Source organism: Mycolicibacter nonchromogenicus, from assembly GCF_002101775.1.
Taxonomy (GTDB): Bacteria; Actinomycetota; Actinomycetes; order Mycobacteriales; family Mycobacteriaceae; genus Mycobacterium; species Mycobacterium nonchromogenicum.
This window is the reverse complement of record NZ_LQPI01000028.1, coordinates 1-57,671: the sequence shown is the minus strand read 5'-3', so window position 1 is coordinate 57,671 and position 57,671 is coordinate 1. Positions and strand designations below refer to the sequence as shown.

The following is a 57,671-nucleotide window of genomic DNA, read 5'->3' as shown; positions in this document are numbered from 1 at the left end:
AGGGCCGAGACGCAAGAAGCCTAGAGCACGCCCGAAGCCTGATCCGGCGGCGGATCGGGGCTTTGTACCCTGTGAATCCGCCGGTGTCGCCACTACCGTGAGCAGTGGCTGAGCGGAGAGGACGCGATGTGGTCAGAGTCTTTCTGGTAGACGATCACGAGGTGGTCCGACGCGGCCTGATCGACCTGCTCGGCGCCGACCCCGAACTGGATGTCGTCGGTGAGGCCGGTTCGGTTGCCGAAGCACTGGCCCGCATTCCCGCGTTGTCTCCGGATGTGGCGGTCCTCGATGTCCGTCTGCCGGACGGCAACGGCATCGAACTGTGCCGCGATCTGCTGTCGCGGATGCCCGAGCTACGGTGTCTGATCCTGACATCCTTCACCTCCGATGAGGCCATGCTCGACGCCATCCTGGCCGGTGCCAGCGGCTACATCGTCAAGGACATCAAGGGCATGGAGCTGGCTCGCGCGGTCAAGGACGTCGGCGCGGGACGATCGCTGCTCGACAACCGCGCCGCCGCCGCCCTGATGGCCAAGCTGCGCGGCGCGGCCACCAAACCCGACCCGCTGTCGGGCCTGTCCGAACAGGAGCGGACGCTGTTGAGCCTGCTCGCCGAAGGCCTGACCAACAAGCAGATCGCCGACCGGATGTTCCTGGCGGAGAAGACTGTCAAGAACTACGTGTCACGGCTGCTGGCCAAGCTGGGCATGGAGCGTCGTACCCAGGCCGCGGTCTTCGCCACCAAACTCGAGCGCGCGCGGAATGACTGACCAAGCAGGCGACGTCCCGGACCCCCTGCGCGACAAACTTTCTCACCTGCAGCTGCGCGAACTGCTGGTCGGCGTGCAAGACCGGGTACAGCAGATCGTGGAGGGCCGCGACCGCCTCGACGGACTGCTGGCGGCGATGCTGGCAGTCACCTCCGGATTGGAACTCGATCAGACCCTGCGCACCATCGTGCAGACCGCCACCCATCTGGTCGAGGCCAAATACGGTGCCCTGGAGGTGCACGACCGCGACCGGCGAATGCTGCAGTTCGTCTACGAGGGCATCGACGAGGAAACGTTCGCCAAGATCGGTCGACTGCCCCAGCAGGTGGGGGTGGTCGGTCTGCTGATCGACGAACCCCAGACCCTGCGGCTGGACGACCTGTCCAAACATCCGGCGTCGATAGGTTTTCCGCCCCACCATCCCCCGATGCGGACGTTCCTCGGCGTACCGGTGGGCGTGCGCGGCGAGGTCGTGGGCAATCTGTACCTCACCGAGAAGGCCGACGGGCAGCCGTTCAGCGAGGACGACGAAGTCCTCGTTCAGGCACTGGCCGCCGCCGCCGGCATCGCGATCACCAACGCCCGGTTGTACGCCCAGGCCAAAGCACGACAGTCCTGGATCGAATCCACCCGCGACATCGCGACCGAACTCCTGTCCGGAACCGACCCCACGACGGTCTTCCGATTGATCGCCGAGGAGGCCAGCAAGCTCACCGGCGCCGAGTCAGCGCTGGTGGCCATCCCCGTCGACGAGGACGTCACCGAAGCCGAGGTCAGCGAGCTCTTGGTGGTCGAGACTGTGGGGCCGGCACTGGCCTGCCTGTCCGGGGAATCCCTTCCCGTGGTCGGATCGGCCGTCGGTGAAGCCTTCGCGAAGCGCGAACCGAGCCGGATCGACAGGCTGACGTTGCCCGGTGTCGATGCCTCCGGTCCGGCCCTGATCCTTCCGCTGCGCGCCTCCGACGCGGTGGCAGGAGTGGTGGTGGTGATCCGGCACACCACCACGTCCCCGTTCAGCTTGGAGCAACTCGGCATGATGGCGGCGTTCGCCGATCAGGCCGCGCTGGCCTGGCAGCTGGCCACCACCCAGCGCCGCATGCATGAACTCGACGTGGTCACCGACCGGGATCGCATCGCACGCGATCTGCATGACCATGTGATCCAGCGACTGTTCGCCGTCGGACTGTCTTTGCAGGGCACCATTCCGCGGAGCCGGGATGCCGCGGTGCAGCAGCGGCTCTCCGACGCGGTCGACGACCTACAGGCGATCATCGGCGAGATCCGCACCACCATCTTCGACCTGCACGGCGTCGCCTCCGCGGCGACACCGTTGCGGCAGCGATTGGACAACGCCGTGGCGCAGTTCTCCGGCTCGGGGCTGCACACCACCCTCCAGTTCGTCGGCCCGCTCTCCGTGGTGGAGCCGGGTCTGGCCGACCACGCCGAGGCGGTGGTGTCCGAGGCGGTCAGCAACGCGGTACGGCATTCGGGCGCCACGGCGCTGAGGGTGCAGATCAAGGTCGAAGACGACCTGAGCATCGAGGTGAGCGACAACGGCTGCGGGCTGCCCGAGGTGATCAACCGCAGTGGCCTGGCCAACCTGCGACAGCGCGCCGAGCAGGCCGGCGGGACCTTCAGCGTCGCCTCGGCTCCAGAGGGCGGAACGGTGCTGCGCTGGTCCGCTCCCCTGGTGTCGTAACGCCACCAGGGCGGATCAGGCGTAGAGCGCCAGGTCTCGTGCATCTCCCGGTTCGGCCTCACGCGTGTCGGCGATCAGCCATTGGACGGTGTCGTTGAGGAAGCGCCGCGGGGTCGCCGGCAGCGGATCGGCATTGATCGGGGCCCAGCCGACCCGCAGCAGCATCTGCGGATAGCCGCTGGTTCCGAAGACGTCGCGGCGTACCGCGTCTCGGGTTTCGGCGATCTCCAGCGGCTCGGTGACCGGGCAGCTGGCCAGCCCCAGTGCCGTCGCGGTCAGCAACACCACGCTGGTGGCCTCACCGGAGCGCAGCTGGGCCAGCCGATCGTCGCTCTCGGTTCCCAGCGCCAGCATCACCGCCCGGTCCTCGGCCGGGGCGGCACCCGGGGGCTGGGCCAGCGCCGGACCGGCGAAGAACCGGCCCGGGATCGGAGCGCCGGCGTCCGGCGGCGGAGCGTTGCGCGCCGGAACGCCGGCCACCGACCCGTAACGCCCGCTCCAGGTCGCCAACTCGGCAAGGTAGTCGTAGTTGGTGCAGTGCTCGAACACCGCGCGGGCCACCACCTCGTTGAGCCGGTCCAGGGCGTCGACCTTGCGCAGCATCACTCCGGCCCGGGCGGCACGCGCGCCCATCAAGGCGATGTCGGCGTCGGCCACCGGCCAGCCGCTGAAGAACCGGCGGTCGGTGCGTCGCCGCGGGATCGCCGCCGCCAGGGCGACATCGACCTGAGAAACGTCGGGTTGCGGGTCCCGCACACCCAGCTCGATCGTGGCCAGCAGGTTAGGGCGTGCCGGGTCCGGCAACCGATGGACCTTGACCTGTTGGCCCAGCGCGGCGAGGGCCACCACGCAGTGATGCAATGCCGCACCGCAACTCAAGATCATGCCCCGGCCGTCGGGGTCGATATTGCGCAGCTGCAGATCGGGATCGACATACAACTCCAGCCGGGGCGCCGGCAAAGCCGGGTCCACCCGCCAGCGCCACGGCTGGGAGTTGTGCACCGAGGGCGCTCGGGCCGCCAGCAGTAACGCGGTTCGGATGGTCTCCCGGACCGCCGCGGCGTCCGGGTGGCCCGCAGGCTGTTCATCCACGGTCCGGCCCCTTTCTTCCCTCGCGGTCCGGTGCCCAGTTCCCGCCGACCCCAGAACCTGCCCTCATCACGATCCTCCGCGTCCACCGGTCAGACCAGGGCACGAAGTCCCGCACCTGCGGTGCCGCGCCGGGACTTCTGGCCCTGCGTGCATAGGGGTCACTCGACTGGAGGCCGGCGTCAAGCCCCGCCACGGCAAGCGATTGTTCAGCCGGTGGGTGCCGGTTGCGCTGTAGTTCGTCCGCTCAGCCCGGCAGCACCGGCACCGCGCCGGCGACCATGAACGGTCCCACCGGCGACCAGCTCTGCTCCTCCTCGGCCGCCGCGGAAGACAGCGCGAGCACGCCACGGGGGTCGGCCACATAGACCGTGGATGGGTCGGCAACGATCGTCGACACCGGCAGCTGCAGATTGCCGTTGGGTGCATCGGAGTTGACCCCGTCGATGTTGACGTAGGACACCGGGTGCTTCGGATCGGATCGGCTCACCACAATGTCGTCGCCGGTGCGCCAGCTCAGCGACACCGCCGAGGAGCCGAGCCCAAAGCCCAACCGGCGCGGGTAATGCAGCACGAACTGACCACCCGGCATCTGCTCGACGCCGGCCAGGATCACCTGCCCGCCGATCACCATGGCGGCCCGGGTGCCGTCGCGGGACAGTTGCAGTTCGCTGATCGGCCCGGGGAACCGTGCGGAGACGGCTCCGGAGTCCACCGGGATCCGGGCCGGGCGGCCCGTTGCGACCTCCTGAATGGCCCGCAGCACGTTGTTGCCGTCGACCACCACCCACACGGCCTCGTCCAGCGACCAGCTGGGTCGCGACAGGGTGTGCCCCTCGGCCGCCTGTACCGCCTCGCCGCCGAGGTCACCGATCCACAAGGTGGCCTCCGGGTCGCCGGGATGGACCACCACCGAGGCCACCTGGCGACCATTGCGCGAGAGCGCACACGATTCCTGATCCGGCTCCCGGCCGAACGCGCCGGGAACTCGGTTGGCCTGCTGCCCGTCCAGCACCAGCAGCGATCCACCCACCAGCGCGTGGATCCCCGCACCGGCCCCGTCGGAGGCGCCCGGGTCGGTTGTGGCCACGTCCGAGGTGGTCCACCCGTCGGGGAACCTGTCGTCGAGCGCCGCGCCGTCGGCGTCAATCACATAGGGACCCTTGATGTCAGCCCGGGTCAACGTCCAGATGAGTTGGGCAGCAAGCAATTTCCTGGTGTTTGGGTCGGTGGCCGACAAACTGTCCAGGTCGATCTTCGCCCCGCCGTAGCCGCGACCCACCCCGCTCTTGCCGCCGTCGGCGCGGGTCACCGGACCGCGCAGTCGCACCGGCGGCGCCAACAGGTTGCGCACCCCGGCCATCTCAGGGCGGGGCCCGGCGATCAGCTTGGACACCAGTTCGGTCGCCAACTGATCGGAATCGGACACCGCCACATAGCGGGGGTCCGGAACCACCGTCTTACCGGTCGGGTCGACGAAGTAGAGCGTATGGCGCTTGTAGGTGGCCTGGAACTGCTGCCAATCCAGGAACACCCCATTGGGCAGCCGGTCGATACGCCAGCCGTCGGAGGTCTTGAGAAGTTCGATCGCCTCCGGGGCCGGCAGCGCACCCTCGGCGGTCTCGAACACCCCGATGTCCGACAGCGACCCCAGCATGTCGGCACGCATCGTGACCACAACCCGGTCGGCGCTGCGCGTCTCGACGAACACCACGTTGTCGATCAGCAGCGCGCTGCCGGCGTCATCCCAGGAGTCGGAGGCCTCCTGGGTGAGGAACTGTCGCGCCGCCCGGTGCCGGTTGGCCGGATCTGCGGTCGCCTTGAGGAATTCCCGCAGCAGCACATCGGGATCCATGCCCGGGGTGGGTTTGGGCAGCACCGACGGCGGCGGCGCCTCCACTGTGCCGATCGCCTGCGGCGCCGACGTGCTGGGCACCCCGGCACACCCCGCCAGCATGCCGATCACCATGGCTATGGCCAGCAGTCGCGCGGCGATCCTGTTGCGGCGCATCATCCGATCCTCTCGGCATGCTCGCGGGCCCGTTGACGGCTCTCCCGACGCTCGGCGGCACTCACCGGCTTCATCGGCAGCGGGCTGGTGGTGACCTTGTGCCCGCGCACCAGCGGCAGGGTGAGGCGGAAGCATGCGCCCCTGCCCGGTTCGCCCCAGGCCTCCAGCCGGCCCTGGTGCAGCCGGGCGTCCTCCACGCTGATGGCCAGGCCCAACCCGGTGCCACCCGAGCGCCGCACCCGAGACGGGTCGGCACGCCAGAACCGGCTGAACACCAGTTTCTCCTCACCCGGCCGCAGACCCACGCCGTGGTCACGCACCGTAACGGCCACCGTGTCTTCGTCGGCGGCCATCCGAATCACCACCGGCTTGCGCTCGGCGTGGTCGATGGCATTGGCGATCAGGTTGCGCAGGATGCGTTCCACCCGGCGCGGATCGACCTCGGCGATCACCGGAGCGCCGGGCATGTCGACCCTGAGCTGGACGCCGGCGTCGGCCGCCAGGTGCCCCACGTTCTCCAGGGCGCTTCTGACGGTTGAGCGCAGGTCCAGCGACTCCACCGACAGCTCGGCCACGCCGGCGTCGTGGCGGGAGATCTCCAGCAGGTCGTTGAGCAGCGACTCGAACCGGTCCAGCTCACTGACCAGCAGCTCGGTCGAGCGCCGCAGCGAGGGCTCGAGGTCTTCACTGTGGTCGTGGATCAGGTCGGCAGCCATCCGCACCGTCGTCAACGGAGTGCGCAGTTCGTGGCTGACGTCGGAGGTGAATCGCCGCTGCAGGTTGCCGAACTCCTCGAGCTGGGTGATCTGACGCGAGAGGCTTTCGGCCATGTCGTTGAACGACACCGCCAGCCGGGCCATGTCGTCTTCACCGCGCACCGGCATCCGTTCGGACAGATGGCCCTCGGCGAATCGCTCGGCGATCCGGGAAGCTGAGCGCACCGGCAGCACCACCTGCCGCGATACCAGCAGGGCGATCCCGGCCAGCAGCACCAGCAACACCAGACCGCCGGTGGCGATGGTGCCGCGGACCATGCTGATCGTGTTGCGTTCGGTGCCCAGCGGATAGATCAGGTACAGCTCCAGGTTGGTGATCCGCGACGTCGTCGGGGTGCCGATCACCAGCGCCGGCCCGGAAAAGCCTTCGACGTGCACGGTGGCGTACTGGTAACTGACCTGTCCGGCCTTGACGAATTCCCGCAGCGCAGCCGGAACCTGATCCACCGGCCCGGCGGCGGTCGCGGCACGCGGGCCCTCGCCGGGCACCACCAACACCGCGTCGAACGCACCCGCTGCACCGCTGCCGGCAGCCGGGTCGGTCTTGGACATCAGTGTGTTGCGCGCCAGCTGCAGACTCGACGTCAGCGAGCGGGCCTCCTCACCGCCGACGATGCCACCGGCGGTGACCCGGGCGCGCACGATCTGCTCGGTGGCCGCCCGGACCTTGACGTCCAGCACCCGATCGGTGATCTGGCTGGTCAACACGAAACCAAGCCCGAGGATCACCGCAGCGGACAAGCCCAGCGTCAGCACCACAACCCGCAGTTGCAGCGATCGGCGCCAGGCGGCCTGCACCGCGCGGCGCAGTGTGTTCACACCGAGCAGCAGTGGACCCGATCGCCGGGGGCGCCGTCTGGAGCTGAAGATCACGGGCGCTGCTCCCCGGCGGGGATCACGGAGGTCCGGCCTTGTAACCCACTCCTCGGACGGTCAGCACCACAGTCGGGTTCTCCGGGTCTTGCTCCACCTTGGCCCGCAGGCGCTGGACGTGCACGTTCACCAGCCGAGTGTCCGCCGGATGGCGATATCCCCAGACCTGTTCGAGAAGCACCTCACGAGTAAACACCTGGCGCGGTTTGCGTGCCAGCGCCACCAGCAGGTCGAACTCCAAGGGGGTCAGCGAGATCTGCTCACCGGCCCGGCTCACCTTGTGCGCCGGCACGTCGATGTCGATGTCGGCGATCGAGAGCATCTCGGCGGGCTCGTCGTCGTTGCGGCGCAGCCGGGCCCGCACCCGGGCCACCAGCTCCTTGGGCTTGAACGGCTTCATGATGTAGTCGTCGGCACCCGACTCCAGCCCGAGCACCACGTCAACGGTGTCGGTCTTGGCGGTGAGCATCACGATCGGCACACCGGAGTCCTTGCGCAGCACCCGACAGACATCGATGCCGTTCATGCCGGGCAGCATCAGGTCCAGCAGCACCAGGTCGGGCCGCAGCTCGTGCACGGCGGTGAGCGCCTGGGTGCCGTCACCGACAACCGCGGTGTCGAAACCCTCCCCACGCAGAACGATGGTGAGCATCTCGGCCAGCGACGCGTCGTCGTCGACGACAAGAATCCTTTGCCTCATGGCGTACATGGTGTCACCCGTTCGTGACAAAACGCCGCTACCACACGCGTGTTTCGCGGAGTTACCCTCGCATTTCAGTGGCCAGAGCCGCCGCATCGACCGTCGGCCCGACTACCTGCCAGCGTCCGGCGAACCCGGACCGGGCCAACCCGCGATATACCTCGCCGGTGCGCCGCTGCAGGCCGTCGTCGCGCTCGTAGCTGTCGCGGGTGCGTGCGGCGTCGCGCTCCTCCCGGTGCCGGGCCCGCTGCGCGGCGAGTTCGGTGGGCACGTCGAGCAGCACCTGCCAGTGCGGGGCGGGCAGCGCGAGCCGCTCGAACTCCAGCCGGCGCACCCAGTCCACCACCTCCCCGTCGGCGTCCTGGTGCAGGCGCGCGGCGCTGTAGGCGGCGCTGGAGGCGACGTACCGGTCCAGGATCACCACGTCGTTTTCCCGGCGCAGCGCGTCGATCTCGTCTTTGGCGCCGGCACGGTCCAGCGCGAACAGCATCGCCATCGCATACACCGAGCCGGCCAGATCGCCGTGCTGGCCGCGCAGCGCTTCGGCGGCCACATCCGCGGTCACCGAGACGCCGTAGCGCGGGAACGCCAGCGTGGCCACCGACAGGCCGGCCGCTTCGAAGGCCGTGCGCAACCCCTGGGACAGGGTGTTCTTGCCGGCGCCGTCAACGCCTTCGATCGCGATCAGCACGGCGGGAAGCCTAACCAGCTCCGTGCCGAGCAGACACAAAAGCCCCCAATTCCAGGCCGGAATGGGGGCTTCTGCGTCTGCTCGCGGGGAAAAAGGCTCAGTACCGGTAGTGGTCCGGCTTGTACGGGCCTTCGACGTCGACGCCGATGTACTCGGCCTGCTCCTTGGTCAGCTTGGTCAGCGTGCCGCCCAGGGCCTCGACGTGGATGCGGGCCACCTTCTCGTCCAGGTGCTTGGGCAGCCGGTAGACCTCGTTGTCGTACTCGTCGCCCTTGGTCCACAGTTCGATCTGAGCGATCACCTGGTTGGAGAAGCTGTTGCTCATCACGAACGAGGGGTGACCGGTGGCGTTGCCCAGGTTGAGCAGCCGGCCCTCGGACAGCACGATGATCGAGCGGCCGGTGTCGGGGAAGGTCCAGACGTCGACCTGCGGCTTGACGTTCTCCCGCACGGCGCCGGAGGTCTCCAACGCGGCCATGTCGATCTCGTTGTCGAAGTGGCCGATGTTGCCCAGGATGGCCTGGTTCTTCATCGCCTTCATGTGCTCGAGGGTGATGATGTCCTTGTTGCCGGTCGTGGTGATGACGATGTCGGCATCGGCGATGGCCTGCTCGACGGTCTGCACGTCGTAGCCCTCCATCAGGGCCTGCAGTGCGTTGATCGGGTCGATCTCGGTGACCGTCACCCGGGCGCCCTGGCCCTTGAGGGACTCCGCACTGCCCTTGCCGACGTCGCCGAAGCCGCAGACCAGCGCCTTCTTGCCGCCGATCAGGGCGTCGGTGCCACGGTTGATGCCGTCGATCAGCGAGTGCCGGCAGCCGTACTTGTTGTCGAACTTGGACTTGGTGACCGAGTCGTTGACGTTGATCGCCGGGAAGACCAGCTCACCGGCGGCGGCCAGCTGGTAGAGGCGCAGCACGCCGGTGGTGGTCTCTTCGGTGACGCCCTTGACCGACGCGGCGATCTTGGTCCACTTGGTCTTGTCGGTCTCGAAGCGGCTGCGCAGCGTGGCCAGGAAGACCTTCCACTCGTGGGAGTCGCCGTCCTCGGCGGGCGGAACCACGCCGGCCTTCTCGTACTGGGCGCCGCGCAGCACCATCATGGTGGCGTCGCCGCCGTCGTCGAGGATCATGTTGGTCGGCTCGCCCTCCCAGGTCAGGGCCTGCTCAGCGCACCACCAGTACTCCTCCAGCGACTCGCCCTTCCAGGCGAAGACCGGGGTGCCCTTGGGCTCCTCGACGGTGCCGTGCGGTCCGACGACGACCGCCGCCGCGGCGTGGTCCTGGGTGGAGAAGATGTTGCACGAGGCCCAGCGGACCTCGGCACCGAGATCGACCAGCGTCTCGATGAGCACCGCGGTCTGGATCGTCATGTGCAGCGAACCGGTGATGCGGGCGCCCTTGAGCGGGTTGACTCCGTGGTACTCGCGACGCAATGCCATCAGACCAGGCATTTCGTGCTCGGCCAGCCGGATCTCCTTGCGGCCGAAGTCGGCCAGCGACAGGTCGGCGACCTTGAAGTCGATGCCGTTGCGGCTGTCCGCGGTCAAACTCATCAGTTACGCCCCCGTTAGGTTCGGTGAATTGGCTCCGGTACAAGCTACCGGCGCAGGTGAAAGTCTGCTCGGCCGGGTCATTCGGTGTCGACCACGCCGTAGGTCTGGGCCGCCGGGGTGAACAGTCGAGCCAGGTCGGCGGCCACGTCGTGGTCGGCTTCCGGCGGCATGGAGACATAGCTCATGGCCAGCCGCACGACAGCCCGGGCCAGGATTCCGGCGTCCTCCTCGCTGACCCGGACCCAGCTGTGCATGAACGACGAGGTCAGCCGCTCTGAGCTGCGGGTGATGATCGGGCCGCTGTCGGTGGTGATGATCTGCAGCAGGTCCGGCTTGGCGACGCCGGTCAGCAGTGAGATCACCAGCGGGTCGGCGGCCGAGTCGGAGAAGAAGGACCGGAATCCCTCCAGGAATGCCGCGTGGATGTCGCCGACGTTGTTCGACATCGCTTTGTCCACGGCGTCCACCAGGCGGTCAGCCAGCCTGATCGCGTAGCCCTGCGCCAGTCCCTGGCGCGAGCCGAACTCGTTGTAGATGGTCTGCCTGCTGACCCCCGCCGCCTCGGCCACCGCGGCCAAGGTGATCGACGACCAGTCCCGCCGCGTCAACAGTTCCCGCATCGCATCGAGCACCGAGTCGCGCAGCAGCGCCCGGGATGCCTCGGCGTAGGGGATGCGTTTCACCACCGCGAGATTAGCTGGTGCCACGCCGCCATTCCCTCATCATCGCGTCAACGGTTCGAAATCCTGCTTTTCGCGGACCGCGCAGTCCGGACAGGGCCAGTCATCGGGTATCTGCTGCCACGGGGTGCCGGCCGGAAACCCCTCACGGGCAGCACCGATGGACTCGTCGTAGACGTAGTCGCAGCCCGGGCAGCGGTAGGCCGCCATCAGGCCGCCGCCGTTTCGGTCGCCCCATAGCGGGCCAGGATCTTCTCCCGGCGGCGCGGGGAGATGTTGACCCGGGTGATGTCACCGTCGTAGTGGGCCAGCACCCGGTGGTCCATCAGCCGGCGCCACAGCGGCGGGAAGTAGGTGAGCCCGATCAGCGACGCGTATCCGCTGGGCAGGTTCGGAGCCCCGTCCATGCTGCGCAGCGTCTGGTAGCGCCGGGTCGGGTTGGCGTGGTGGTCGCTGTGGCGCTGCAGGTGGTAGAGGAACAGGTTGGTCACCAAATGATCGGAGTTCCAGCTGTGTTCAGGCGTGCAGCGCTCGTAACGGCCGTTGGCACGGGTCTGGCGCAGCAGGCCGTAGTGCTCGATGTAGTTCACCGACTCCAGCAGTGAGAACCCGTAGACGGCCTGGATGACAGCGAACGGGAGCAGCGCCGCGCCGAACACCGCGATCAGCACGCCCCAGAGCACCACCGACATCAGCCAGGCGTTGAGCACGTCATTGGACAACCGCCAGGGGCCCTTATCCAACCGGCGCAACCGCGCGGCCTCCAGCTGCCAGGCCGAGCGCAGGCCACCGAATACGGTGCGTGGCAAGAACTCCCAGAAGGTCTCGCCGAACCGGCCCGATGCCGGGTCCTCGGGAGTGGCAACCCGCACGTGGTGACCGCGGTTGTGCTCGATGTAGAAATGCCCGTAGCAGACCTGAGCCAGCGTGATCTTGGACAGCCAGCGTTCGAGCCGATCCTTCTTGTGTCCCAACTCGTGCGCGGTGTTGATGCCGACCCCACCCAGGGTGCCCACCGACAGCGCCAGCCCGATCTTGGCGAACCAGCTGAGAGACCCCTCGACTCCCAGCCAGCTCAGATCGGTGGCCGTGAACAGGTAGGCCCCCAGGACGAGGCTGGCGTACTGGCACGGGATGTAGGCGTAGGTGCAGTAGCGGTAGTAGCGATCCTTCTCCAACTGCTCCATCACCTCGTCGGGCGGGTTCTGCCCGTCGGCGCCGAACCGCAGGTCGAGCGCCGGCAGCAGCACGTACACCAGGATCGGCCCGATCCAGAACGGCAGCTGCGCGGCCAGGTGCCAGCCGAAGCGGTTCATCGCCCAGACGAACGGCAGCATCGTGAACATCACCGTCGGGGCGATCAGGCCCATCAGCCAGAGGTATCGCTTCTTGTCCCGCCACACCTGCGCGGTCTCGGTGCTCATCCACGCCCTCCTTGCGAGTTCATCACCGTCGCGACTGGACATTACATCGCAATACGTCGGCCGTCTAGACATTTGATAGTGATTTGTCTAGTGGAGAGGGCGTCACAGGCCGGACCGTATAACTTTGGGGGCACAACTCACTCAGGGATGGGCACGACCGCGATGACGACTGCAGATTCGGGCGCAGGCGCGCGGTCGCGTACCGCCGTCCGGGTCCGCGACTATGCGGCCGGGTTGGCTTTCGCCCACCTGCTGACCAGCGCCGAGGCGATTGCGGTGGTGGTGTCCCTCAACGGCGAAACCCCACTCACCGACTCCACCCTGCTGTCGGTGCCGAACCTGGTGCTGGTGGCGGTACTGGTGACGCTGGGCACGCTGGCCGTCATCGCCGCCGGCAGCGCCAGCATCGCCGGGTCCGTGCGCTGGTACGCCGCCGGAGAGACACCCAACCCGAGCCAACGCCGCGCGGCCCTGCGCATCCTGCGCCGGCAGTCGGCGATCGTGCTGGGAACCTGGCTGATCGGCGGGGCCATCGGCATGGCCGCGCTGCGCTCCCACAACGTGGGCCTGACCGTGCTGCTCGGCGCCATCATCGTGTTCGGGAGCACCGCATCGCTGAGCACCAGCATGCTGTTCACCCAACGCACCTTCCGGCCCCTCGTGGCCGCCGCCTGGCAGGGTTCCGACGTCCGCGCGACCGCCCCCGGCGTCCTGGCCCGGCTGGTGACCATGTGGTTCATCACCTGCGCCATGCCATCAGCGGCCATCATCGCGCTCATCCTCTGCCGGCAGCAGGGCTGGTTCATCGACCCCGACTCGTCGGTGGAGGTTCCGGTGCTGGTGCTCTGCGTGGTGGCCGTGTTGCTCGGAGTACGCGCCATGATCCTGGTGTCGCGATCGATCTCCGACCCGGTGGGCGAAGTCGTCAACGCCATGGCCCGAGTCGAGCGCGGCGAGATGAACACATCGGTGGGCGTCTACGAGCAATCCGAGATCGGGCGGCTGCAGACCGGATTCAATCGCATGGTGGCCGGTTTGGCCGAACGGGACCGACTCCAGGACCTGTTCGGCCGCCACGTCGGCTCCGACGTCGCCCGACTGGCCGTCGAGCAGGATCTCGCGCTCTCCGGCTCTGTCCAAGAGGCGGCGATCCTGTTCATCGACCTGGTGGGCTCTACCGAGCTGGCGGCGACCCACCCGCCCGACGAAGTCGCCGGCGTGCTCAACGACTTCTTCCGCATCGTGGTGGACGCAGTCGACGCACAACGCGGTTCGATCAACAAGTTTCAGGGCGATGCGGCGCTGGCGGTGTTCGGCGCTCCCGTCCCGTCCCCGCACGCGGCCACGGCGGCACTGACCACTGCCCGCACCCTGATCTCCCGGCTTCGCCGGCTGCCGCTGGTGGACTTCGGGATCGGCGTCTCGGCGGGCCCGGTGTTCGCCGGCAACATCGGCAGCGAGAACCGCTACGAGTACACCGTGGTCGGCGACGCCGTCAACGAGGCCGCTCGGTTGGCCGACCGCGCCAAGGCCGTCACGCCCCGCGTGCTGTGTTCGGCGACCGCACTGGAACGCGCCGACAGCGATGAACGAGCCCACTGGGAGTACTACGGCTCGGCGACGTTGCGGGGCCGAACGCAGCTCACCGAAATGTCGATGCCGATCACCGAGCCCGCAACCTGGGGTGAACCGGCCGCTGAGCACATGCCAGACTCCGAACATGGTTTATGACATCGCCCGCCCGCAGATGGAGGGCAACATCGCCGTCGGCGAGGACCGTCAGCTCGGCTTCGCCGAATTCGGTGCTCCGCAGGGCCGGGCGATGTTCTGGTTGCACGGCACACCCGGCGCCCGCCGACAGATCCCCGTCGAAGCCCGGCTGTATGCCACCGAAGCCAACATCCGCCTGATCGGGGTGGACCGGCCCGGCATCGGTTCCTCCACCCCGTTCCAATACGAGACGGTGTCGGACTTCGCCGACGACCTGCGCACCGTTGCCGACACGCTCGGGATCGACAAGATGGCGATCATCGGGCTGTCCGGCGGCGGCCCGTACACCCTGGCGTGCGCAGCGGCCATGCCCACGCGGGTGGTTGCGGCCGGCGTGCTGGGCGGCGTAGCCCCCGCGGTGGGCCCCGAGGCCATCGACAGCAACCTGATGCGGTTGGCCCGGTGGGCCGAACCGGTGCTCGACCGCGCGGGACGGCCGATCAGCATGGCGGCGGCCGGACTCATCCGGATGATCCGGCCGGTGGCCTCGCCTGCACTCGAGATCTACGCGCGGCTCTCCCCCGAGGGCGACCGCGAGATGCTGTCTCGCCCGGAGTTCAAGGCCATGTTCCTCGATGACCTGCTCAACGGCTCCCGCAAGCAACTGGCCGCGCCGATCGCCGACGCCGTCCTGTTCGCGCGGCCCTGGGGTTTTCGGCTCACCGACGTGCACGTGCCGGTGCACTGGTGGCACGGCGACGCCGACCACATCGTCCCGTTCTCCCACGGCAAACATGCGGTCGGGCTGCTCCCCGACGCCCGGCTCTACCCGATTCCCGGCGAGAGCCATCTGGCCGGACTGGGACGCGCCGAAGAGATTCTGTGCACCTTGCTCCAGGAGTGGGACTCAGCGGTCGAGCCGACGCCGTGACCGCGCCGCAGTCGATCCGGGAGTTGTTCGACCAGCTCGGGCTGCACGAGGTCCCCTCGGCCGACGACACCCTGACCCTCGAGATGCCCGTCGACGAGCGGGTGGTCAACACCTCCGGCGGACTGCAGGGCGGATTGATCGCCACCATGGCCGACGTGGCGGCCGGACAGCTCGCCGCGCGCAGTACGCAGTTCGGCAACGGCATCGCCACGACGGATCTGTTCATCCGCTACCTGCGGCCGATCAAGGTCGGGCCGGCCCGGGCCGTCGCGTCCATCCTGCGCACCGGCCGGCGTTCGGTGGTGGCTCAGGTCGACATCTACCGAGGCGACGACGATCAGCTGGCCGCCACCGCGACGGTGAATTTCGCCGCCATCGAGGCACCTGGCTGAGCGCACAGCTGCGCGAACGGACCGCCGTGCCATGATCTGCGCATGTCGGTAGTGCTGGTGCACGGGAACCCGGAATCTGACGCCATCTGGGATCCACTGGTGGATGCCCTGGGCCGGGGAGACGTCGTGCGTCTCTCGCCACCGGGTTTCGGTGCCCCACTGCCGCAAGACTTTTCCGCAAGCTATGTGGCCTACCGCGACTGGCTCGAACGCGAAATCGAAGCGCTCGGCGGCCCGGACGAGCCGATCGACCTCGTCGGACACGACTGGGGCGGTGTCCACGTCGTCAATCTGGCGATGCATCGCCCGCAGCTCGTGCGCAGTTGGACCACCGACATCATCGGCGTGTTCGACCCGGACTACGTCTGGCCCGAGACGGCCCAGATCTGGCGGACCCCCGGCAAAGGCGAGCGGCTGGTCGAGAACATGCTCGGCGGGACCGTGGAGGACCGGGCCGCGCTGTGGGCTGCCACCCTGCCCGAAGACATCGCCCGGTCGATGGCGCAAGCGCAGGGCCCGGAGATGGGGCGGGCAACCCTGCTGCTGTACCGGTCGGTGGAAGGCCCCGGCTCGATGGCGAAGACCGGCGGCGGGCTGGGGCGCGCGCGTGCCCGTCCGGGCCTTTCCCTGCTGGCCACCGGGGATCCCTACGTGGGGTCGGAGGAGATCCGGCGACGGGCAGCACAGCAGGCGGGCGCTCACACCGAAGTGCTCGACGGGCTTGGCCACTGGTGGATGACCCAGGATCCGGCGCGCGGGGCGGCCGCTCTCACCACCTTCTGGGCATCGGTCGCCGAATCGCACTGATTCAGTTCGACGTGGTCAGCCGGTTCTCGATGAAATGCGGCAACCGAAATCGCCGCGGCGGATGGGCGACCGGTGTGTCCCGCGGCGCTCCGCCGTTCTGGGCTGCGGTGTAAGCCGCGGTATTGCCGGTGACGTGCAAGACCTGGCCCCGCCAGGTGATGTCCGCTTCCCGGTAGGCCCCCACCAGGGCCTGTTCCAGCAATGCGTCGGCGTCCTCGATCGACAACGCGGTCAATTCGACGAACTGCCCGTCGCGGGCATCGAGTTTGAGTGTGGTGGGGCCGGTTTCCACCAGGTCGCAGTTGGCCCGGATGCTCAGTTCGGCGTTGGACCGTGCCAGACCGGCCAGCGCATAGGCGGCCAGCAGGACACGGCAGGCCTCGTCGCCGGCCGGACCGCAGTCGAACCGCAGCTGCCGCAGGGCGGCGAAGCTGAGCACCTGGGTGCGGATGATCCGGCTGCAACTCACACCGGCCTCGGACACGGTGCGGGAATCCGCCGAGGCACCGTCGACGAGTACGCCGATGATCTCGCCGGACAGCACTCCTCGGAACCGGCTTTGACCGGTGCCCAGGGCGGCGTCGATCGCCCCGAAGATCAGACTCCCGGGGCTCAGTTCCAGCAGCGCGCGAGCGTTGTCCGGCGTGCTCTCGCGGGCCAGTCGGTAGGCGGGGTATGCGATCGCGGGTTTGCCGTCGATGGAGCCGGTCAGAAAGTGTCCGTCGAAAATGCGTTGCGGCAGTTCAAGATCGGTGAACACCAACCGCCCGCCCTCGTAGGAGACCTCCATCCGCGGCACCCGGCTCAACAGCGGGTGCTGGTCGCGGACGGCCTGCAGAATCGCGGATTCGACGCGGTGAACCTGGCTCTGGTTGTCGTCGACCAGAACCGTCGCAGTCGGCTTTCCATCGATCAGCCGAGTCTCGGCGACCGACGCGGAGCGCGCGGCTCGCTGAGCCGGTCTGATCGTGGCGTGAAGTCCCCCGGCCGGCGCCAGCTCGGTGGACACGCTCAACGTGCTGGCGCCACCGGCCTGGCTGGCCGCGGTGAGCTGCGCGAAGGAAAGTGTGGACAAGACGATCAACCTTTCTGGTCCACCGAGTCTGGCACAGGCGTCCGGTCCAGATCCGGTTCGAGATAGATGATCAGCGCCGCAGGCACAGCTGCGCGGATGTTGGCTTCGGCGGCGTCGATGGTGGCCGCCACACCGGCCAGGTCGAGCCGGGGCGTCACCGCGATCTTGGCCCCCACCAGCATCTCGTCCGGGCCCAGGTACTGGGTGCGGATGTGGATCAGGCGGGTGACGTTCTCGGTCGACTCCAGCGCAGTACGAATGGCCCGGTCCTCAGCGGCGGTGGCCCCCTCGCCGATCAGCAGGCTGTGCATCTCGACCATCAGGAAGACGGCGACCACACCCAGCAGCACACCGATTCCCAGGGTGCTCACGCTGTCCCACACCGGGTTTCCGGTCACCAGGACCAGGCCCACGCCGGCCAGCGCCAGCACCAGCCCGATCAGTGCGGCGGTGTCTTCCAACAGCACCACCGGCAGCTCGGGATTGCGCGAGGTACGCAGGAACCGCCACCAGCTGCACTTGCCCTTCAGCGGGCGCGACTCGGTGATCGCGGTTCGAAAACTGTAGGTTTCCAACGCGATCGCCACCACGAGGATCGCGATCGCCACCAGCGGCGAGGTCAGCTCCACCGGGTGGCGCAGCTTTTCGTAGCCCTCGTACAGCGCGAACATCGAGCCCAGGGTGAACAGCACCAGCGCCACGACGAACGACCAGAAGTAGCGGCTGCGGCCATGCCCGAAGGGGTGCAGCACGTCGGGCGCTCTGGCGGCAACCCGCTGTCCGAGCAGCAGCAGCGCCTGGTTGGAGGTGTCGGCCACCGAGTGCACCGCCTCGGCGAGCATGGCCGAGCTGCCGGTGATCAGGTAGCCGGTGAACTTGGCGACCGCGATACCGCCGTTGGCCGCCAGCGCCGCGATGATGGCTTTGGTACTACCGGAGGACGACACCTACAGGCCTATCGTCGCCCGGTACAGGGTGGCCGGTTCTTGGGCGAGCACCCGGATCGGCCCGTCGTCGCAGGGCACCCAGGCCGACTGCCCCCGCTGCAGGGTCAGCGTCGTGGACTTGGCGTGCACCGTGATCGAGCCTTCGGTGCACAGCAGAATCTGCGGACCGTCATGGCGCGCCGGCGCATCCAGTTCGTGGCCGAGGTGGGTGCCGTCGACGGTCAGGCGCGACACCGCGAATTCCTCGGCAGGGGTCTGGTAGACCACCTCGAGTCCGTCGGTGTAGGTGGCCGGTCGCAGCGCCTCCTCGGTGGTGGGGGTGAAATCCAGCACCCGCAACAACTCGGGGACATCGACGTGCTTGGGTGTCAGTCCACCACGCAACACGTTGTCGGAGTTGGCCATCACCTCCAGGCCCACGCCGTGCAGGTAGGTGTGCAGGTTGCCGGCCGACACGAAGATGGCCTCCCCCGGGGCCAGACTTACCCGATTGAGCAGCAGCGAGGCCAGGACTCCCGCGTCCCCGGGGTAGCGCTCCCCCAGTTCGAGCACGGTCTTGGCCTCGGCGGTGAACTCGCCGGCCTCGGAGCTCAGGTACTGGATGGCCCCCTCCAGTACGGCGGGCACCAGCACGTCCAGATCGGGCTGGGGGGCGGTGATCCACGTGGTGAACAGCGCCCGCAGCGCGTCGGCATCGGACGGCACATCGGATTGGCCGTTGCCGGGCTGGCCGCCGAGCAGCGCGATGAACGGGTCCAGGTCGGATACCGCCAGCGCCCTGAGCAGTTCGATGGTGCGCGCCACCGGCCGGAAGCCGGCCAGCGCCTCGAATGGCTGCAGCGCCACCAGCAGTTCCGGTTTGTGACTGGTGTCGCGGTAGTTGCGAATCGGCGAGTTCACCGGAACCCCGAGACGCTCCTCGCGCTCGTAACCCTCGATCGCCTGCATGGCACTGGGGTGGGCCTGCAGCGACAGCGGCTCGTCGGCGGCCAGCACCTTGACCAGAAACGGCAGCCGGTCACCGAAACGGGCCTGGGCCAGCTGGCCGAGCTGGCCCTCCGGCTCGTGGCTCAGGAGGTTGAGCAACGACACCTCGCCGGCGTCGGTCTCCAGGTACGCCGGATCCCCCGGGTGGGCACCCAGCCACAGCTCGGCTTCGGGATGCGCCGCCGGAACCGGCCGACCGGTGAACTCGGCGATCGCTGTCCGCGAGCCCCAGGCATAGGTCCGTATCGCACCGCGTAGTTGTTCCACTGTCCCGTCAACCCCGCAAAAGTCGCACGTAGGCGGCGGCCATCTCCAGCCGCACGGCCAACACCGCAAGCTGTTGTTCCGCCGGGCCGCTGGACGACTTGCTCCCCATCGCCGCAGCCGGACCCGCGGCTTCCTCCGAGGCATCCGGTGTCAGCGGCACGTCTGCGGCTGCGATCAGGTCGATGTCGTGCAGGCCGTTGATCCGGGCTGCCACCACAGTACGTTCGGCGGCCAGCGTCAGGGCCAGCACCCGCAGCCGGTCGGCGGCCGGGCCGTCGATCTGCTCGTCGTGGAAGATGTCGACGACGGGGCCGCCGGACCGTGCCCGCAGTGCGCTCACCGCGTCGGGCAGACCGGTCGCCGCCACCGGGGTCAGGCCGACGCGCAGCATCGCCACGCTGCCGTGCCGCGCCAGCGCCAGGGTCGCCGCGCAGTCACCGGCCAACACGATGTCGCGACCGACGATACGGTCGGCCAGCAGCTTCGCCGGGTTGGTGAACAGCTCCCGCGCGGCGCTGTTACGCAGCGCCTCGGCGTCGAGCTCATCGGCCAACGCGCCCAGGTCGGTCGGTGCGCCCCCGCCGTCGCCCTCCAGGGCGTCCAGGATGGCCAGCCCGGCGGCCACGTAGCGCGGCAGGCCGAACTCCGCAGCGACGACGACACGCGGCTCCAAGACGGCGACCCGCCCTGCGGTGGCGTCACGCAGCGGACCCTCGTAAGGCGCGACCACCACCACCCGCGCGCCGCGACGTACCCCGGCCGCGGCCGCCGCGACCAGCGCCGGGTCGCCCGGATCGTCGCCGGCGACGATCAGCACGTCCAGCGATCCGATCCACGACGGGACCTCGGCAGCCTGCACCAGCGGTGCGCGCGCCGAATGGCCGCGGGTGGCGGCCAGCAGGCTACCGGCGGTGGCCGCGGTGCCCCGGGTGGACAGCCAGATGATCGTCCGCGGCGGGTAGTCACGGCTCTCGCTGCGGATGCCGTCCAGGGCACCCTCGTCGACCGCCGCCGCGGTGGCGCGCACCTGCGCGCCGGCCATCGACGCGGCCCACAGGGCGCCGTCGCGGTCAGCCGCCAGTACGGCCTCGGCGTCATCGAGGTCGACGGTGGAGAAGGATCCGGGGAACGCGCTCACGAACGCGGCTTCTCCGCGGCGGTGGCAGCTTGACTGTTTTCGGCGATCGTTGTGGAGACTTGGGCCACCACCGCGTCCACCGCGGCGGCGTCGGGCGCCTCTACGTTGAGCCGCAGCAGCGGCTCGGTGTTGGAGCTGCGCAGGTTGAACCAGGTGCTCGAGCCCAGGTCGACGGTCACGCCGTCGAGGTGGTCTACCGAGGCCTGGTCACCGAACGAAGAGACCACCGCATCCACGAGCACGGACACATCGACCCCGTCTGTCAGGGTGAAGTTGATCTCCCCGGACGCCGCGTAACGCTGGTAGTCCGCGGTCAGCTCCGACAGCGGTCGCTGCTGTTCGCCCAGCGCGGCCAGGACGTGCAAGGCGGCCAGCATGCCCGAGTCGGCGCCCCAGAAGTCCCGGAAGTAGTAGTGCGCCGAGTGCTCCCCGCCGAAGATGGCCCCCGTGTCGGCCATCAGCGCCTTGATGAACGAGTGCCCCACCCGAGACCGCAGCGGTGTGCCGCCGCGCTCGGCGACCAGTTCCGGCACCGCATGCGAGGTGATCAGGTTGTAGATCACCGTCGCCCCGGGCTCCCGGGCCAATTCACGCGCTGCCACCAGGCCGCTCACCGCCGACGGCGACACCGGGTCGCCGCGCTCGTCGATCACGAAGCACCGGTCGGCATCGCCGTCGAACGCCAGGCCGATGTCGGCGCCCTGCTCGCGCACGAACGCCTGCAGATCGACGAGGTTGGCCGGATCCAGCGGGTTGGCCTCGTGGTTGGGGAAGTTGCCGTCCAGTTCGAAATACAGCGGCAGCACCGTGATCGCACCGATCGATTCGAACACCGCCGGCGCGGTGTGGCCCGCCATGCCGTTGCCGGCGTCGACGGCCACGCGCAGCGGGCGCGTACCAGAGATATTGACCAGCGAATGCAGAAAGGCCGCGTAGTCGGCCAGCACGTCGCGGTCGGTGATGGTGCCGCGCGCTGTCTGGCCGTCACCGGCCGGGTCGACACCGGCGATCAGCTCGTCGCGGATCCGGCCCAGGCCGGTGTCGGCACCCACCGGCTTGGCGCCCGCCCGGCAGAGTTTGATGCCGTTGTAGGCGGCGGGGTTGTGGCTGGCGGTGAACATCGCACCCGGGCAGTCGAGTGCGCCGGAGGCGAAATAGAGCTGGTCCGTCGAGGCCAGCCCGATCCGGACCACGTCCAGGCCGCGGGCCACCACGCCCTCGGCGAAGGCCGCCGACAGCACCGGCGAACTGTCCCGCATGTCGTGGCCGATCACCACCTGTCGGGCGCCTTCTTCGGCCATCAGCCGGGCGAACGCCGACCCGACCTCGGTGACGAGGGATTCATCGATTTCCGAACCGACCAGGCCGCGTACGTCGTACGCCTTGATCACACGGTGGACAGCCGCAGCGGGCCGAGACATGGACAGGGCTCCTGACGCAGTGGACTCTCTTGACGCTCAAGACTAGCCCGGAACCCGCGATCAGTCCGAAGGGTCTGGCAACACACGCAGGTGGCCCCGGCGCCGGCCATTGGTCTTGCCGGGCGGACCGGGTGGTGCCAGCACACTTCCGCCGGGTCCGGCGCCAGGCGTCACCCGGGTCGAGGAGTCGGCCGGACTGTTCTGTGGGTACCAGCCGTTGGCCGGGGCCGCCCGCCCGGACTCGCGCTCACGAACCGCTTCGGCAAGCGCGATCAGGTCATCCTCTTCCGGAGACACCCAGGGGCCCGGGTGACGCACCAGCTCCCAACCGCGCGGGGCCGTGATCCGGCCCGCGTGGTTGAAGCACAGGTCCCAGGAGTGCGGCTCAGCGGCAGTCGCCAGGGGGCCGACCACGGCGGTGGAGTCCGAGTAGACGAACGTCAGCGTCGCCACCGCATAGTGCGGACACCCTGGCCGGCAGCAACGGCGGGGAACGTTCACGCCCGTGAGGCTATCGTGGCTCCGCGCCGCCGCACCGCCGGACACGCGCAACCGAACGACACCCTATGCACAACCGTTACCATCTTCTGCGTGATCGCCACGCGTCGGCATTGGCGCGGCCGTGAGGCCCGCGGGCCACTGTTGCCACCCACCGTGCCGGGCTGGCGTACCCGCGCGGAACGGTTCGACATGGCGGTGCTGGAGGCCTACGAGCCCATCGAGCAGCGGTGGAAGCAACGGTTGGCGGCGCTCGACGTGGCGGTCGATGAGATCCCGCGGATCGCCGCCAAGGATCCCGACAGCGTGCAGTGGCCCCCAGAGGTGGTCGCGGACGGGCCGATTCCACTGGCGCGGTTGATTCCGGCCGGGGTGGATGTGCGAGGGAATCCGACGCGCGCCCGAATCTTGCTGTTCCGCAAGCCGATCGAGCAACGCGCTAATGACAGCACAGAGCTCGGCGATCTATTGCACGAGATTCTGGTGGCTCAAGTCGCCACCTACTTGGATGTCGAGCCCACTGTCATCGACCCGACGATCGACGACTAGCACCAGGCGACAGCGGTGCGGCAGAGCCGGGCTCAGATGATGCCGCGCTTGAGGCGGCGGCGCTCACGTTCTGAGAGGCCACCCCAGATGCCGAAGCGCTCGTCGTGAGCCAACGCGTATTCGAGGCATTCACTGCGAACCGAGCAACGCTGGCAGATCTTCTTGGCCTCGCGAGTCGAACCGCCCTTCTCCGGGAAGAACGCCTCGGGGTCGGTCTGCGAGCACAGGGCCCGGTCCTGCCACTGCTCGTTGGTGGCCGTTTCGGGGTCGAACGGGTCGAATTCGTCGTAGTCCTCGGGCTCGGGAACCAGACTCAGATGTGGCCTACTGGGCATGACCTCCAGCCCGCTCGGCCCGGCCAATTCAGCCATTTCGACGCCGGCGTGCGGCGCTCCACCCATCACGCCCCAAAGGTGCTCATAGGACATGCTCAGCCTCCTCACCTGTAGCGCGATCCTGATATGTCGGCCGAATCCAAGATCTTTGACCATCTCGATTCGAACATGTGATCGAATCTCGGTCTGCGACACCGAAATCGGCTGGCCAACCGGGAAATGACACTAGTGTGATTAGACACGGCTTGATCAGCGGGGTCAAGCTGATTGACCAAATTCCTTACCATCTCGTGATCGTTTTCTCACGTGTCCGAGACCGGCGAGTCCCTGTCATCTACCCCACACCGGCCTGTCGGCGTGTCTTACCCACCTCCGATAAGGCCCGTGACGGCGGTCCGCCACACCGGCCGCAGCGGCGCCAAAGGTACTGTCGTGCGCTGTGAAGGTCACCGTTCTCGTCGGGGGGGTCGGCGGCGCCCGGTTCCTGCTCGGCGTCCAGAAACTACTGGGTCTGGGCCAATTCGCCGAATCCCCAGCTGACGACGGGGCCGACGCGCACCAGCTGACCGCGGTGGTCAATGTCGGCGACGACGCCTGGATGCACGGGGTGCGCATCTGCCCCGATCTGGACACCTGCATGTACACCCTGGGCGGCGGCGTGGATACCGAGCGCGGCTGGGGTCACCGCGACGAAACCTGGCACGCCATGGAGGAGTTGACCCGCTACGGGATGCAGCCGGACTGGTTCGGCCTCGGCGACCGCGATCTGGCCACCCACCTGGTCCGCACCCAGTCGCTGCGCGCCGGATACCCACTGACCGACGTGACTTCGGCACTGTGCCAACGCTGGCAGCCCGGAGCGCGGCTGTTGCCGGTCACCAACGACAGCTGCGAAACCCATGTCGTCATCACCGATCCGGCCGACGATGCTCAGCGCGCGATCCACTTCCAGGAGTGGTGGGTGCGCTACCGCGCGCAGGTCCCCACCCACGGGTTCGGCTTCGTGGGCGCGGAGAAGGCCACGGCCACACCCGAAGTCGTGGACGCCATCACCAGTGCCGACATCGTGCTGCTGGCGCCCTCGAACCCGGTGGTCAGCATCGGGGCCATACTGGCCGTTCCGGGGGTCCGTGCAGCGCTGCGCTCCACCCCGGCGCCCGTCGTCGGCTACTCCCCGATCATCTCGGGAAAGCCGTTGCGCGGCATGGCCGATGTCTGCCTGAGCGTGATCGGCCTGGAGTCCACCTCCCGGGCTGTCGGCGAGCACTACGGCGCCCGCAGCGGAACCGGGATCCTGGACTACTGGCTGGTGCACGACGGCGAGTCGGTCGACGCTCCCGACATCGCCGGTGTGACGGTGCGCGCCGCCCCGCTGCTGATGACCGATCCGGAGGCCACGGCTGAAATGGTCCGCACCGGACTGGATCTCGCAGGCGTGCGATGAGCGAGCACGGCAGCGCCGCCAAGGTCGAGATCTTGCCGGTGACCGGCCTGGGCGAATTCCGGCCCGGCGACGATCTCGCAGCCGCGCTCGCCCAAGCCGCCCCCTGGCTGGCCGACGGCGACATCGTGGTCGTCACCAGCAAGGTGGTGTCCAAGTGCGAGGGCCGCATCGTGCCGGCGCCCCACGACGCCGAGGCGCGTGACGCGTTGCGCCGCCAGCTGGTCGAGGCCGAGGCGGTACGCGTCCTGGCCCGCAAAGGCCGCACCTGGATCACCGAGAATCGCCTCGGCCTGGTGCAGGCCGCCGCCGGTGTGGACGGCTCCAACGTGGGATCCGACGAGCTCGCGCTGCTGCCGGTCGATCCCGACGGCAGCGCCGCGGCGTTGCGCGCCGGACTGAATGAGCGTCTGGGCGTCCAAGTGGCGGTGCTGATCACCGACACCATGGGCCGCGCCTGGCGCAACGGCCAGATCGACGTCGCGATCGGGGCTTCGGGCCTGTCGGTGCTCAACGGCTACGCCGGGTCCGTCGACCGACACGGCAACGAGTTGGTGGTCACCGAAGTGGCCGTCGCCGACGAACTGGCCGCGGCAGCCGACTTGGTCAAGGGCAAGCTCACCGACATTCCGGTGGCAGTGGTGCGCGGCGTCACCAGCCCCGACAACGGTTCCACCGCGGCCGCTCTGGTGCGTTCCGGCCCCGACGACCTGTTCTGGCTGGGCACTGCCGAGGCCATCGAGATCGGCCGCAGCCAGGCCCAGCTGTTGCGCCGCTCGGTGCGCAGCTTCGCCGACGAACCCGTTCCGGCTCAACTGATCACCGACGCCATTGCCGAGGCGCTGACCGCCCCGGCGCCACATCACACCCGCCCGGTCCGGTTCGTGTGGCTGCAGACCCCGAACGTGCGTACTGGACTGCTCGATGCCATGGCCCAGCAGTGGCGGTCCGATCTCACCGGCGACGGCCTGTCCCCCGAAGCAATTGAGGCTCGGGTCTCGCGTGGCCAGATTCTTTATGATGCACCGGAAGTCGTCATCCCGATGATGGTTCCCGATGGCGCCCACCACTACTCCGACGCCGCCCGCACCGCCGCTGAGCACACCATGTTCACAGTCGCCGTCGGCGCTGCCGTCCAGGGCCTGCTGGTGGCATTGGCGGTACGCGGTGTGGGCAGCTGCTGGATCGGGTCGACCATCTTCACCCCGGAGTTGGTCCGCACCGAACTGGATCTGCCGCCCGACTGGGAGCCTTTGGGCGCCATAGCGATCGGCTACCCCACCGAACCACCCGAGCCCCGCGAACCGGCCGACATCGGCGACCTGCTGGTGCGCCGGTGAGTCCGCACGAGTCCGCGGTCGCGGCACTGACCGATTGGGCCGCACCGGATTCCGCGCAGGACTCACTCCGGCATGCGGTACTGGCGTTTCTGGCGGCCCGTCCCGATGCGTGCCGACGTGAATGCGTTGCGGGCCATATCACCGCATCGACGCTGGTGCTCGACCACACCGGCGAGCACGCGTTGCTGACACTGCACCCACGGGTGGGCCGCTGGCTGCAGCTCGGCGGGCACTGTGAGGACACCGACGCCGGCATCACCGACGCCGCACTGCGCGAGGCCACCGAGGAATCCGGCATCACCGGCCTGCGACTGGATCCGGCACTGGCAGCGGTGCACGTGCATCCGGTGACCTGCTCGCTTGGCGTACCGACCCGCCACCTGGACCTGCAGTTCGTCGCACACGCGCCGGCGGATGCACAGATCGGGATCAGCGACGAGTCGCTGGCGCTGCGCTGGTGGCCGGTGAACGCGCTACCGCCCGACGCCGACGACGCCCTGGCATTTCTGGTGGCGCGGGCAGTCGGGGCCCCCGGTCACTGAGAATCGGGGACCCGGGTCCAGGGCTGGCAATTCTGCGACTCGAAGGCCTTGACCGTCACGGGGATGCTGGCATACATCGGACCGATGGACGTGTTCGCCTGGACCACGTGGTCCTTGGCCGCATCGGGAGTGCTGTAGGTGAACCACGAACACATCGATTCCCGCGTCGGCACGTTGTTGATCCAGACGCCGAAAGCCGACCCCGAGCCGCCGGTGTAGTAGAGCCCCGGTGCGATATCGGGTCCGACCTGAAAGACGCCGTCACCGGGAATCGGGTCAAGCGGATCCGCTGCGGCGGGCGAGGCCAAGGCGACCGCGACGGCGCATGTGATGACGGCTCTTGCGAACATGGCTATCACTATTCCCCGTTGACGCTGCGTCCACCAGGCAAAAGTGCGAGGAGCCTGCCTGGTCAGCAGAGGCAAGGCGGGCCGGCTCAACCGGCGGGGCTCACACGTCGCTGGAGTAGCGGATCCCACAGTCGGGAATCGACACCCCCGGCCAGACCCGGGCCCCGCGCAACAGTTCGCAGCGGGCCCCGATGTCGGCGCCGTCGCCGATCACCCCATCGCGGATCAGCGCCCGCGGCCCGATCCGCGCGCCGAACCCGATGATCGAGCGCTCGATCACGCTGCCGGCCTCGACTTTCACCCCGTCGAAGATCACCGCGCCGTCCAGGCGGGCACCCGGGCCGATCTCGGCGCCCCGGCCCACCACCGTTCCGCCTATCAGTACCGCGCCCGGTGCCACCGAGGCCCCGTCGTGCACCAGTGCCTCGCCGCGCCGGCCACCCAACGCCGGCGACGGCGCGATGCCGCGCACCAGGTCCGCCGAACCGCGCACGAAGTCCTCCGGCGTGCCCATGTCACGCCAATAGCTGGTGTCGACGTAACCGCAGACCTTCACCCCGTCGGCAAGCAGCGCGGGAAACACCTCGCGCTCCACCGAGACCGCCCGCCCGCGCGGAATGCGGTCAATGACCTCCCGGGACAGCACATAACAGCCGGCGTTGATCTGGTCGGTCGGCGGGTCCTCGGTTTTCTCCAGGAATGCGGTGACCCGCCCGTCGACGGTGGGCACGCAGCCGAAGGCACGCGGGTCGCCGACCCGGACCAGGTGCAGGGTCGCCTCGGCGCCCTGCTCGCGGTGGTAGTTGTGCAGGTCGGCCAGATCAGCCCCGGAGAGCACGTCACCGTTGAACACCATCACAGTGTCGTGGCGCAGCTTGGGCGCGACGTTGGCGATGCCACCGCCGGTCCCCAGCGGCTCTTCCTCGGTCACGTAGTCGATCTGCAGTCCCAGTGCGGAGCCGTCGCCGAATTCGTTGGCGAACACCTCCGGCTTATACGACGTGCTGAGGATGACGTGCTCGATGCCGGCCGCGGCGATCCGCGACAGCAGGTGGGTCAGGAAGGGCAGGCCCGCGGTCGGCAACATCGGCTTGGGCGCCGAGAGGGTCAGCGGCCGCAGCCGGGTCCCCTTGCCGCCGACGAGCACCACCGCGTCGACTCGGCTCAGTGTCACGGGTGTCCCTTCGTCAGTTTGCGGCGGGCGTTACGCACCGCCAGGTGTGAACGGACCGCGAGGGCGCCTCGCATGCTCCACCGCAGCGGGGCCCGCCACCAACCGGTGTGCCGGTCGGCCAGGTAGGTGTAGGTGCTGCGGTGGTGCGCGGCCAGGTTGCGCGCGGGGTCCTTGCCGGTGGCGTGGCCCTTCTGGTGCAACACCTCAGCCGAGGGCACGTAGACGTTGAGCCAGCCGGCCTTGGCCAGCCGGTCCCCGAGGTCGACGTCCTCCATATAGAGGAAGTAGCGCTCATCGAAGCCGCCGATCGCGTCGAAGGCGGCCCGCCGCACCAGCAGGCATGCTCCCGACAGCCAACCCACCGGCCGCTCACTGGGCTCGAGCCGTTCCTGCCGGTAGGCACGCGTCCAGGGGTTGTTGGGCCACACCGGGCCGACCACGGCATGCATCCCGCCGCGGATCAGGCTGGGCAGGTGGCGGGCCGAGGGATACACCGAGCCGTCCGGCTCCCGGATCAGCGGACCCAGCGTCGCTGCCCGCGGCCACCGGGCGGCCGCGTCCAGCAGAGCCTCGATACTGCCGGGGCCCCATTGCACATCCGGGTTGGCCACGATGAGGAATTCGCTGCGCTCGCCGCCCTCGGCGTCCAGCAGGGCCACCCCGGCATTGATCGCTCCGCCGTAGCCCAGGTTGGACCCGGTGTGCAGCAACTGCACGTTGGGGTAGCGCTGCGCGGCTTCCTCCGGGGCACCGTCGGTGGATCCGTTGTCGGCCAGCACCACCCGCACCGGACGATCGGTCGCCAGGGACAGCGATGCCAGGAAGCGGTCCAGATGCCATCCCGGCGAATAGGTCACCGTCACCACCGGCAGGGCCTCACTCACGGCGTAGAGGTTATCTGGCCAAGGCGGCGGACAGTGCATCGCTCCACCGGCGCAGTGGTGCCAGGCCGGCCCGTGCCGACTCGGCGCCCGACAATGCCGAGTAGGCGGGCCGCGCGGCGGGGCGCGGATGCGCTGCGCTGCTGACCGGGCGCACCCGGTCTGGATCGGCACCGACCGCGGCGAACACCGCGCGGGCCTGTTCGTAGCGGCTCGCGGCCCCGGCATTGGCGGCATGCAACACGCGGGCACGCGGCGGCGAGTCGGCCAGCGCCAGCAGCGCGTCGACCAGATCGCCGACATACGTCGGAGATCCGATCTGATCGTCGACCACCGCCACCTCGGCGTCGCCGGCCGCCCGCTCGCGCATCACCGCGACGAAGTCCGAGCCGCCGGCGGCGCCGGTGTAAACCCAGGCGGTGCGCACCACCAGGGCGTCCGGCGACGCTTCCAGCACCGCCTTCTCGCCGGCCAGCTTGGTGCTGCCGTACACCGACAGCGGCCGGGTGGCGTCTCCCGGCTCGTATGGGCGCGGCGCGGCGCCACCGAAGTCGCCGTCGAAGACGTAGTCGGTGGAGATGTGGATCAGCCGCGCGCCCGACCGCGCGCAGGCGGCGGCCAGGTGGCCCGGGCCGGTCGCGTTGACGGCGTGGGCGCGCTCGGCATCGGTCTCCGCGGCGTCGACTTGGGTGTAGGCGGCACCGTTGACCAGCACATCACCGGGGCGCAGGTCAATCGCGTCCACCGCGGCGGCGTCGGTGATGTCACACTGCGCCGACGACAAAGCCAACACGTCACGACCGGTCTCGGCGGCGCGTTTCGCCAGGAAACTCCCGACTTGGCCGCCGGCGCCGGTGATCACTATCCGCATGATCGTCGAGCTTATGCGGCGGTCCCAGCTTCACCTCTCCTCCGTCGAGGTTCGTGAACCGCCGGTCTTATGCGGCGGCCCCAGCTTCAGCTGGCACGCCGAACTCGGCTACCGGCGATACAGCAGTTACGCAAGTAATCTGAAGTGATGCCTGCGCAACGTGTGGTTCGTGTGATCGCCACGGTGGCCGCTGTCGCCATCGTCCTGGGCACCGGAGTGGCCTGGAGTCAAGTCCGGTCATTCGAGGACGGCATCTTCCACGTCTCGTCATTGGCGCTGGGCAACGGCGGATCCGACGGCGCGGTCGACATCCTGCTGGTCGGGATGGACAGCCGCACCGACGCCCACGGCAACCCGCTGACCCCCGAAGAGCTGGCCGCCTTGCGCGTCGGCGACGACGAGGCCACCAACACCGACACGATCATCCTGGTCCGGATCCCCAACAACGGGAAGTCGGCCACCGCGATCTCCATCCCCCGCGACTCCTACGTGGCGGCACCCGGTCTGGACAAGACCAAGATCAACGGCGTGTACGGGGCCACCCGGCTGGAAACCGCCGACGCGCTCGTCGCCGCCGGGATGGACCCGATCCAGGCGCAGGCACGCGGTACCGAGGCGGGCCGCGAGGCGCTGATCAAGACGGTGGCCGATCTGACCGGAGTCACCGTCGATCACTACGCCGAGATCGGACTGCTCGGATTCGCGCTGATCACCGATGCGCTCGGCGGCGTCGACGTCTGCCTCAAGGAACCGGTGTACGAAGAGCTCTCCGGCGCGGACTTCCCGGCGGGCTGGCAGCGGCTCGGCGGGGCCCAGGCGCTCAGCTTCGTGCGGCAGCGCCACGAACTGCCGCACGGCGACCTGGACCGGGTCCGGCGCCAGCAGGCGGTGATGGCATCGCTGGCACACCAGGTCATCTCCGGCAAGACGCTGTCCAGTCCGGGCACGCTGTCACGGTTACAGGCCGCGGTTCAGCGGTCGGTGGTGCTGTCAGACGGCTGGGACGTGATCGACTTCGTCACCAAGGCCCAAGATCTGGCCGCCGGCAAGGTGGCGTTCGCCACCATCCCGGTGCTCGAGGAGGCCGGGTGGAGCGACGACGGCATGCAGAGCGTGGTGCGCGTCGACCCCGAGCAGGTGGCCGACTGGGTGGCAGGTCTGCTGCACAACCAGGACGAGGGCAAGACCGAGCTGGTGGCCTACGACCCGGAACAGACCACCGCCAGCGTGCTCAACGACACCGACATCAACGGCTTGGCCGCCGCGGTTTCCGGAGTGCTCAGCGCGAAGGGATTCGGCACCGGATCGGTCGGCAACAACGAGTCCGGGCATGTGGCCACCAGTCAGGTGCAGGCAGCCTCGGCCGATGACCCCGGCGCACTGGCGGTGGCCAGGGACCTGGGCGGCCTGCCGGTGGTGTCCAACGACTCGGTCCCGACCGGCACCGTGCGCGTTGTGCTGGCCAACGACTACACCGGTCCTGGATCAGGCCTGGGCTCAGGCGGCGGCTACGCGCAGATGGCCGGCAATGCCGGCTACGGCGAGGACGAAGAACCCCAAATCCCGGTTGCGTCACCGATTCTGACCGCGGGTTCCGATGACCCCCAGTGCGTGAACTAACGTCGCTGAGGTGATCAACCTCAGCTCGGCGATCCTTGATCCGATCATGCGCGCCGACCCGGTGGGGCCGCGGATCACCTATTACGACGACGCTTCCGCCGAGCGCATCGAGCTGTCCGCGGCGACGCTGGCGAACTGGGCTGCCAAGACCGGCAACCTGCTGCGCGACGAGCTCGGCGCCGGGGCAGGCAGTCGGGTCGCGGTGTTGTTGCCCGCGCACTGGCAGACGGCGGCGGTGTTGTTCGGCGCCTGGTGGATCGGCGCCGAGGTGCTCATCGGAGCCGACGCGGCCGACGCCGATGATGCCGATATCGCGATGTGCACCGCCGACCGCATCGACGAGGCCGACGCGGCGGTGGCCGCCACCGGCGGCGAGGTGGTGGTGCTGTCCCTGGACCCGTTCGGCCGGCCGGCCGGCGACCTCCCGGTGGGTGTCACCGACTATGCGACCGCGGTGCGGGTGCACGGCGACCAGATCATCGCCGAACGCGCTCCGGGCCCAGCCCTGGCCGGATCGTCGGCCGATGACGTGTTGGCGTCCTGCGAGAAACGTGCGGCTGCCCTGGGCCTGACGTCGTCGGATCGGGTGTGGTCGACCGAGGGCTGGGACAACGCGACCGAACTGATCGACAACATGCTGACGGTGTTTGTCGTGGGCGGGTCGCTGGTACAGGTCGCCAACCCCGATCCTGCGCTGCAGGAGCGGCGATGGGCCGGCGAGAAGGTCACCCGGCGGTTGGACTGAGGCGTTTCACCGGCGGAAAGCGATTGACGTTCATGCCGGTATGTATTAATTTTGCCTAGGTTTCGTCATAGCTCTTGCTTATCTTGGTCCAAGAGTCCTTGAGGAGTCGCGGTGGCTCGATTGACGTTCTGTCCGGCTGGCAACACGACGAGGCTGCCATGACCCCGCACCGGCTTCCCTCGCCACGGCCTCTCGCAGCACTGACCGCCACCGTCCTCGGGCTGTCGACGGTGATCACCCCCGGAGCTGAAGTCGCGGCGAAGACGGTGCTGGCGGAGGTGAATCTGCTCGACACCGAGGCCTGGATCATGGGCGGCAGCGGCGCCCCGATTCCCTCCGCGGGCAGCATGGCGGCGCTGAGCCAGCGTTACGTCAATCCCGCGGCACCTTTTTTCGCCGGTCAGCCACAGTTCCCGGTGAGCGCCACCCACTCGCTGTTCACCCCCGAGGGCCTGTATCCCCTGACCGGCATCAAGGTCCTCGAGCTGGATCCATCAGTGGAGCAGGGCCTCAGCATCCTGGACCACACCATCAAGGACCAGATCGCGGCCGGCAACAACCTCGTCGTGGTGGGCGTCTCGCAGAGCGCCGTCATCTCCGCCCTGGAGATGCAAGATCTGCTGGACCTGCCCCTCGTCGACCAACCGACCGCGGACCAGCTGTCCTTCGTGCTGCTCGGGAACGAGAGCAACCCCAACGGCGGCCTCCTGTCGCGCTTCGGCGACCCGAGCCTGCCGCCGCTGAGCATTCCGAGCCTGGGCATCACCTTCTCCGGTGCGCAGCCGGCTGACACGCCGTGGGAGACGGCGATCTACACCGCGGAATACGACGGCTTCGCCGACTTCCCGCGCTATCCGATCAACCTGCTCGCAGATCTCAACGCGCTGCTGGGCATCGCCTTCGTGCACACCTCCTACGGCAAGCTGACTGCCGAGCAGTTGGCCGCCACCATCGAGCTGCCGGTCACCGACGACTACACCGGCAACACCCGCTACTTCATGATTCCGACCGAAAATCTGCCGTTGCTGACCCCGCTGCGAGCCATCCCGGTGCTGGGAGATCCGCTGGCCGACCTTCTGCAACCGGCCCTGCGGGTGCTGGTCAACCTGGGCTACGGCAGCATCGAATACGGCTGGGACCAAGGGCCTGCGAATGTGCCCACCCCGTTCGCACTGTTTCCGACCGACATCAACCCGATGGATGTGTTCACCGCGCTGGTCAACGGCGTCCAGCAGGGCGTCGATGACTTCCTCGACCACTTCGAGTCACTGTCGCTGCCGAGCATCTGGGAAGCGATCACCAACAGCACTGACGCATCGGATTCGTTGCCCAGCCTGCTCGACATCGCCAACACGTTCTCCGGCGTGCTCTCCTCGGTGTATTCCGGCCTGTTGCCCACCGCCGATGTCATCAACGCGCTGCTGACCACCCTGCCGGCCTACGACATCGCCTTGTTCACCCAGGAACTTCTGGCGGGCGATCTCATCGACGCCATCGGTCTGCCGATAGCGGCCACCGTCGGCCTGGGCAGCCTGGCCGGCATGGTCGAGATCGGCGCGCTACTGAACGCGATCGGCCCGCTTCTGGGCATCGGTGACCCGTCGGATCTGCTCCCGCTCTTCTGACTTCTCAATCCGTACACCACCACGATCCTCGGCTGCCGCGCCATTTACATGCTGATATGCGGATATGCTAATGTGTCCGGAAGCGGCAGCGACAGGAACAGGAGAGGCTCATGGCAGTGCAGGGATTGTTGGCCAAAGCGGCGTCGACGGTGTTCACCGGACTGGTGGGGGTGAGCGCCTACGAGGTGGCACGCCGAGCACTGGCGAAGGCCCCGCTGCATGAGGCGGCGGTGACGGCCACCGAGTGGAGTCTGCGCGGAACCCGGCGAGCCGAAGAGGTCGCCGAGTCAGCACGACTGAAGGTGGCCGACGTGGTCGCCGAGGCTCGCGAGCGCATCGGCGAAGAGGCCACCCCGCCTGCGGCCGCCGTCGCGCACGATCACGACCACTGAGCGACCCCGCCGAGGATGGGGAGCGCAGCGATGAGCAGCAGCGGCGCCATAGCGACGGTGTCCGCCGACGATGAGCTGACCGTCGTGTCCGACGCGGCCGGCCGGATGCGAGTGCAGGTCACCTGGGTCCGCGGCGACTCCCGGCGTGCGGTGGCCGCCGAAGAGGCCGCCGGTCGGGTCAACGGGGTACGGACGGTGCACGCCTATCCGCGGACCGGCTCCGTCGTGGTCTGGTACTCCCCCAAACGGACTGACACCACGGAGATCCTGGCGGCGATCGCTTCTGCGGCCGCGGTCGCCGCCGAGTTGATCCCTGCCCGTACGCCACGCTCGGCCGACGTCCGCAACACCGACGTGCTGCGCATGGTGATCGGCGGTGCGGCGCTGGCACTTCTGGGGATGCGACGCTACGTCTTTGCCCGGCCACCACTGCTGGGTCCCAGCGGCCAGCTCGTCGCGACCGGCGCCACCGTCTTCATGGGTTATCCCTTCCTGCGGGGTGCGTTGCGTTCCATCCGGTCCGGCCGGGCCGGCACCGACGCGCTGGTGACCGCCGCGACCGTGGCCAGCCTGGTGCTGCGCGAGAACGTGGTCGCGCTGACCGTGCTGTGGCTGCTCAACATCGGCGAGTACCTGCAGGATCTGACCCTGCGCCGCACCCGCCGCGCCATCTCGGATCTGCTACGCGGCAACCAGGACACCGCCTGGGTCCGGGTGAGCCAAGGCGGCCCGGAGAACCCCGAGTACACCGAGGTCCAGGTACCGATCGACACGCTGCAGATCGGCGACGAGGTGATCGTCCACGACCATGTGGCCATCCCGGTCGACGGCGAGATCGTCGATGGGGAAGCCATCGTGGACCAATCGGCGATCACCGGCGAAACCCTGCCGGTCAGCGTGATCACCGGGGCGCGGGTGCATGCCGGTTCGGTGGTGGTGCGCGGCCGGGTCGTGGTCCGGGCCACCGCGGTGGGGAACCAGACGGTGATCGGCCGCATCATCAGCCGTGTCGAAGAGGCGCAGCATGACCGCGCGCCGATCCAGACTGTGGGCGAGAACTTCTCCCGCCGCTTCGTGCCGGCCTCGTTCATCCTGTCGGCAGTCACCTTGGTGCTCACCGGCGATGTCCGTCGCGCGATGACCATGCTGCTGATCGCCTGCCCCTGCGCGGTGGGGCTGGCCACGCCGACCGCGATCAGCGCGGCGATCGGCAACGGCGCCCGGCGCGGCATCCTGATCAAGGGCGGATCGCATCTGGAACAGGCCGGCCGCGTGGACGCGATCGTGTTCGACAAGACCGGCACGCTGACCGTGGGCCGCCCGGTGGTCACCAATATCGTTGCCATCCACAAGGATTGGGAGCCCGAGCAGGTACTCGCCTATGCCGCCAGCTCGGAGCTGCATTCTCGGCACCCGTTGGCCGAAGCGGTGATCCGGTCCACCGAGGAGCGGCACATCAGCATCCCGCCGCACGAGGAGTGCGAGGTCCTGGTGGGGCTGGGCATCCGCACCTGGGCCGACGGCCGCACCCTGTTGCTGGGCAGCCCGAATCTGCTGCGCTCAGAGAAGGTCCGCATCTCCAAGAAGGCGGCCGACTGGGTCAACAAACTTCGCGCCCAGGCCGAGACCCCGCTGCTGCTGGCAGTCGACGGCACCCTAGTCGGGTTGATCAGTCTGCGCGACGAGGTGCGCCCGGAGTCACGCGAGGTGTTGGAGGCGTTGCGCGCCAAGGGTATTCGACGCATCGTCATGCTCACCGGCGACCATCCGGAGACGGCGGCAGCGGTGGCGAGCGAACTCGGCATCGACGAGTGGCGAGCCGAGGTGCTCCCGGAGGACAAGCTGCAGGTGGTCCGGGGACTGCAGGACGAGGGCTACGTGGTGGGCATGGTCGGTGACGGAGTCAACGACGCACCCGCCCTGGCTGCCGCGGACATCGGGATCGCGATGGGTCTGGCCGGCACCGACGTTGCGGTGGAGACCGCCGACGTGGCCCTGGCCAACGACGACCTGCGGCGCCTGCTCGACGTCAGGGATCTGGGCGGACGTGCCGTCGAGGTGATCCGGCAGAACTACGGCATGTCGATCGCGGTCAACGCACTCGGACTGCTGATCGGCGCCGGCGGTGCGTTGTCACCGGTGCTCGCCGCGATCCTGCACAACGCCTCGTCGGTGGCCGTCGTCGCCAACAGCTCGCGGTTGATTCGTTACCGGCTGGGCTCCGAGGCATTGGCGTCCGACCCCGCCGTGCCGTAATCTGTCGACGTCCCGACTGTTCCTGTCGAGCACCACCACCAGCTCCAGGGCAGTCGGGACTTCGCGTCGGCGGGCGTGTGTCAGCGGCCCTCAGCAGCCACAGCCCTCGCCGCGCCAGGACCGGAAACCCTGCCACACCGAAACGGTGGCCACGCCCAGACCGATCAGCGGGTCCAGCCACCAGCCGCCGGACCACTGCGTCGTCAGTGTCAGCCCGACCAGCACCGCGGCGGCCTGGATGGCGCACAGGTAGTTCTGCACTCCCTCGCCGACGGTCGCCGCCGAGCCGAGCCGGGTGCCCAGCCGTCGCTGGGCCCGACCCAGAACGGGCATCGCCAGCACGGCCGCGGCGGTGACCGCGATGCCGATGGCGCTGCCTTCGCTGTGATGGTCGCCGAGGAAATGACGTATTGATTCCGCGGCGATGTAGGGGGCGTTGATCCAGAACGAGATCGCCACGCCGATCTGAGCGCGCCGTTCGGCCGTCTCGGACAGCGTGCGGGCGCCGGTGAATCGCCAGATCACCACGGCCCCGGCCATTGCCTCGGGAATGGCGCCCAGCGCCCAGCCGGTCAGGGCGATCGACCCGGCCGCCAGGCCCTGCCACAGGCCCACCACGCCTTCGATGCCCACCAGCACCAGGCTTATCCAGGCAAGCCGCCGGGCCCAGGTCGCTGCACGGTGCCATCCCGCATCGCGGACGACGGGAACGCCATGGGCGTGGCCCGCGTGGTCGTGGTCGTGGGGCCCGATGGTTGTGACCGGGGCGCCGGCCACCGGATCGGCGGTACCCGCAGCGGGGCCCACGACGCTACTGTCCACGCAAAAATGCTACCTGGCTTTTCGGTGAGGCAGCGGTCACAGCACTGGCGCTCAGGCGACGCTCAGCTGTCGGCGTCCACCCTGACCACACGGTCGTTGCCGCGATCGGCGACATAGACATTGCCGCATTGGTCGACGGCGACGTCCAGCGGGCCGTTGAGTCCGGTGAACGGCAACACCACCGGGATCGCGGCACCGTCAGCCAATTTCACGACCTTGTTGCGACTGTGCTCGGTGACATAGACATCGCCGGTCTCGTCCACCGCGATCCCCGACGGCGCGACGATCCCGGTGAAGGGCAACACCACCTGTTCGCCCGAGGCGACCACCCACTTGAGCACCCGATTGTTGGCCGTGTCGGTCACGTAGACATTGCCGGCGGTGTCGACTGCCACCCCATTGGGATTGTTGAGGCCGACGAACGGCACGGTGGTCTGGACGTTGGTGGCGGTGTCCAGATGCAGCACCACGTCGTCGCCGCGGTCGGCGACATAGACGTTGCCGCCGTCGGAGTCCACCGCCACTCCGTCCGGATCGTCCAGGCCGACGAATGGCAGCACCACCTGAGCCTCGCCATCCGCCGCGACCTTGACCACCCGAGCATTGACATCGGAGAAATACACGTTGCCCGTGCCGTCGACCGCCACCCCGCGCGGCTGGTACTGATCACTGAAGGGCACCACCGTCGAGGAGTCGGAGTCGGCGGCCAGGCGCACAACCCGCCCCTGCATCCCCTCACTGGTGACATAGACGTTGCCGTCGCCGTCCAGCGCCACCCCGCCCGGAGAGAGCCGGTAGTCCAAGTCGGTGAACGGCAACACCTCCTGCGCGGGCGCCGCCACCGGGGTGGCCGACGAGGGCTCCGACACCACGTGCCCGATGCCGGCGGCGACGCCGACCGCGGCTGCCACCGCGGCCGCCACCAACACCGGCTTGCGGGGCAACCGCCGTCGGGAAGGCGTGGGCATGACCGGTGTCTCGGACTGCAGGTCGTTACGCAGCAGGGGCGACATCGGGAATGGCTCCGGGAGCGGGCCGCCCAGGCCGGCACCCATTCCGGGGCCCGTCGGTGCCCATGCGGGGCCGCTGAGCCCGGCGAACGCTGCGGCGTTACCGCGGGCCTCGGATCGGGGCTCGGGTTCCAGGCCGCCGGGCAGGTGCAGGGCGGGCTCGCCACGCCGCAGGATCCGGGATACCTGGTGGCGTTCGGGCTCGGTCAGCGCCTGGTAGGCGGCGGCGGCGAGTTCACCGGCGCTGCTGTAGCGCTCCTCGGGCTTGCGGGCCAACCCGCGGGCCAGCACCGCGTCGATGGCCGCCGGAACGCGCCCCGGGCGGAGTCTGCTCGGTTGCGGCGGCTCGGCGGTCCGGCGTTCTGCGATCGCCTCGTCGACGGTGGCGGCGGAGAACGGGCACACCCCGGTGAGCGCCTCGGCCAGCACAACGGCCAGGGAGTAGATGTCGGCGAGGTGCGTGACCTGCTCACCGGTCAGACGCTCGGGCGCCATGTAGGCCAGCGGGCCGACCGCGGGGTTGGCCGGCACGCCCGGTTCGGCGATGGCCGCAGCCACCCCGAAGTCCATCAGATAAGCGAGGTCGTCCTCGGTGATCAGGATGTTGCCGGGTCGGACGTCGCGGTGCACGACGTAGGCGTTGTGGGCCGCGTCCAGGGCCGCGGCGACCTGCCGCACGATGGCCACCGCCCGCGGCGGGCTCAGCGGACCTCCGTCGGCCAAGACGGTGGCCAGGTCGGTGCCGTCGATCAGGCCGGTCTCCACATAGAGCACCTCGTCGATCTCGCCGTAGGCGCGGATCGGCACCACATGGGGCTCGGTCAACTGTCCGGCGGCTTCGGCCTCGTCCTCCAGCCGACTGCGGAACGCCTCGTCGGCGGAGAGCGACGCGGCGATCAGCTTCAGGGCTACCGTCTCGTCGTTACGGGTGTCCTCGGCCCGGTAGACATCACCCACGACGCCGTGGCCGAGCAACCGCCCCAATTCATACGGGCCGAATCGCGATCCGCTCCGCGAACCCGGCGCGGGACTGTTCACCGACGACGCTCCCTTCGACACCGCGCACTGCGGCGAAAGATCGGCCACCAGACTAACCGGCGCCGGCGCCGGCGCCGGTCACGTGATGGCGTTGACCGTCTTGAGGAGCCTGGACGTGAGCGAGGACGGCAGCGGAATGAAACCGTACTGGTCCAGACCGTCCTGGCCTGGCCCGATCGCGGCCTGCAGGAAAGCCTTGACCGCCGTGCCGGTGGCGGCGTCGGGGTATTTCGAGCAGACCACCTCATAGGTCGCCGTCACGATCGGGTAGGCGCCACGTTCGGCGGGCCGGTAGAGGGAGACCGCATCCAGCACCAGGTCATTGTTCGGGTTCGCGTCGGACACGAACTTGGCCCCGGCGATCGTCTTGGCGACCGACTCGGCGGAGATCCCCACCGGCGCCGAGCCGGCCGCGCCGACGATCTGCGCCATGGGCAACCGCTTGCCGACCGCGAACGACCATTCGGTATAGGCGATCGATCCGTCGGTGGCCTGCAGCGCCGCCGCGGCAGCGTTGTTCCCACTGGCGCCTTCGCCGACACCGCCGTTGAACATGTCGCCGCCGCCGGCGAACCACCCGCCGTCGGAGGCGATGTCGAGGTACTTCTGGAAGCTGGCGGTGCTCGGGGCGCGGTCGCTGCGATACACCACGTGGATGGGCAGTGCGGGTAGCGCGACCCCGGGGTTGAGCGCCTTGACCGCGGGGTTGTCCCAGCTGCCGATGCTGCCGTTGAAGATCTTCGCCAGGGTGGCGCCGTCAAGGTTGAGGCTGGTCACCCCACTGATGTGATAGGTGACGGCTATCGGCCCGAACACCAGGGGCAGCTCCCAGGCCGGCGAGCCGCACCGCTCCGCAGCCCGTTCCGGCTGCGTCTTGGTGGGGTCCAGGACCACTTCGGAGCCGGCCAGGTCGATCTCGGCGGCGATGAAGTCCTCGGTGGCGGCGCCGGTGGCCTTGTAGGCCAGTGCCTGACCGGGGCATGCCCGGGAATAGGCGTAGGCGAATTGTTCGATCGCGGCGGCCTGGGCGGTCGAGCCGCCGGCGTGCAATTCCTGTTTGCCGCCGCAGTCCACACCCGCCACCGGGTCCCCGGCGGACACCAATTGCGCCGAGCCATCCCCACAGGCCGAAATCGTCAGTGCGCCAACGGTCAGCAGGGCGGGCAGCACCGTCAATCGGCCGCGTTTCACAGGACGAACACTACCGCGACCCGCCACGAGCTGGCCTGATACGACCGAATGCGACTGGGCCGGCACTCCCCTGGGTTCGGTCAGCACCGCCTCAAGACAAGTAGCCGTGCACCGGCCAGTGCGGCCAGCATGACCGCCACACACACCAGCCCGTCATCCTTGAGACCCCATTTGACCGCAATCAGCGTTGCCGCTGCGGCCGTCATGAGCAGGAGACCGGCGGCGGTGCCCCGGCCCGGCGCCGCGCAGATCGGTGCATCCCAACCGGGCAGCGCCGTGTTCTCCAGCGGTCGCAGCACCACGAACAACAACGCCATCACGGCGGCCATCAGGATCAACTGCGCGGCGCTGACAACCACGAAATGCGGCAGACCGGGGTAGCGGGCCCAGCCCAGCTGGTCGAAGACCAGGTGCACCGCCAGCAGGACCGGGATATGCCACAGGTACAGCGTCATGGCACCGGAGTTTCCGACCGCGGCCGCCCACCAGACACGGGGTCGCTGGGCCCACCGCGCAATCGGGGGCGCGGCCCAGATCGCCAGCGCGCTCATGGCGATCGCGTGCCCGGCCAGCAGCAGTGACGGCGGGTTGGTGTTGGACAACTGGTGGTCGCCGGTGCCGACCATGCTCACCTGGTAGGGCCCGAAGCGCACCAGCGCGACGTCGACCGCCACCATGAGCACCGCGATCGTCAGCGCCGTGCGCCCCGGCAGCAGTGCCCGCCGATAGGCCACACCGAACAGCGCTGGGATGAGCCAGACGACGAGGTTGAGATATCCGAGCGGCGCCAGCGCCGGGTGTTGCAGCCGTAGGGTGTCGACCACCGCGATCACGGCGTAGATCGCGACGACACCGGCAAAAAGTGTTCCGGCGGTGCCGATCCGGTACAGCACCGGCATCGCGGCCAGCACCAGCACGTAGGCACCGAGGAACCACAACAGTTGAATGCTCACCCCGGCCACCGGTTCGTAGACGTGCTGCGGCAGCAGCGGGTGCAGCACCGCCAGAGTCACAGCCCAGAACCCCAGGTAGTAGAAGACCGGCCGGAACAGTCGGGTGCAGCGCTTCATCAGCCAGCCGCCCCAGTCGCCGCCCGGCCGCCAGGTGGTCAGGCAGGCGGCGGCACCGGCGAAGAAGAACAGCGGCATGATCTGGAAGAGCCAGGTCAGCCACGCCAGCGCAGGTGCGGCCGTCAGGAGGTTGTCCCAGATCAGCACGCCGTCGCGGATGACGCTGGTGGCCATCACGGTGTGGCCGGCCACGACGCCCACTAGCGCGGTGATGCGCATGACGTCCACAGCGCGATCGCGTCCGGCCGGCGTGGCCGCGTCCAGTTCGGTGGGGTCGGGGAAACCCAGCAGGGTTGTCATCGTCGGTTACCGGTCGTCCTGCTGCGCCAGGCTGCGGGCGTAGCCGGTGCCCATCCCCAGCAGCAGCAGGCCCGCGACGATGAATGCCGCGACCCGGAACATCCCGTCGAGGGTGCCCAGGTCAAAGAGGAACAGCTTCGCGGTGGCGGCCGCTGTGAGCGCCAATCCGGCGGTGATCGCCCAGGTGCGGTTTCCGCGGTCGTCGAGGCGCAACGCGTAGCGCAGCAGGGCCGCTGCCATCACGATCCAGCAGAGCGTGGCGGCCATGTGGCCGGTCAGGAACCCGCCGCCGGTGCCTCCGATCGCGACGCCCGCGGTGACGGTGAACGCGGTCACGGCATAGCCGATCAGTGCCCCGCCGGCCACCGCCAGGATCGGCGTATTCGCGGGGTTCGTGTTGTCGGCGAGCGCGTAGGCGCGTGCCATCACCACCACCAGCGCGATCACCAGCAGGCTGGCGATCAGCGTGGACACCGTGTCTGCGCTCGACATCTTGGTCGCACTGATCAGGGTGTCCGGCGCGACGCAGTCGAGATAGGCGATGACCCCGACGAATCCGAATCCCGTTGCGACCCAACGCGCCTCCCCGCTGCGTCGGCCGGCGGCCGCGACGACGACGGCCATGGCCAGCAGTACCGGGGCCAGCAGCGAGCCGTGGAACGCCGTGGCCACCGCGATCAGGGCGGCGACTGCGGACAGTGCCGAGAAGACCTGCACGACCACCGGCGGCAGTGCCCGGTGAACGCCGATGACCGCCAGCACAACGAGCGACAACGTCGCCGCCAGCACCGTGGCCGGAACCTGGTCCACCGCGCCACCGGCCGCCAATACCGGAAGCGTTCCGGCGGCCGTCAGCAGCGCGATCGCAGCCGGCCTACTGGTGGTGGGCAGCACCACCAGCCCGCTGACGAGGGCCAGCACCGCGCCCACCGCGCAGGCAGCGGCGAGCAGCCCCCGGTTGTCTTCGCCGATGCCGACCAGCGCCAGCAACAGGGGCAGCGTCGCAGCCGCGGTGCGGGCCGCGAACATCGCGGTCCAGTCCTTGCCCAGCTGCATCGGCAGCGCCGCCGCCGACAGCGCCAGCAGGAACCCGATCAACAGCAGGTCGACGTCTCCGGTGAGGATCGGGGCCAGAGCGATCAGCGGGACCAGCACCAGCACCCCGAGGTGTTCGGAGTTCCAGCGCCGCGCCAGTGCCAGGCCGGCGCCGCCGGCCGTCGCGGCGATCACCAGCCCGGCCGCTGCCGGTATCCACTGGTAGTAGGCGGTGATCGCGATGATGTCCAGGTAGGCCGCGGCGATCCCGGTGGCGGCCACGGCGATGGCCCCGATCCGGCCACCCGGCCGACTGTGCAACCGGCATGCCGCGCCCACCAGCGCCGCCGAGAGCGCGAAGCCACCGGCCACCCGGATCTGTGGGGCCAGGATGCCGGCCTGGGCAGCCAGCACCAGCAGCAGCACCACACCGACCAGTGTCACCGCGACTCCCGCGACGGCCAGCACTTTGCCGATCCATCCCGAGTCACCCACCACACCAACAGGTTTCGGATCCAGGTCGGTGGGCGACGCGGGCCGAGCCGGCATGCTGGCCGGCGCCCACGGACCCATCGTCGGCGCTGCCGGGCCCATCGGGGCCGCGGGTTCTATCGGAGCCGTGGGGACGAATTGCGGCGCCGGGCTGTGCAGTTGCCGGTCCAGTTCGGCGAGTTCAGTCGAGACTCGGTAGAGCTGCCACGACAATGCGTGGCATTCCGCGGTAAGCCGGTGCAGTACGTCACGTGGTTCGGTCACGCAGGCAACGATGCCGCATTCCGGGCGAAAATCGGATGAGTAGGACTACTCGAATTCGCCGGTCAGCTGTCCAATCCGTGTTCGATGGCATACCGGGTCAGCTCCACCCGGTTGGCGACCTGCAGCTTGCGGAACGTCGCCTGGACATGGTTTTCCACGGTGCGATGACTCAGGCAGAGTCGCTCGGCAATCTGCTTGGCGGACAGGCCCTTGGCCACGTACCGCAGCACCTCGGTCTCCCGCTCGGTCAGTGCCGGGGTGGCCGGCCCGGCATCCGGACTGCGCTCCAGACGCCGGTATTCGCCCAGCACCAGCCCAGCCAGCCCCGGCGTGAACACTGCGCGACCTCCGGCGGTGGCGCGCACCGCATCCGTCAGCTCCTCACGGGAGGCGCTTTTCACCAGGTACCCGGTCGCGCCGGCTTTGACCGCCTGCAGCACGTCTTCGCGTTCGTCGGAGGCCGACAACACCAGCACCCGAGCGGTCGGGCAGACCTGGAGAACCGCGGTGGTGGCGGCCACTCCGTCACCGTCTGCGAGGCGCATGTCCATCAACACCACGTCGGGTTTCACGGCTGTGGCCCGGCGGCGCGCCGCGTCCACCCCATCGGCGGTGGCGACCACAGCGAAGCCGGCATCCGCCAGGTCGCGGGCGACTGCGTCGCGCCAGATCGGATGGTCGTCGACCACCATCACCGTCGGATGGTCAGTTCCCATTCGGTTCCCTCCCCGACCTCGGTGTGCAAGACGGCGCTGCCACCCAACGCCGCCAGCCGGCCGACTATCGACTTCGACACCCCGACATGGCCCTGGCCGGCCGCCTCCTCCAGCCGTCCGGCGACGATGCCCACACCGTCATCGCGCACGCTGACGGTCACCGTCTCCCCCAGGTCTTCGCAGAGCACGTAGGCCCGGGCGTGTTCACCGGCGTGTGCCCGGACATTGTCCAATGCGTTGCCGACGGCGGCGTCGAGTTCGTCGGCCGTGCACTGATCCAGCAGCACCGGAGTGCCGGGCAGGCTCAGTGACACCCGATCGTCCGCGCGACGGCTCAGCAGGGCCCGTAAGTCGACGCCGGTGACTTCGGTGTTTGCGGTGACGTCCGGAGAACTCAGCAACCGGCGCAGCGCACGTTCCTGCTCGCCGGCCAGTTCGGCCAATTCAGCCGCGGCGCCACCGATTTCACGCCCTCTTCGGGTGACCAACGCCAACACCTGGACGACACCGTCGTGGACGTGCCGCGACAGCCGTTCGCGTTCCTCGGTGGCGGCTGCCAGCCGTGTCGCCCGCTGCAGGTCGTCGTGGGCCCGTCGCGCCGTCTGCGCAGCCATGCCGACCGCCAAGCCCAGGGCGAGCTCGACGATGATGGTGGCGTTACGGCCGAAGTTCAGGCTCACGTAGCCTTTCACCACAGCACTGGCAGCGCTCACCACCGCCGCGGTCGCCATGCCGCCGGTCGAACCGAACTGCAGGGCAGCTGAAATGGTGGCGTTGCTGGCCCACAGCGTGGTGGGCCAGGTCTGGTTGTCGAGTTCCCACTGTCTTGAGGCGACCACCTCGGTGGAGAGCATCAGGGCCACCACCACGACGACCTCGGCGATCACCCACGCCGGGCGGCGGGCGAAGCCGCGCAGATAACCGACCGCGCACAGGCCGCTGAAGCCGATCAGCACCGCGAACAGCGCCCAGGCCAGCCCCGGCCGGCGCAGGTCGTCGTTGATCGCGAACTGAAATCCCAGCGCGTAGAGGCAACTGAGCAGCCGAAAAACCTGCGCGGCCCGCCACAGCGGGCTCACCGGATCGACGTCGCGAGCGAAGGTCACACGAATTGCCAGGCGGCCCGCGCGATCGCCAGCTCCTCATTGGTGGGAACCACCATGACGGTGGTGCGCGATCCCTCGGCCGAGATGATCCGGGCGCCCTTACCTGTGCGGTTGCGTTCGGGGTCCACGGCGATGCCCAGTCCGTCCAGTCCGGCCAGTGCATCCTCCCGCACGCTGGGCGCGTTCTCCCCCACCCCGGCCGTGAAGGCTATGGCGTCGACTCGGCCCAGCACCGCCAAGTAGGCGCCGACGTATTTGCGCAGTCGGTGACAGTAGACGTCGTAGGCCAGCGCGGCCGCCTCGCCCAATGCTCCACCGGCCTCGCGCCGCTCCAAGAGTTCCCGGAAGTCATTGACCCCGCTGAGCCCTTTGAGCCCGGAACGGCGGTTCATCAGCTCGTCGAGCTCATCGACCCCCATCCCGGCAGCGCGGTTGAGGTGGAACAACACTCCGGCGTCGATGTCGCCGCTGCGAGTTCCCATCACCAGACCCTCCAAGGGGGTCAGCCCCATCGAGGTCTCGACGGCCACACCGCCCCGTATCGCCGACGCCGAGGCACCATTGCCGAGGTGCAGCACGATGACATTCAGCTCGGCGGGGTCGCGGTCGAGCAGGATGGCGACCTCACCGGAGACGTACTCGTGCGAGGTGCCGTGAAATCCGTAGCGGCGGATGTCGTATCGCATCGCGACGTCGTGGTCGATGGCATAGCTGGCGGCGGCTGCCGGCAACGAATGGAAAAATCCGGTGTCGAACACGGCAACGTGCGGGACATCGGGGAAATCGTTGCGCGCCACCTCGATCCCGATCACGTTGGCGGGATTGTGCAGCGGTGCGAGCTCGTCCAGCCGCTCCACCTCGGTGACCACCTCATCGGTGATCAGGGTGGGGCGGTGGAACAGCTTGCCCCCGTGCACCACCCGGTGCCCCACGGCGCGGACGGCGGCCAGGTCGATACCGGAGTCGACGAGCCGCTGGTGGATCAGCTTCAGTCCGGCGGCGTGGTCGGCCACCGGGCCGTCCGCCTCGCCGATCTGCTCCACCAGCCCGGACAGGACGGCGGTCCCGGCCACCGGGTCGACCAACTGGAACTTGATCGACGACGAGCCGGAGTTGAGCACCAGCACCAGACCGGCCGCAGTCACTGCGCCACCCCCTGCGCCTGGATCGCGGTGATGGCCACGGTGTAGACGATGTCGTCGACCAGGGCTCCGCGGGAAAGGTCGTTGACCGGTTTGGCCAACCCCTGCAGTACCGGACCGATCGCGAGTGCACCGGCGCTGCGTTGCACCGCCTTATAGGTGTTGTTACCGGTGTTGAGGTCCGGAAACACCAGCACGGTGGCCCGACCGGCCACCGGCGAGTCCGGCCGCTTGGCCGCAGCCACCCCCTCGTCGACCGCGGCGTCGTACTGGATCGGACCGTCGACCAGCAGATCGGGGCGACGCTCGTGCACCAATTGCGTTGCGGCCCGCACCTTGTCCACGCCGGCGCCCGAACCGGATTCGCCGGTCGAGTAGGACAGCAGCGCAACTCTGGGCTCGATGCCGAACGAGGCCGCCGTGGCCGCCGAAGAGATGGCGATGTCGGCGAGTTGTTCGACGGTCGGGTCGGGCACCACCGCACAGTCCCCGTAAGCCAGCACCCGGTCGGCCAGACACATCAGGAACACACTGGACACGGTGGACACCCCGGGCGCGGTTCGGATGATCTCGAACGCCGGTCTGATCGTATGGGCCGTCGTGTGCACGGCTCCCGACACCATTCCGTCGGCGATCCCCAGGTGCACCATCATGGTGCCGAAGTAGGAGATGTCGCGCATGATCTCGCGGCCACGGTCCTCGGTGACGCCCTTATGCGCGCGCAGGCGGGCGTACTCGGCGCCGAAGGTGTCCCGCAGATCGCTGCTCTCGGGGTCGATCACCCGCGCGGCATCCAGATCAACACCCAGTTCGGCACCACGCCGGCGCACCGCGTCCTCGACGCCGAGCAGAGTCAGATCGACGATCCCGCGCGACAGGAGCCGCCCGGCCGCCAGCAGGATCCGGTCATCGGTGGCCTCCGGCAGCACGATGTGGCGACGGGCGACTCGGGCCCGTTCCAGCAGCCGATACTCGAACATCTGCGGGGTGGTCACGGTCGACGTCGGCACCCGGATCCGCTCGGCCAGCTCAGCGCCGTCGATGTGTTCTGCGACCAGGGCGAGCGCGGTGTCGATCTTGCGCATTGAGTCGACAGTGATCCTTGAGCCGGTGTTGGACACCATTTCGGCGGTGTCGTAGGTGCGATGGCGGTTGGCGATCAACGGCAGCGTGGGCCGCAGTCCCTTGACCAATTTGTCGATGGCGGGGTGCGGCAGCAGACCCCCGTTGAGGATGATCCCCGCCAGAGACGGGAAACCCTGTGCCTCATGGGCATTCACCAACGCCAGCAGCACGTCGGAGCGGTCGGCCGGCACGATCACCACCTGGCCCTCGGACAGCCGATCGAGAATGTTCTCAGCGGTCATGCCGCCGACCATGACACTGAGCGCTTCACGGCGCAGCAGTTCCGGGTCGCCACTGTAGACGGTGCCTTCGAGCGCGGTGCACAGTTCGGCCATGGTCGGCGCCGACAGCAATGGCACCTCGGGAAGCGCGAACGTCGGAACGTCGGTGTCGGTCAACCGGGACGAGATCGCCTCGGTGACCTCGCTCAACCGGTCCGGATCGCAGCGGTTGGCGATCACCGCTGCCGGATGGGCTTGTGCCGCAGCCACTTCGGCTACGCACCGCTGCGTGATCTCAGCGACGTCCTGCGCGTCACGGTTGTGGCCGTTGATGGCCAGCACCAGGGGCGCCCCCAGGTTCACCGCGATCCGGGCGTTGAAGCTCAGCTCGCTCGGGTTGACGACGTCGGTGTAGTCGCTGCCGACTATCAGTACGGTGTCACACTGCCGGGCGACATTGTGGAATCGCGCGACGATCTCGCCCAGTGCCGCTTCCCGGTCGGCGAAGACCTGCTGGTAGGTCACGCCGCGGCAGGAACTGTGGTCGTCGATGGTGGCGGTCGCATGGGCCAGCAGCAGTTCGAGTTGCCCATCGGGCTCGTCCAGGGATCGCACGACCGGCCGGAAGACCCCGACCCGGGCCGATGAAGCGGCCAGTAGGTGCAGCAGTCCGAGCGCAAGCACGGACTTTCCGGAACCGCCCTCTGCAGCGGCGAGGTAGAGACTCGACGTGTCGGCGTTGCCTTCGGACATCGGATCAGGCCAAGGCGATCTGGTCGATCGCGGAGCTCAGTCGCGCCACCGTCCCCTCGATGTCGGTCAATTTGTCCAGCCCGAACAGCCCGATTCGGAAGGTGCTGAACGTCGACGGCTCATCGCACTGCAGCGGAACGCCCGCGGCGATCTGAAGCCCCTGGTCCAGAAACTTTCTGCCGGTGCGGATGTCGGGATCGGTGGTGTAGCTGACCACCACCCCGGGCGCTTCGAATCCCGGCGCGGCCACACTGGGGAAGCCGCGTTCGGCCAGCAGCGCACGTACCTTGCGCCCCAGCGCGAACTGTTGCTCGCGCACAGCCTCGAATCCGTGGTCGCGGGTCTCGGCCATGGCGTCGCGCAGGCCCCTGATCACGCCGGTGGGCATGGTCGCGTGGTAGGCGTAGCCGCCCTTCTCGTAGGCCACCATGATCTCGCGCCACTTCTTCAGGTCCAGCGCGAAACTGGTGCTCTGGGTTCGCTCCAGGGCCTCCAAGGCGCGGTTGGACAGGCAGACCATGGCACAGCCCGGCTCGGCACTCCAGCCCTTCTGCGGCGCGGTCACCACTACGTCCACCCCGAGGGCCGTCATGTCCGCCCAGACCGCGCCGGCGGCGATGCAGTCCAGGACGAACAGACCGCCCACCGCGGCCGTTGCCGTACCGATGCGCGCCAGATAGTCGTCGGGCAGCAGGATTCCACTGGCGGTCTCGACGTGCGGAACGCAGACCACCGCCGGCCGGATTCGTGCGATCGCCTCTTCGACTTCGTCGATGGGCGGGGGCGCGAAGGGCGCCTGGTCGCCGTCGCCGATCGGACGGGCCTTGAGCACGGTGACGCGGTCGGTGATTCGGCCGGCCTCAAGGATCTGACTCCAGCGGTAGCTGAAGAAACCGTTGCGCACCACCAGCACGTCGGCGTCGTTGGCGAACTGGCGCGCGACCGCCTCCATACCGCATGTTCCGTTGCCGGGGACCACGACGGCCGCCTCAGCGTGGTACACCTCGCGCAGCATCGACGAAACGTCGTTCATGACGTCCTGGAAGCGTGCGGACATGTGGTTGAGCGCCCGGTCGGTGTAGACGACGGAGTACTCCAGCAATCCGTCGGGGTCGACCTCGGGAAGAAGTCCTGGCATCAAGCCTCTCCTAGGTGGGACGGACAGCGCCGACTGTCAATCTTAGGGCTGTCGCATTCGTGCGTTCACCGATGCGCACGAACGGCTTCAGCCGATCTCGACATCGGCTATATTGCGGCCGCCGAGCCATAGGCCCAGCGCTTCGGCTGTGCCACGGACGACGGTGCCGCGGCCACGGGGCCGGCCGATCCCATTGGTGGGCTCGACGCGATACCGCAGCAGCGTCGGCTGCAGCTTCTGCACGGTCAGGCTCACGCCCTCGGCCAGAATCGCCGCCTCTTCGACCGGCGGGATCTCCCGGCTGAGTCCCAGCCCGCGCAGCACATCCTGGTGGTGCATCGCCAGGTCGCCCAGCAGCAACCCGGCCACCGCGCGATCGGGTACCTGCGCCCAACGCCGGGCGGCGGCGATCAATTCGGACCGGTCGCGACTGCGGCCCGCCGCGACTGCTTCGGCGTTGATCTTGTGCAGACGCCAGGGAGCACGCAGGTATCTGCCGATGTCGGAGGTACCGATCAGGTGTGCCAGCACGTCCCGGGGCGCCCACTGCGTGCACAGTGTGGTGCCGTGGTCGAACTGGACGTCGGTGAGTCCGTCGACCGTGTCGACGAACGCCTGCCGCGCCGCGCGGACGATCTCGATCCGGTTCGCCATCGACTCGGGTCAGCGCAGGAGGTGCCGGCTCATGACGACGCGCTGGATCTGGTTGGTGCCCTCATAGATCTGGGTGATCTTGGCGTCGCGCATCATCCGCTCCACCGGGAAGTCCGTGGTGTAACCCGCCCCACCGAACAACTGCACCGCATCAGTGGTGACCTCCATCGCCACATCCGATGCGAAACACTTCGACGCCGCGGAGATGAAGCCCAGCTCGGTCTCGCCGCGCTCGGCACGCGCGGCCGCCGAGTACACCATCAGCCGGGCAGCCTCCAGCTTCATCGCCATGTCGGCGATCATGAACTGCACACCCTGGAAGGTGCTGATGTTCTTGCCGAACTGCTTGCGATCCTTGGTGTAGGCGATCGCCGCATCCAGCGCACCCTGGGCGATGCCGACCGCCTGAGCACCGATCGTGGGACGGGTGTGGTCCAGGGTCCGCAGCGCGGTCTTGAATCCGGTACCGGGCTCGCCGATGATCCGATCGCCCGGGATACGGCAGTTCTCGAAGTACAACTCGGTGGTCGGTGAGCCCTTGATGCCGAGCTTGTGCTCCTTGGGCCCGATCGTGAAACCCTCATCGTCGATGTGCACCATGAACGCCGAGATCCCGTTGGCGCCCAGATCCGGATCCGTCACCGCCATCACCGTGTACCAACTGGACTTGCCGCCGTTGGTGATCCAGCACTTCGAACCGTTGAGAACCCAGTCATCACCGTCGGCCTTGGCGCGCGTTCGCATCGCCGCGGCGTCACTGCCGGCCTCGCGCTCGGACAGCGCGTAGGAGGCCATCACCTCGCCGGAGGCCAGACCGGGCAGCACCTTCTGCTTCAGCTCTTCCGAGCCCGACAAGATCAGGCCCATGGTGCCCAGCTTGTTCACCGCCGGAATCAGTGAGGACGAGGCACAGACGCGGGCGACCTCCTCGATCACAATGCAGGCCGCCACCGAGTCCGCGCCCTGCCCGCCGTACTCCTCGGGCACGTGTACCGCATTGAAACCGGAGGCGTTCAGCGCCGCGAGGGCCTCCTCGGGGAACCGGGCCTGCTCGTCGACGTCCTTGGCATGCGGAGCGATCTCCTTCTCCGCCAGCGCCCGAATCGCCGCCCGCAACTCATCGTGTTCCTCGGGCAACTTGAACAGATCGAATGAGGGATCCCCGGCCCACCCAGCCATCTCAGCCTCCTAAGCTACTCGCCGGTAACTTTACCTTGAAGCGCCGCGTCCTTAGCAAGCACGCTCTGGGCCAACTGGTCTTGAAATGCCGCCATGCGGGCCCGCAACGCGGCGTCGGATGAGCCCAAGATGCGCACCGCCAGCAAACCCGCGTTGCGTGCTCCACCGATAGAAACCGTGGCCACAGGCACTCCGGCGGGCATTTGGACGATCGACAGCAAAGAGTCCATGCCGTCCAGCCGGGCCAGTGGCACGGGCACCCCGATCACCGGCAGCGGTGTGGCCGAAGCCACCATCCCGGGCAGATGGGCGGCGCCGCCCGCTCCGGCGATGATCACCTCGATGCCGCGGCCGGCGGCGTCGCGGGCGTAGTCGAACATCCGCTGCGGGGTGCGGTGCGCCGAGACCACCCCGACCTCGAACGGGATCTCGAACTCGGCCAGCGCGAGCGCTGCTTCTTCCATCACCGACCAGTCGCTGTCGCTGCCCATGATGACGCCGACCCGGGGACCGGGCCTGTGCTCACTCATGCGGATCCCATCCATCGCTCCATTCCCCGTGCGACAACCAGTGTGCCGCTCTTTCGGCCCGCTCGCGCAGGTTCGCCGAGTCCGTTGCGTCCTTGGCCAAGAGGTTGATGTGGCCGATCTTGCGGCCCGGCCGTTCGTCCTTGCCGTAGAGGTGGACTCGGGCATCGGGATAGCGCGCGAACAGGTGGTGCAGCCGCTCGTCCATCGTCATTGCCGGCGTTTGCGGTGCGCCCAGCACATTGGCCATCACGGTCACCGGCGCCACCGGTGTGGTGGCACCGAGCGGATAGTCCAGCACCGCACGGAGATGCTGTTCGAACTGGCTGGTGGCCGCGCCATCCATGGTCCAGTGCCCCGAGTTGTGCGGGCGCATCGCCAGTTCGTTGACCAGCAACTGGCCGTCGGTGGTCTCGAAGAGCTCGACAGCCAATACCCCGACCACGCCCAGCTCATCGGCCAACCGCAGCGCCAATCGTTGCGCCGATGCCGCCGAGTCGGCCGTCAGATCGGGGGCCGGCGCGATTACCGTCACGCAGATTCCGTCTTCCTGCACGGTCTCGACCACCGGCCATGCCGCACCCTGCCCAAACGGTGACCGGGCCACCAGCGCCGACAGCTCCCGGCGCATCGCGACCCGCTCTTCGACCAGCACCGGCACCCCGGCAGCCAGATAGTCGGTGACGACTGCGCGGGCCTGCGCCACGTCGTCAACGATCGACACTCCGCGCCCGTCGTAGCCGCCCCGGGCGGCCTTCACCACCATCGGACCACCGGTCAGAGCGGCGAAGTCGTCGAGATCCTCGGGCGTCTCGATCGCGGCGAACCGTGGCACCGGCGCCCCCAGCGCCGACAGCTTGCGGCGCATCACCAGCTTGTCCTGCGCGTGCAGCAGTGCCGCCGGCGGCGGCGCGACGTTGACGCCCTCGGCAATCAGCTGATCCAGCAAGTCGCCCGGCACATGCTCGTGGTCGAAGGTGAGAACGGTGGCTCCAGCGGCGGCCCGGCGCAGGTCATCGAGGTCGGTGTGCGAGCCGATCACCACGTCCGGGGTGACCTGGGCGGCCGGCTCGTCGGGCGCCGCTGCCAGCACCCGCAGCCGCTGCCCTAACGCGATCGCAGCCTGATGGGTCATCCGCGCCAGCTGACCGCCGCCCACCATGGCGACCAGGGGGGTGCGGCCGCCCGCAGGCGGCGTAGTGGTTGGGGGGTTCGGCACGGGCAATATCGTGACACGCCGACGCACGGCGATCACAAATGCGGGGACTCCCCGCTTATAGGCGTTATCCAGTCATTGGGCGCAGAGGGTGCCGAGTCCGTACACTGGCAACTTGTGTCTTTTACCGACGCCACGATCGCACGCCTTCCGCGGGTGATCCGTCCGCTGGCCGAACGCCATCATGAGCTGATCAAGTTCGCCATCGTCGGCGCGACCACGTTCCTCATCGACTCCGCGCTGTTCTACACCCTCAAGCTGACCATCCTGTCGCCCAAGCCGGTCACGGCCAAGGTCATCTCCGGGATCGTCGCGGTGATCGCCTCCTACATCCTCAACCGCGAGTGGAGCTTCAAAGACCGGGGCGGGCGGGAACGCCACCACGAGGCACTGCTGTTCTTCGGGGTCAGCGGCGTCGGTGTGGTGTTGTCCATGGCCCCGCTGTGGTTCTCCAGCTACGTGCTCGGGCTGCGGGCGCCCATGGTGTCGTTGACCATCGAGAACCTCTCCGACTTCGTCTCGGCCTACATCATCGGGAACCTGCTGCAGATGGCATTCCGGTTCTGGGCGTTCCGCCGCTGGGTCTTCCCCGATGAGTTCGCCCGCCGCACCGATGCCGCGCTGGACGCGACCATCGAGACGGGCGCGCTCGCCGAGGCGATCGAAGACGCCCTGGAGGGCGGGGCGGACACCGGCGTGGTGACGCTGTTCCGGCGTCCGGCCCGTCATCAACCGCCGGCGGACGGCCTGTCGAAGACGTCCTGATCGGTGCCGCCGACGTATCTCCGGTCGGAGCCGTCGAAGACCTCCCGATACAGCAAGCTGTGCACGTGCTCCACGCGCGGGATGTCGTAGAACTCCAGCGGTTCCTGCGACGCCGACTCGATGATCAGCGTCCCGGTTCGCAAGATCCGGTCAATCAACCCGTGCACGAACTCCACGCTGTTGATGCGCGCCAGGGCGATGTCGATTCCGCTGCGGGTCAACAGCCCGTGCCGAAACATCACCCGCCGGTCGGTGATCACGAAGTGCGTGGTCAGCCAGCTCAGGAAGGGCCAGAGCGTCAGCCAGCCGAATACCACCAGCCAGATCGCCCAGATCACTGCGAAGACCACGTTCTTGGCGGTCGGATCCCAGGCCCGCGTGTTGACGAATCCGGCGGCGAACGCCGCGCCGGCGGTGATCAGCAACAGCGCCAGCACCGGCAGGATCAACCGTTTGACGTGCGGGTGCCGGTGCAGCACCACCTGCTCGTCATCGGCGAGCACGCTCTCCGGGTATCCCACAGCCAGTCCTAGCCGGTGGGCCGAAGTCGGGTGACGTCACCGGCCGACACGGTGACGGGGCCATCTTCGGTGTTGATGATCAGGCGGCCGGTGTCATCGATGGCCTCGGCCACTCCCTCCACCCGTCGGCCGCCGGGTATTTCGGCCCGTACCGGCGCCCCCAACGTGCAGCTGTGCCGCCGGTAGTCCGACGCCAGCGCATCGTCGCCTCCGCCCGCCGCCCGCCAGGCCGCGATCCGAGCTGCGAGGTGGCGAAGAACCTTCTCGGCCCAGACGTTTCGGTCCACCACCGAAGCGCCGAGCATGGCCAGCGAGACCGCCGCGGGATCCGGGGCCTCTTCGGGCGTCATGGAGACGTTGAGTCCGAGTCCCACCACGATCACCTGTTTCGGTGCGGCTACCTCGGCGAGGATGCCGGCCAGTTTGCCGTCGCCGGCGAGGATGTCGTTGGGCCACTTCAGGCCGACCGGCGGGCCCGAAAGCTCGGCGATGGCATCGGCAACCGCGACGCCGGTCGCCAAAGTCAGCCAACCCCAACCCTCGGTCGGCACGGTGTCCGCGGCGACACCCACGGAAAGCGAGAGTTGGCTTCGCGCCGGGGCGCTCCAGTGACGGCCGTGCCGACCGCGCCCGGCGGTCTGATGTTCGGCCAGCAGTACGGCGCCGTCGATGTCTTCTCCCGCTGCGGCGCGGGCCAACAGGTCGGCATTGGTGGAACCGGTCTCCTCGACGACGTCCAGGGTGCGCCACGGACCGTTCTGCCCGGTCAGCGCGTCCCGCAAACCGGTCACATCCAGCGGCGGCCGTGGCGGAAGACTCATTTCGCCAGCTTACTCATCGGAGTTGGCGGCCCGCGGGTTGAAACGCCCGACGCGCGGGTAATAGCACAGGTGGAGGAGGTGATCGAGATGGTCACCAGGGGGTTTACTAGACGAATCCACCGGCGCCACAGCGCCCAATCAGTCGCGGTGTCCCTGGCCAGCCGGTTCGTCGTGAAGAACCTGGTGCGCGCGTGGGCAATACGGCCGGACTTCGCGTGGCCACTCGGATCGGTGGATCGGCTTGCCGGCATGGTGCCGCGCCGGCCAGCGGGACACATCGAGCGTCTCCACCTGGGTTACTGTGTCGCCGAACGGGTTCAGGCCCCAGGCGTCTCGACGCAGCGGGCCATCCTGTACCTGCACGGCGGAGCCTTTCTGACCTGTGGGCTCAATACCCACCGCGCGCTGGTCACCCATCTGTCCCGCGCGGCCGATGCCAGCGTTCTCAATATCGACTACCGGATGTTGCCCGCGCACCGGATCGCCGACGCCGTCGAAGACGGCCTGAGCGGACTGCGCTGGCTGCTTGATCAGGGTTACGACCCGGAGCAGATCGTGATCGCCGGTGATTCCGCGGGCGGATACCTGGCCTTCATGACCGCCCTGGCGGCCGCGCAGTCGAACCTGATGAAACCTGCTGGCATTGCCACGGTTTCACCATTCACCGACGCCGACCCCACCGCAAAGCTTCAGCACCGCAACACCCGGCGTTGTGCGATGTTTCCGTGCGAGGCACTGATGGCCTTCACCCGATATCTGGCCCGTGCCGACGCCGCGTCGCCGATAGACGCCGACTTGTCGTCGCTGCCACCGGTTGCCATCCACGCCAGCACCGATGAACTGCTGCTGCCCGACGCCGAAACCATGGCGCAACGACTCGACATGGCCGGAGTCCGGTGCGATCTGCATCTGTGGGAGGGCCAGATCCACGACTTTCCACTGGCGGCCGACGTGCTACCCGAGGGCCGTCGCGCCATCCGCTACATCGGCGATTTCGTCAAAGAAGTCACCGCGGCCCCCCAGCCGGGCACCGCGGTTGCCTGACATCGGCGTTGGTCACTTCGGGCACTGTGTTCACTTGTGTCACTGTGGTTTTGGTTGTGGATAAGTTCTGCGACCTGTCGGGGGTCGCCGCTACCATTAGCACATGCGTTCGAATAGTCGAGAAGAGATCGTCGAAGTCTTCGACGCCCTCGCGGCCTATCTCGATCAGGCGCTGGATCTCGACTTCGACGCCCTGCCCCCCCCCGCGAATGCCTGGCCTTGCTGCAGCGCTGCGAGCAGCTACGCCGGCGCCTACCCGCCGTCGAGCACCCGATGATCAACCGGCTCGCCGCCACCGACCCGGTGGAATTGGGCGGCAAACCCCGCTGGGTGATCGCCGAGGAATTGCGGGTCAGCCGGGGTGAGGCCGGGCGCCGCATCAGCGAAGCCGCCGCCCTGGGACCGCGGCAGGCCATGACCGGTGAAGCACTGGAACCGGAGTTGCCGGCGGTGGCTAGGGCCCAGCGGGACGGGAAGATCGGGGCCGCGCACGTTGCGGTGATCCGCTCCTTCTTTCACTACCTGCCCAGCGATATCGATGCCGGCACCTTGACCCAGGCCGAACGCCACCTCACCGAGCTGGCCTCCCAGTACCGGCCCGAGCAACTGGCCAAACTCGCCCAACGGCTCGCCGATCACCTGCACCCCGACGGCAACTACACCGACGAAGACCGCGCCAAACGCCGCGGCGTCGTCCTCGGCCCCCAAGATCGTGACGGCATGAGCCCGATCAAGGGCTACCTGGCCCCCCAAGCCCGCGCCACCCTCGACGCCGTCCTGGCCCGCTGGGCCGCCCCCGGCATGTGCAACCCCAACGACGAGACCCCCTGCACCGGCGGCACCCCCACGCAAGCGGCCATCGACTCCGACACCCGCAGTGTTGCGCAACGCAACCACGACGCCCTGACCGCCATGGGCCGCGCCCTGCTCGCCTCTGGAGAACTGGGCCAACACAACGG

53 protein-coding genes and 1 pseudogene are annotated in these 57,671 nt (G+C 68.5%); 18 read left to right on the top strand and 36 right to left on the bottom strand.

What is annotated here, in order from left to right; all coding sequences use genetic code 11:
• Positions 1–128 precede the first annotated feature (128 nt).
• Complete coding sequence (dosR, locus tag AWC18_RS04440) at positions 129–770, top strand: hypoxia response regulator transcription factor DosR/DevR (RefSeq protein ID WP_076049093.1); 642 nt, start codon at positions 129–131, stop codon at positions 768–770.
• Complete coding sequence (locus AWC18_RS04435; protein WP_085137880.1) at positions 763–2,469, top strand: GAF domain-containing sensor histidine kinase; 1,707 nt, start codon at positions 763–765, stop codon at positions 2,467–2,469. Before dosR ends, AWC18_RS04435 begins: the two co-directional genes overlap by 8 nt.
• A gap of 15 nt (positions 2,470–2,484) precedes the next feature.
• On the opposite strand, the gene AWC18_RS04430 is transcribed toward AWC18_RS04435, so the two are convergent.
• The 9 genes from AWC18_RS04430 to AWC18_RS04390 form a co-directional block, all read right to left on the bottom strand.
• A complete protein-coding gene (locus AWC18_RS04430; protein WP_085137878.1) occupies positions 2,485–3,561 on the bottom strand; it encodes an Acg family FMN-binding oxidoreductase in 1,077 nt (358 codons plus the stop codon).
• Positions 3,562–3,805: 244 nt separating this feature from the next.
• Entirely contained in the window at positions 3,806–5,569 is a 1,764-nt protein-coding gene (lpqB, locus tag AWC18_RS04425; protein ID WP_420093306.1) for an MtrAB system accessory lipoprotein LpqB, read from the bottom strand.
• A complete protein-coding gene (mtrB, locus tag AWC18_RS04420) occupies positions 5,569–7,218 on the bottom strand; it encodes an MtrAB system histidine kinase MtrB (RefSeq protein ID WP_064999271.1) in 1,650 nt (549 codons plus the stop codon). Before mtrB ends, lpqB begins: the two co-directional genes overlap by 1 nt.
• Positions 7,219–7,240: 22 nt before the next feature.
• Positions 7,241–7,927, bottom strand: a complete 687-nt coding sequence (gene mtrA, locus AWC18_RS04415) for a two-component system response regulator MtrA (protein WP_019737852.1) — start codon at positions 7,925–7,927, stop codon at positions 7,241–7,243.
• A 52-nt stretch (positions 7,928–7,979) separates the two neighbouring features.
• A complete protein-coding gene (locus tag AWC18_RS04410) occupies positions 7,980–8,609 on the bottom strand; it encodes a dTMP kinase (RefSeq protein WP_064999270.1) in 630 nt (209 codons plus the stop codon).
• A 97-nt stretch (positions 8,610–8,706) separates the two neighbouring features.
• Positions 8,707–10,164 carry an adenosylhomocysteinase gene (ahcY, locus tag AWC18_RS04405; RefSeq protein ID WP_085137873.1) on the bottom strand — a complete coding sequence of 486 codons (1,458 nt, stop codon included), beginning with the start codon at positions 10,162–10,164 and terminating at the stop codon, positions 8,707–8,709.
• A gap of 77 nt (positions 10,165–10,241) precedes the next feature.
• Entirely contained in the window at positions 10,242–10,847 is a 606-nt protein-coding gene (gene alkX / locus AWC18_RS04400) for a TetR family transcriptional regulator AlkX (RefSeq protein ID WP_085137956.1), read from the bottom strand.
• A gap of 39 nt (positions 10,848–10,886) precedes the next feature.
• Positions 10,887–11,054: a rubredoxin gene (locus AWC18_RS04395; RefSeq protein ID WP_085137871.1), complete on the bottom strand. Its 168-nt coding sequence runs from the start codon at positions 11,052–11,054 to the stop codon at positions 10,887–10,889.
• Entirely contained in the window at positions 11,054–12,268 is a 1,215-nt protein-coding gene (locus AWC18_RS04390) for an alkane 1-monooxygenase (protein WP_085137868.1), read from the bottom strand. Before AWC18_RS04390 ends, AWC18_RS04395 begins: the two co-directional genes overlap by 1 nt.
• 162 nt (positions 12,269–12,430) lie before the next feature.
• Here AWC18_RS04390 and AWC18_RS04385 point away from each other — a divergent pair, with 162 nt between their 5' ends.
• Genes AWC18_RS04385 through AWC18_RS04370 form a run of 4 tightly spaced genes read left to right on the top strand, consistent with a single transcriptional unit; the run spans position 12,431 to position 16,108 of the window.
• Positions 12,431–13,999, top strand: a complete 1,569-nt coding sequence (locus AWC18_RS04385; RefSeq protein ID WP_085137955.1) for an adenylate/guanylate cyclase domain-containing protein — start codon at positions 12,431–12,433, stop codon at positions 13,997–13,999.
• The gene (locus AWC18_RS04380; RefSeq protein WP_085137866.1) at positions 13,989–14,909 is read left to right on the top strand and encodes an alpha/beta fold hydrolase; all 921 of its coding nucleotides are present in this window, start codon (positions 13,989–13,991) and stop codon (positions 14,907–14,909) included. The genes AWC18_RS04385 and AWC18_RS04380 overlap by 11 nt, the downstream gene beginning before the upstream one ends.
• Positions 14,906–15,301: a PaaI family thioesterase gene (locus AWC18_RS04375; RefSeq protein WP_064999315.1), complete on the top strand. Its 396-nt coding sequence runs from the start codon at positions 14,906–14,908 to the stop codon at positions 15,299–15,301. The genes AWC18_RS04380 and AWC18_RS04375 overlap by 4 nt, the downstream gene beginning before the upstream one ends.
• A gap of 42 nt (positions 15,302–15,343) precedes the next feature.
• Positions 15,344–16,108: an alpha/beta fold hydrolase gene (locus tag AWC18_RS04370; RefSeq protein WP_085137864.1), complete on the top strand. Its 765-nt coding sequence runs from the start codon at positions 15,344–15,346 to the stop codon at positions 16,106–16,108.
• Position 16,109: 1 nt separating this feature from the next.
• Here AWC18_RS04370 and AWC18_RS04365 read toward each other — a convergent pair whose 3' ends face one another.
• Genes AWC18_RS04365 through AWC18_RS04340 form a run of 6 tightly spaced genes read right to left on the bottom strand, consistent with a single transcriptional unit; the run spans position 16,110 to position 22,444 of the window.
• Positions 16,110–17,183: a type I-G CRISPR-associated protein Cas7 gene (locus AWC18_RS04365; protein ID WP_085137862.1), complete on the bottom strand. Its 1,074-nt coding sequence runs from the start codon at positions 17,181–17,183 to the stop codon at positions 16,110–16,112.
• Positions 17,184–17,188: 5 nt separating this feature from the next.
• Positions 17,189–18,130, bottom strand: a complete 942-nt coding sequence (locus AWC18_RS04360) for a cation diffusion facilitator family transporter (RefSeq protein WP_085137860.1) — start codon at positions 18,128–18,130, stop codon at positions 17,189–17,191.
• Positions 18,131–19,384: a mannose-6-phosphate isomerase, class I gene (manA, locus tag AWC18_RS04355; RefSeq protein WP_085137858.1), complete on the bottom strand. Its 1,254-nt coding sequence runs from the start codon at positions 19,382–19,384 to the stop codon at positions 18,131–18,133.
• Between the two features lie 7 nt (positions 19,385–19,391).
• Positions 19,392–20,522 carry a TobH protein gene (locus AWC18_RS04350; RefSeq protein ID WP_085137856.1) on the bottom strand — a complete coding sequence of 377 codons (1,131 nt, stop codon included), beginning with the start codon at positions 20,520–20,522 and terminating at the stop codon, positions 19,392–19,394.
• Positions 20,519–21,943, bottom strand: coding sequence for a phosphomannomutase/phosphoglucomutase (locus AWC18_RS04345; RefSeq protein WP_064999259.1), 1,425 nt, complete (start codon positions 21,941–21,943; stop codon positions 20,519–20,521). The genes AWC18_RS04350 and AWC18_RS04345 overlap by 4 nt, the downstream gene beginning before the upstream one ends.
• 60 nt (positions 21,944–22,003) lie before the next feature.
• On the bottom strand, positions 22,004–22,444 hold the full coding sequence (locus AWC18_RS04340) for a DUF3499 domain-containing protein (RefSeq protein WP_109559985.1): 441 nt from the start codon (positions 22,442–22,444) through the stop codon (positions 22,004–22,006).
• Positions 22,445–22,534: 90 nt separating this feature from the next.
• On the opposite strand from AWC18_RS04340, the gene AWC18_RS04335 reads away from it, so the two are divergent.
• A complete protein-coding gene (locus tag AWC18_RS04335) occupies positions 22,535–22,990 on the top strand; it encodes a metallopeptidase family protein (protein ID WP_064999257.1) in 456 nt (151 codons plus the stop codon).
• 32 nt (positions 22,991–23,022) lie between these two features.
• Here the strand turns inward: AWC18_RS04335 and AWC18_RS04330 are convergent, their stop codons facing one another.
• Positions 23,023–23,418, bottom strand: a complete 396-nt coding sequence (locus AWC18_RS04330; RefSeq protein WP_064999314.1) for a WhiB family transcriptional regulator — start codon at positions 23,416–23,418, stop codon at positions 23,023–23,025.
• Between the two features lie 346 nt (positions 23,419–23,764).
• Here AWC18_RS04330 and cofD point away from each other — a divergent pair, with 346 nt between their 5' ends.
• From cofD to AWC18_RS04310, 3 genes are read left to right on the top strand one after another with little or no spacing between them, the layout of a single operon-like run.
• On the top strand, positions 23,765–24,769 hold the full coding sequence (gene cofD / locus AWC18_RS04320; RefSeq protein ID WP_064999256.1) for a 2-phospho-L-lactate transferase: 1,005 nt from the start codon (positions 23,765–23,767) through the stop codon (positions 24,767–24,769).
• On the top strand, positions 24,766–26,106 hold the full coding sequence (locus AWC18_RS04315; RefSeq protein WP_085137852.1) for a coenzyme F420-0:L-glutamate ligase: 1,341 nt from the start codon (positions 24,766–24,768) through the stop codon (positions 26,104–26,106). The genes cofD and AWC18_RS04315 overlap by 4 nt, the downstream gene beginning before the upstream one ends.
• A complete protein-coding gene (locus AWC18_RS04310; RefSeq protein WP_085137850.1) occupies positions 26,103–26,648 on the top strand; it encodes an NUDIX hydrolase in 546 nt (181 codons plus the stop codon). Before AWC18_RS04315 ends, AWC18_RS04310 begins: the two co-directional genes overlap by 4 nt.
• On the opposite strand, the gene AWC18_RS04305 is transcribed toward AWC18_RS04310, so the two are convergent.
• The 4 genes from AWC18_RS04305 to rfbD all read right to left on the bottom strand — a co-directional run bounded on the left by AWC18_RS04305 (position 26,642) and on the right by rfbD (position 29,924).
• Positions 26,642–26,998, bottom strand: coding sequence for an Rv1352/Rv1906c domain-containing protein (locus AWC18_RS04305; protein WP_085137848.1), 357 nt, complete (start codon positions 26,996–26,998; stop codon positions 26,642–26,644). The two genes, AWC18_RS04310 and AWC18_RS04305, sit on opposite strands and share 7 nt — an antisense overlap.
• A 100-nt stretch (positions 26,999–27,098) precedes the next feature.
• Positions 27,099–28,172 carry a mannose-1-phosphate guanylyltransferase ManB gene (gene manB / locus AWC18_RS04300; RefSeq protein ID WP_064999252.1) on the bottom strand — a complete coding sequence of 358 codons (1,074 nt, stop codon included), beginning with the start codon at positions 28,170–28,172 and terminating at the stop codon, positions 27,099–27,101.
• Complete coding sequence (locus AWC18_RS04295) at positions 28,169–29,056, bottom strand: glycosyltransferase family 2 protein (protein WP_064999251.1); 888 nt, start codon at positions 29,054–29,056, stop codon at positions 28,169–28,171. Before AWC18_RS04295 ends, manB begins: the two co-directional genes overlap by 4 nt.
• Before the next feature lie 10 nt (positions 29,057–29,066).
• Positions 29,067–29,924 (bottom strand): dTDP-4-dehydrorhamnose reductase, encoded by an 858-nt coding sequence (gene rfbD / locus AWC18_RS04290; RefSeq protein ID WP_064999250.1) that lies wholly within the window; start codon positions 29,922–29,924, stop codon positions 29,067–29,069.
• A gap of 144 nt (positions 29,925–30,068) precedes the next feature.
• Between rfbD and AWC18_RS04285 the strand changes: the two genes are divergently transcribed.
• The 5 genes from AWC18_RS04285 to ctpC all read left to right on the top strand — a co-directional run bounded on the left by AWC18_RS04285 (position 30,069) and on the right by ctpC (position 36,562).
• Positions 30,069–31,544 (top strand): LCP family protein, encoded by a 1,476-nt coding sequence (locus AWC18_RS04285; RefSeq protein ID WP_109470455.1) that lies wholly within the window; start codon positions 30,069–30,071, stop codon positions 31,542–31,544.
• A gap of 10 nt (positions 31,545–31,554) precedes the next feature.
• Entirely contained in the window at positions 31,555–32,289 is a 735-nt protein-coding gene (locus AWC18_RS04280) for a TIGR03089 family protein (RefSeq protein WP_272937683.1), read from the top strand.
• Between the two features lie 158 nt (positions 32,290–32,447).
• Positions 32,448–33,914, top strand: a complete 1,467-nt coding sequence (locus AWC18_RS04275; RefSeq protein ID WP_064999248.1) for a PE-PPE domain-containing protein — start codon at positions 32,448–32,450, stop codon at positions 33,912–33,914.
• A 110-nt stretch (positions 33,915–34,024) separates the two neighbouring features.
• Positions 34,025–34,306, top strand: coding sequence for a DUF1490 family protein (locus AWC18_RS04270; protein ID WP_046188744.1), 282 nt, complete (start codon positions 34,025–34,027; stop codon positions 34,304–34,306).
• A gap of 30 nt (positions 34,307–34,336) precedes the next feature.
• Positions 34,337–36,562 carry a manganese-exporting P-type ATPase CtpC gene (gene ctpC, locus AWC18_RS04265; protein ID WP_085137846.1) on the top strand — a complete coding sequence of 742 codons (2,226 nt, stop codon included), beginning with the start codon at positions 34,337–34,339 and terminating at the stop codon, positions 36,560–36,562.
• Positions 36,563–36,652: 90 nt separating this feature from the next.
• Here the strand turns inward: ctpC and AWC18_RS04260 are convergent, their stop codons facing one another.
• The 14 genes from AWC18_RS04260 to AWC18_RS04195 all read right to left on the bottom strand — a co-directional run bounded on the left by AWC18_RS04260 (position 36,653) and on the right by AWC18_RS04195 (position 53,507).
• Positions 36,653–37,315, bottom strand: a complete 663-nt coding sequence (locus tag AWC18_RS04260; RefSeq protein WP_085137954.1) for a cation efflux transmembrane domain-containing protein — start codon at positions 37,313–37,315, stop codon at positions 36,653–36,655.
• A 131-nt stretch (positions 37,316–37,446) separates the two neighbouring features.
• Positions 37,447–39,432, bottom strand: a complete 1,986-nt coding sequence (locus AWC18_RS04255) for a serine/threonine-protein kinase PknD (protein ID WP_085137953.1) — start codon at positions 39,430–39,432, stop codon at positions 37,447–37,449.
• A gap of 78 nt (positions 39,433–39,510) precedes the next feature.
• Positions 39,511–40,623 carry a phosphate ABC transporter substrate-binding protein PstS gene (gene pstS, locus AWC18_RS04250; protein WP_064999246.1) on the bottom strand — a complete coding sequence of 371 codons (1,113 nt, stop codon included), beginning with the start codon at positions 40,621–40,623 and terminating at the stop codon, positions 39,511–39,513.
• A gap of 80 nt (positions 40,624–40,703) precedes the next feature.
• Positions 40,704–41,993 (bottom strand): acyltransferase family protein, encoded by a 1,290-nt coding sequence (locus AWC18_RS04245; RefSeq protein ID WP_085137844.1) that lies wholly within the window; start codon positions 41,991–41,993, stop codon positions 40,704–40,706.
• Between the two features lie 6 nt (positions 41,994–41,999).
• Positions 42,000–43,784 carry a DUF2339 domain-containing protein gene (locus tag AWC18_RS04240; protein WP_085137842.1) on the bottom strand — a complete coding sequence of 595 codons (1,785 nt, stop codon included), beginning with the start codon at positions 43,782–43,784 and terminating at the stop codon, positions 42,000–42,002.
• A 62-nt stretch (positions 43,785–43,846) separates the two neighbouring features.
• Positions 43,847–44,500 (bottom strand): response regulator, encoded by a 654-nt coding sequence (locus AWC18_RS04235; protein WP_085137840.1) that lies wholly within the window; start codon positions 44,498–44,500, stop codon positions 43,847–43,849.
• Positions 44,476–45,606 (bottom strand): MacS family sensor histidine kinase, encoded by a 1,131-nt coding sequence (macS, locus tag AWC18_RS04230; protein ID WP_234784547.1) that lies wholly within the window; start codon positions 45,604–45,606, stop codon positions 44,476–44,478. The genes AWC18_RS04235 and macS overlap by 25 nt, the downstream gene beginning before the upstream one ends.
• Positions 45,603–46,751, bottom strand: coding sequence for an acetate kinase (locus AWC18_RS04225; protein WP_064999241.1), 1,149 nt, complete (start codon positions 46,749–46,751; stop codon positions 45,603–45,605). The genes macS and AWC18_RS04225 overlap by 4 nt, the downstream gene beginning before the upstream one ends.
• Positions 46,748–48,847: a phosphate acetyltransferase gene (pta, locus tag AWC18_RS04220; RefSeq protein ID WP_064999240.1), complete on the bottom strand. Its 2,100-nt coding sequence runs from the start codon at positions 48,845–48,847 to the stop codon at positions 46,748–46,750. The genes AWC18_RS04225 and pta overlap by 4 nt, the downstream gene beginning before the upstream one ends.
• 4 nt (positions 48,848–48,851) lie before the next feature.
• Positions 48,852–49,985, bottom strand: a complete 1,134-nt coding sequence (locus AWC18_RS04215) for a pyridoxal-phosphate-dependent aminotransferase family protein (RefSeq protein ID WP_085137952.1) — start codon at positions 49,983–49,985, stop codon at positions 48,852–48,854.
• Between the two features lie 87 nt (positions 49,986–50,072).
• Positions 50,073–50,639 (bottom strand): maleylpyruvate isomerase N-terminal domain-containing protein, encoded by a 567-nt coding sequence (locus AWC18_RS04210; RefSeq protein WP_064999239.1) that lies wholly within the window; start codon positions 50,637–50,639, stop codon positions 50,073–50,075.
• Between the two features lie 9 nt (positions 50,640–50,648).
• Positions 50,649–51,818, bottom strand: a complete 1,170-nt coding sequence (locus AWC18_RS04205; RefSeq protein ID WP_064999238.1) for an acyl-CoA dehydrogenase — start codon at positions 51,816–51,818, stop codon at positions 50,649–50,651.
• Between the two features lie 14 nt (positions 51,819–51,832).
• Entirely contained in the window at positions 51,833–52,348 is a 516-nt protein-coding gene (gene purE / locus AWC18_RS04200) for a 5-(carboxyamino)imidazole ribonucleotide mutase (RefSeq protein ID WP_064999237.1), read from the bottom strand.
• Positions 52,341–53,507: a 5-(carboxyamino)imidazole ribonucleotide synthase gene (locus AWC18_RS04195; RefSeq protein WP_064999236.1), complete on the bottom strand. Its 1,167-nt coding sequence runs from the start codon at positions 53,505–53,507 to the stop codon at positions 52,341–52,343. The genes purE and AWC18_RS04195 overlap by 8 nt, the downstream gene beginning before the upstream one ends.
• A 171-nt stretch (positions 53,508–53,678) precedes the next feature.
• Between AWC18_RS04195 and AWC18_RS04190 the strand changes: the two genes are divergently transcribed.
• Positions 53,679–54,326 carry a GtrA family protein gene (locus AWC18_RS04190; RefSeq protein WP_064999235.1) on the top strand — a complete coding sequence of 216 codons (648 nt, stop codon included), beginning with the start codon at positions 53,679–53,681 and terminating at the stop codon, positions 54,324–54,326.
• Here the strand turns inward: AWC18_RS04190 and AWC18_RS04185 are convergent.
• Together AWC18_RS04185 and AWC18_RS04180 are read right to left on the bottom strand one after the other, a co-directional pair.
• Complete coding sequence (locus tag AWC18_RS04185; protein ID WP_064999234.1) at positions 54,290–54,847, bottom strand: PH domain-containing protein; 558 nt, start codon at positions 54,845–54,847, stop codon at positions 54,290–54,292. The genes AWC18_RS04190 and AWC18_RS04185 overlap by 37 nt on opposite strands.
• Before the next feature lie 8 nt (positions 54,848–54,855).
• Entirely contained in the window at positions 54,856–55,668 is an 813-nt protein-coding gene (locus AWC18_RS04180) for a biotin--[acetyl-CoA-carboxylase] ligase (RefSeq protein ID WP_064999309.1), read from the bottom strand.
• Between the two features lie 87 nt (positions 55,669–55,755).
• Here AWC18_RS04180 and AWC18_RS04175 point away from each other — a divergent pair, with 87 nt between their 5' ends.
• Together AWC18_RS04175 and AWC18_RS04170 are read left to right on the top strand one after the other, a co-directional pair.
• Positions 55,756–56,712: an alpha/beta hydrolase gene (locus AWC18_RS04175; RefSeq protein WP_085137951.1), complete on the top strand. Its 957-nt coding sequence runs from the start codon at positions 55,756–55,758 to the stop codon at positions 56,710–56,712.
• A 103-nt stretch (positions 56,713–56,815) separates the two neighbouring features.
• Positions 56,816–57,671, top strand: a pseudogene (locus AWC18_RS04170) (DUF222 domain-containing protein); the annotation flags it as partial.

Bases quoted from the DNA above. Each gene is read 5' to 3' on its own strand.
- AWC18_RS04435 (WP_085137880.1), top strand. From the start codon at position 763: ATGACTGACCAAGCAGGCGACGTCCCGGACCCCCTGCGCGACAAACTT.
- lpqB (WP_420093306.1), bottom strand. From the start codon at position 5,569: ATGCGCCGCAACAGGATCGCCGCGCGACTGCTGGCCATAGCCATGGTG.
- mtrA (WP_019737852.1), bottom strand. From the start codon at position 7,927: ATGTACGCCATGAGGCAAAGGATTCTTGTCGTCGACGACGACGCGTCG.
- ahcY (WP_085137873.1), bottom strand. From the start codon at position 10,164: ATGAGTTTGACCGCGGACAGCCGCAACGGCATCGACTTCAAGGTCGCC.
- AWC18_RS04395 (WP_085137871.1), bottom strand. From the start codon at position 11,054: ATGGCGGCCTACCGCTGCCCGGGCTGCGACTACGTCTACGACGAGTCC.
- AWC18_RS04390 (WP_085137868.1), bottom strand. From the start codon at position 12,268: ATGAGCACCGAGACCGCGCAGGTGTGGCGGGACAAGAAGCGATACCTC.
- AWC18_RS04385 (WP_085137955.1), top strand. From the start codon at position 12,431: ATGACGACTGCAGATTCGGGCGCAGGCGCGCGGTCGCGTACCGCCGTC.
- AWC18_RS04380 (WP_085137866.1), top strand. From the start codon at position 13,989: ATGGTTTATGACATCGCCCGCCCGCAGATGGAGGGCAACATCGCCGTC.
- AWC18_RS04370 (WP_085137864.1), top strand. From the start codon at position 15,344: ATGTCGGTAGTGCTGGTGCACGGGAACCCGGAATCTGACGCCATCTGG.
- AWC18_RS04345 (WP_064999259.1), bottom strand. From the start codon at position 21,943: ATGTCTCGGCCCGCTGCGGCTGTCCACCGTGTGATCAAGGCGTACGAC.
- AWC18_RS04330 (WP_064999314.1), bottom strand. From the start codon at position 23,418: ATGTCCTATGAGCACCTTTGGGGCGTGATGGGTGGAGCGCCGCACGCC.
- AWC18_RS04315 (WP_085137852.1), top strand. From the start codon at position 24,766: ATGAGCGAGCACGGCAGCGCCGCCAAGGTCGAGATCTTGCCGGTGACC.
- AWC18_RS04305 (WP_085137848.1), bottom strand. From the start codon at position 26,998: ATGTTCGCAAGAGCCGTCATCACATGCGCCGTCGCGGTCGCCTTGGCC.
- rfbD (WP_064999250.1), bottom strand. From the start codon at position 29,924: ATGCGGATAGTGATCACCGGCGCCGGCGGCCAAGTCGGGAGTTTCCTG.
- AWC18_RS04275 (WP_064999248.1), top strand. From the start codon at position 32,448: ATGACCCCGCACCGGCTTCCCTCGCCACGGCCTCTCGCAGCACTGACC.
- AWC18_RS04270 (WP_046188744.1), top strand. From the start codon at position 34,025: ATGGCAGTGCAGGGATTGTTGGCCAAAGCGGCGTCGACGGTGTTCACC.
- ctpC (WP_085137846.1), top strand. From the start codon at position 34,337: ATGAGCAGCAGCGGCGCCATAGCGACGGTGTCCGCCGACGATGAGCTG.
- AWC18_RS04245 (WP_085137844.1), bottom strand. From the start codon at position 41,993: ATGACAACCCTGCTGGGTTTCCCCGACCCCACCGAACTGGACGCGGCC.
- AWC18_RS04235 (WP_085137840.1), bottom strand. From the start codon at position 44,500: ATGGGAACTGACCATCCGACGGTGATGGTGGTCGACGACCATCCGATC.
- pta (WP_064999240.1), bottom strand. From the start codon at position 48,847: ATGTCCGAAGGCAACGCCGACACGTCGAGTCTCTACCTCGCCGCTGCA.
- AWC18_RS04215 (WP_085137952.1), bottom strand. From the start codon at position 49,985: ATGCCAGGACTTCTTCCCGAGGTCGACCCCGACGGATTGCTGGAGTAC.
- AWC18_RS04210 (WP_064999239.1), bottom strand. From the start codon at position 50,639: ATGGCGAACCGGATCGAGATCGTCCGCGCGGCGCGGCAGGCGTTCGTC.
- AWC18_RS04205 (WP_064999238.1), bottom strand. From the start codon at position 51,818: ATGGCTGGGTGGGCCGGGGATCCCTCATTCGATCTGTTCAAGTTGCCC.
- purE (WP_064999237.1), bottom strand. From the start codon at position 52,348: ATGAGTGAGCACAGGCCCGGTCCCCGGGTCGGCGTCATCATGGGCAGC.
- AWC18_RS04195 (WP_064999236.1), bottom strand. From the start codon at position 53,507: ATGGTGGGCGGCGGTCAGCTGGCGCGGATGACCCATCAGGCTGCGATC.
- AWC18_RS04180 (WP_064999309.1), bottom strand. From the start codon at position 55,668: ATGAGTCTTCCGCCACGGCCGCCGCTGGATGTGACCGGTTTGCGGGAC.
- AWC18_RS04175 (WP_085137951.1), top strand. From the start codon at position 55,756: ATGGTCACCAGGGGGTTTACTAGACGAATCCACCGGCGCCACAGCGCC.